Annotated in this window: 37 protein-coding genes and 1 riboswitch; of the genes, 15 read left to right on the top strand and 22 right to left on the bottom strand. The window is 74.1% G+C overall.

What is annotated here, in order from left to right; translation table 11 throughout:
* Positions 1 to 90 precede the first annotated feature (90 nt).
* The gene (locus ACFY7H_RS31875) at positions 91 to 846 is read right to left on the bottom strand and encodes a tyrosine-protein phosphatase (protein ID WP_388945462.1); all 756 of its coding nucleotides are present in this window, start codon (positions 844 to 846) and stop codon (positions 91 to 93) included.
* 46 nt (positions 847 to 892) lie between these two features.
* On the bottom strand, positions 893 to 1,567 hold the full coding sequence (locus ACFY7H_RS31870) for a hypothetical protein (protein ID WP_388945451.1): 675 nt from the start codon (positions 1,565 to 1,567) through the stop codon (positions 893 to 895).
* A 148-nt stretch (positions 1,568 to 1,715) separates the two neighbouring features.
* Here ACFY7H_RS31870 and ACFY7H_RS31865 point away from each other — a divergent pair, with 148 nt between their 5' ends.
* Positions 1,716 to 2,240: a hypothetical protein gene (locus ACFY7H_RS31865; protein ID WP_388945448.1), complete on the top strand. Its 525-nt coding sequence runs from the start codon at positions 1,716 to 1,718 to the stop codon at positions 2,238 to 2,240.
* 58 nt (positions 2,241 to 2,298) lie between these two features.
* Here ACFY7H_RS31865 and ACFY7H_RS31860 read toward each other — a convergent pair whose 3' ends face one another.
* Together ACFY7H_RS31860 and ACFY7H_RS31855 are read right to left on the bottom strand one after the other, a co-directional pair.
* Positions 2,299 to 2,967, bottom strand: coding sequence for an O-methyltransferase (locus ACFY7H_RS31860; protein ID WP_388945446.1), 669 nt, complete (start codon positions 2,965 to 2,967; stop codon positions 2,299 to 2,301).
* Between the two features lie 17 nt (positions 2,968 to 2,984).
* Positions 2,985 to 4,091: a hypothetical protein gene (locus ACFY7H_RS31855; protein WP_388945444.1), complete on the bottom strand. Its 1,107-nt coding sequence runs from the start codon at positions 4,089 to 4,091 to the stop codon at positions 2,985 to 2,987.
* A 280-nt stretch (positions 4,092 to 4,371) separates the two neighbouring features.
* Between ACFY7H_RS31855 and ACFY7H_RS31850 the strand changes: the two genes are divergently transcribed.
* Complete coding sequence (locus tag ACFY7H_RS31850) at positions 4,372 to 6,669, top strand: immune inhibitor A domain-containing protein (RefSeq protein WP_388945441.1); 2,298 nt, start codon at positions 4,372 to 4,374, stop codon at positions 6,667 to 6,669.
* Positions 6,670 to 6,824: 155 nt separating this feature from the next.
* Complete coding sequence (locus ACFY7H_RS31845; RefSeq protein WP_388945438.1) at positions 6,825 to 7,709, top strand: trypsin-like serine peptidase; 885 nt, start codon at positions 6,825 to 6,827, stop codon at positions 7,707 to 7,709.
* Here the strand turns inward: ACFY7H_RS31845 and ACFY7H_RS31840 are convergent.
* From ACFY7H_RS31840 to ACFY7H_RS31825, 4 genes are all read right to left on the bottom strand, one after another.
* Positions 7,706 to 9,115, bottom strand: coding sequence for an FAD-dependent oxidoreductase (locus ACFY7H_RS31840; RefSeq protein WP_388945435.1), 1,410 nt, complete (start codon positions 9,113 to 9,115; stop codon positions 7,706 to 7,708). The two genes, ACFY7H_RS31845 and ACFY7H_RS31840, sit on opposite strands and share 4 nt — an antisense overlap.
* Before the next feature lie 310 nt (positions 9,116 to 9,425).
* Complete coding sequence (locus ACFY7H_RS31835; RefSeq protein WP_388945432.1) at positions 9,426 to 10,370, bottom strand: oxidoreductase; 945 nt, start codon at positions 10,368 to 10,370, stop codon at positions 9,426 to 9,428.
* A gap of 96 nt (positions 10,371 to 10,466) precedes the next feature.
* Positions 10,467 to 11,543, bottom strand: a complete 1,077-nt coding sequence (locus tag ACFY7H_RS31830) for a transcriptional regulator (protein ID WP_388945429.1) — start codon at positions 11,541 to 11,543, stop codon at positions 10,467 to 10,469.
* Positions 11,544 to 11,576: 33 nt separating this feature from the next.
* Positions 11,577 to 12,404: an SMI1/KNR4 family protein gene (locus ACFY7H_RS31825; protein WP_388945427.1), complete on the bottom strand. Its 828-nt coding sequence runs from the start codon at positions 12,402 to 12,404 to the stop codon at positions 11,577 to 11,579.
* 174 nt (positions 12,405 to 12,578) lie between these two features.
* On the opposite strand from ACFY7H_RS31825, the gene ACFY7H_RS31820 reads away from it, so the two are divergent.
* The 4 genes from ACFY7H_RS31820 to ACFY7H_RS31805 are packed head-to-tail and all read left to right on the top strand — an operon-like array spanning position 12,579 to position 16,624.
* Positions 12,579 to 13,799 (top strand): MFS transporter, encoded by a 1,221-nt coding sequence (locus ACFY7H_RS31820; protein ID WP_388945424.1) that lies wholly within the window; start codon positions 12,579 to 12,581, stop codon positions 13,797 to 13,799.
* A complete protein-coding gene (cbiE, locus tag ACFY7H_RS31815; protein ID WP_388945422.1) occupies positions 13,796 to 15,130 on the top strand; it encodes a precorrin-6y C5,15-methyltransferase (decarboxylating) subunit CbiE in 1,335 nt (444 codons plus the stop codon). Before ACFY7H_RS31820 ends, cbiE begins: the two co-directional genes overlap by 4 nt.
* Positions 15,127 to 15,876 (top strand): precorrin-4 C(11)-methyltransferase, encoded by a 750-nt coding sequence (cobM, locus tag ACFY7H_RS31810; protein ID WP_388945420.1) that lies wholly within the window; start codon positions 15,127 to 15,129, stop codon positions 15,874 to 15,876. The genes cbiE and cobM overlap by 4 nt, the downstream gene beginning before the upstream one ends.
* Entirely contained in the window at positions 15,866 to 16,624 is a 759-nt protein-coding gene (locus ACFY7H_RS31805) for a cobalt-precorrin-6A reductase (RefSeq protein WP_388945417.1), read from the top strand. Before cobM ends, ACFY7H_RS31805 begins: the two co-directional genes overlap by 11 nt.
* A 141-nt stretch (positions 16,625 to 16,765) precedes the next feature.
* On the opposite strand, the gene ACFY7H_RS31800 is transcribed toward ACFY7H_RS31805, so the two are convergent.
* Genes ACFY7H_RS31800 through ACFY7H_RS31790 form a run of 3 tightly spaced genes read right to left on the bottom strand, consistent with a single transcriptional unit; the run spans position 16,766 to position 20,281 of the window.
* Positions 16,766 to 18,292 carry a precorrin-2 C(20)-methyltransferase gene (locus ACFY7H_RS31800; protein ID WP_388945413.1) on the bottom strand — a complete coding sequence of 509 codons (1,527 nt, stop codon included), beginning with the start codon at positions 18,290 to 18,292 and terminating at the stop codon, positions 16,766 to 16,768.
* Positions 18,289 to 18,936 (bottom strand): precorrin-8X methylmutase, encoded by a 648-nt coding sequence (locus ACFY7H_RS31795; protein WP_388945410.1) that lies wholly within the window; start codon positions 18,934 to 18,936, stop codon positions 18,289 to 18,291. The genes ACFY7H_RS31800 and ACFY7H_RS31795 overlap by 4 nt, the downstream gene beginning before the upstream one ends.
* A 4-nt stretch (positions 18,937 to 18,940) precedes the next feature.
* Complete coding sequence (locus ACFY7H_RS31790; RefSeq protein WP_388945408.1) at positions 18,941 to 20,281, bottom strand: cobalamin biosynthesis protein CobG; 1,341 nt, start codon at positions 20,279 to 20,281, stop codon at positions 18,941 to 18,943.
* A 174-nt stretch (positions 20,282 to 20,455) separates the two neighbouring features.
* Positions 20,456 to 20,613: riboswitch (cobalamin riboswitch) on the top strand.
* A 32-nt stretch (positions 20,614 to 20,645) separates the two neighbouring features.
* Here ACFY7H_RS31790 and cobN point away from each other — a divergent pair.
* Both cobN and ACFY7H_RS31780 read left to right on the top strand, forming a co-directional pair.
* Positions 20,646 to 24,266 (top strand): cobaltochelatase subunit CobN, encoded by a 3,621-nt coding sequence (gene cobN / locus ACFY7H_RS31785; RefSeq protein ID WP_388945405.1) that lies wholly within the window; start codon positions 20,646 to 20,648, stop codon positions 24,264 to 24,266.
* A 213-nt stretch (positions 24,267 to 24,479) separates the two neighbouring features.
* Positions 24,480 to 26,705, top strand: coding sequence for a germacradienol/geosmin synthase (locus ACFY7H_RS31780; protein WP_388945401.1), 2,226 nt, complete (start codon positions 24,480 to 24,482; stop codon positions 26,703 to 26,705).
* Between the two features lie 72 nt (positions 26,706 to 26,777).
* Here the strand turns inward: ACFY7H_RS31780 and ACFY7H_RS31775 are convergent, their stop codons facing one another.
* The 7 genes from ACFY7H_RS31775 to ACFY7H_RS31745 form a co-directional block, all read right to left on the bottom strand.
* Positions 26,778 to 28,013, bottom strand: a complete 1,236-nt coding sequence (locus ACFY7H_RS31775) for a GNAT family N-acetyltransferase (protein ID WP_388945398.1) — start codon at positions 28,011 to 28,013, stop codon at positions 26,778 to 26,780.
* A gap of 105 nt (positions 28,014 to 28,118) precedes the next feature.
* A complete protein-coding gene (locus tag ACFY7H_RS31770) occupies positions 28,119 to 29,387 on the bottom strand; it encodes a YncE family protein (protein WP_388945395.1) in 1,269 nt (422 codons plus the stop codon).
* A 114-nt stretch (positions 29,388 to 29,501) separates the two neighbouring features.
* On the bottom strand, positions 29,502 to 30,653 hold the full coding sequence (locus tag ACFY7H_RS31765) for an XdhC family protein (protein ID WP_388945393.1): 1,152 nt from the start codon (positions 30,651 to 30,653) through the stop codon (positions 29,502 to 29,504).
* Positions 30,654 to 30,741: 88 nt separating this feature from the next.
* Positions 30,742 to 32,202, bottom strand: coding sequence for an NCS2 family permease (locus ACFY7H_RS31760; RefSeq protein ID WP_388945390.1), 1,461 nt, complete (start codon positions 32,200 to 32,202; stop codon positions 30,742 to 30,744).
* A 327-nt stretch (positions 32,203 to 32,529) separates the two neighbouring features.
* Positions 32,530 to 34,932, bottom strand: a complete 2,403-nt coding sequence (locus ACFY7H_RS31755) for a xanthine dehydrogenase family protein molybdopterin-binding subunit (protein ID WP_388945387.1) — start codon at positions 34,930 to 34,932, stop codon at positions 32,530 to 32,532.
* Positions 34,933 to 34,934: 2 nt separating this feature from the next.
* Positions 34,935 to 35,534: a (2Fe-2S)-binding protein gene (locus tag ACFY7H_RS31750; protein WP_388945384.1), complete on the bottom strand. Its 600-nt coding sequence runs from the start codon at positions 35,532 to 35,534 to the stop codon at positions 34,935 to 34,937.
* A 2-nt stretch (positions 35,535 to 35,536) separates the two neighbouring features.
* Positions 35,537 to 36,430 carry an FAD binding domain-containing protein gene (locus ACFY7H_RS31745; RefSeq protein ID WP_388945381.1) on the bottom strand — a complete coding sequence of 298 codons (894 nt, stop codon included), beginning with the start codon at positions 36,428 to 36,430 and terminating at the stop codon, positions 35,537 to 35,539.
* A gap of 253 nt (positions 36,431 to 36,683) precedes the next feature.
* On the opposite strand from ACFY7H_RS31745, the gene ACFY7H_RS31740 reads away from it, so the two are divergent.
* Positions 36,684 to 38,360 carry a PucR family transcriptional regulator gene (locus tag ACFY7H_RS31740; RefSeq protein WP_388945378.1) on the top strand — a complete coding sequence of 559 codons (1,677 nt, stop codon included), beginning with the start codon at positions 36,684 to 36,686 and terminating at the stop codon, positions 38,358 to 38,360.
* Positions 38,361 to 38,550: 190 nt separating this feature from the next.
* A complete protein-coding gene (locus tag ACFY7H_RS31735; protein ID WP_388945459.1) occupies positions 38,551 to 39,306 on the top strand; it encodes a hypothetical protein in 756 nt (251 codons plus the stop codon).
* A 311-nt stretch (positions 39,307 to 39,617) separates the two neighbouring features.
* On the opposite strand, the gene ACFY7H_RS31730 is transcribed toward ACFY7H_RS31735, so the two are convergent.
* Positions 39,618 to 40,256, bottom strand: a complete 639-nt coding sequence (locus ACFY7H_RS31730) for a GntR family transcriptional regulator (RefSeq protein WP_388945457.1) — start codon at positions 40,254 to 40,256, stop codon at positions 39,618 to 39,620.
* 255 nt (positions 40,257 to 40,511) lie between these two features.
* Between ACFY7H_RS31730 and ACFY7H_RS31725 the strand changes: the two genes are divergently transcribed.
* Positions 40,512 to 41,381: a (2Fe-2S)-binding protein gene (locus ACFY7H_RS31725; protein WP_388945375.1), complete on the top strand. Its 870-nt coding sequence runs from the start codon at positions 40,512 to 40,514 to the stop codon at positions 41,379 to 41,381.
* A gap of 192 nt (positions 41,382 to 41,573) precedes the next feature.
* Positions 41,574 to 42,632 (top strand): DUF2637 domain-containing protein, encoded by a 1,059-nt coding sequence (locus ACFY7H_RS31720; RefSeq protein WP_388945371.1) that lies wholly within the window; start codon positions 41,574 to 41,576, stop codon positions 42,630 to 42,632.
* Positions 42,633 to 42,686: 54 nt separating this feature from the next.
* On the opposite strand, the gene ACFY7H_RS31715 is transcribed toward ACFY7H_RS31720, so the two are convergent.
* The 3 genes from ACFY7H_RS31715 to ACFY7H_RS31705 form a co-directional block, all read right to left on the bottom strand.
* Entirely contained in the window at positions 42,687 to 43,076 is a 390-nt protein-coding gene (locus ACFY7H_RS31715) for an ATP-binding protein (protein WP_388945368.1), read from the bottom strand.
* A gap of 183 nt (positions 43,077 to 43,259) precedes the next feature.
* Positions 43,260 to 45,002: a pyruvate dehydrogenase gene (locus ACFY7H_RS31710; RefSeq protein ID WP_388945365.1), complete on the bottom strand. Its 1,743-nt coding sequence runs from the start codon at positions 45,000 to 45,002 to the stop codon at positions 43,260 to 43,262.
* 65 nt (positions 45,003 to 45,067) lie between these two features.
* The gene (locus ACFY7H_RS31705) at positions 45,068 to 46,369 is read right to left on the bottom strand and encodes a protein phosphatase 2C domain-containing protein (protein WP_388945362.1); all 1,302 of its coding nucleotides are present in this window, start codon (positions 46,367 to 46,369) and stop codon (positions 45,068 to 45,070) included.
* Between the two features lie 269 nt (positions 46,370 to 46,638).
* Between ACFY7H_RS31705 and ACFY7H_RS31700 the strand changes: the two genes are divergently transcribed.
* On the top strand, positions 46,639 to 47,604 hold the full coding sequence (locus ACFY7H_RS31700; protein WP_388945454.1) for a helix-turn-helix domain-containing protein: 966 nt from the start codon (positions 46,639 to 46,641) through the stop codon (positions 47,602 to 47,604).
* A gap of 24 nt (positions 47,605 to 47,628) precedes the next feature.
* Positions 47,629 to 48,111, top strand: coding sequence for a DUF456 domain-containing protein (locus ACFY7H_RS31695; RefSeq protein WP_388945359.1), 483 nt, complete (start codon positions 47,629 to 47,631; stop codon positions 48,109 to 48,111).
* The last annotated feature ends 401 nt before the right edge of the window (positions 48,112 to 48,512 follow it).

Below are 48,512 nucleotides of genomic sequence, written 5' to 3'. Positions count from 1 at the left end.
CGGTGAGTTCCTAGACAGCTCCCACCACACCGGAGGTCTTCGCCATGTTCAAGACCAGCCGAGTGTCAACAACGCTCGTGATCAATACAGCTAGGCCCCGGTCAGGAGGCGGGCGCGCAGCCGCGCCGTGGTGTCCGGGGTGATCCCGACGGCGTCGGTGAGGTACGCGGACGGGGAGCCGTACCGGGCGGTGAGGCCGGCGAGGACCAGGGACATCACGGTGGCGGGTGCCCTGCCGTACGAGGGCCAGCGCATGGTGCGTCCCGGGTGGGCGGCGTGCCAGTCGGCGGTGAGGCGCTCGGTGGCGAGCTCGGTGAGGGCGAAGTCGGCCAGGATCTGTTCCTCGGGCACGTCGAGGAGGGTCAGGACCAGGGCGGCGATCAGACCGGTGCGGTCCTTGCCGGAGGTGCAGTGGAAGACGGCGGGGCCCGGGCCGTCGGCGATGAGCCCGATGGCGCGGCCGATCTCGTCCACGCCGTCCTCGGCCACCTCCGCGAAGCGGTCGGCGAGGTAGCGCCAGGGGTCGAGGGCGGGGTCGATCTCGGCCTGGTCGTAGGGGCGGTGCTCGATGCTGAGGTTGGCGTACGTGAACCGCTCCGGCTCCGGTATCCGGCCCTTGGCCTCGATCTCCCACGGGTAGCGCAGGTCGATGACGGTCCGGACGCCGAGCCCGAGGAACCGGTCCCAGTCGGCGCCGTGGAGCTTGCCGAGGGAGTCGGCCCGGTAGAGGCGGCCCCAGGCCACGACCCGGCCGTCGGCCGAACGGTAGCCGCCCATGTCGCGGAAGTTGTGGAGGCGTTCGAAAGGGACGTGGCGGCGTTCCTCGTGGGCGGGCTCGCGGGTCAACAGGGGCTCCTGGGTGGGGTGGTGGGCCTGGTGCGGCCAGGATGCCTCAGTGATCACCGGGTTCCTCAGGTGCGGGGGAGGTGATCTCCCCCACCCCGTCCGTCCCGGCCGCGGTCCAGCCGCCGGGGAGGCCGAGGGGACGGGCGAGGGTGACACCGGTGAAGGTGACCCGCCCGTGGAAGCCGGGCGAGGGCGGTTGCCGGCTCGCGGGCCTGCGGTTCGGTGGTGGCGCGGGCCGCGGCGCGGGCCGCTTCGGCGGAGCCGGCGGTGGCCTCCGGCGCGGGACGGAACGCGGCGGCGAGGCCGGTGCCGTCGAGCAGGGACCGCAGCTCGTCGGGGGCTCCGGGTCCGGGACGGCTTCGGCGAGCCGGTGCACCAGCTCCGGTACCCGCTCCCCGGCGGGGCGTGAGCCGGGCATCGCGAAGGGACCGCCGCCTTCCTCCTCGCCCCAGCCGGCCTCGGCCAGGACCCGCAGCTCGCACAGCGGGTCGGCGGGCAGCAGCCCCCACTCGGCGGTCTCGCCGCCCCCGTCCGCCTCGACGGCCGTCCCGGGCACGGCCCGGGCACCGCCGGCTCCCGGCCCGGCGCCGAACCGCTCGCCCCAGAAGCAGGATTCGGCCTCCGCCCCGGGGAACCGGCCGGCGAGCCGCTCCCGCACCAGCCCGAACAGCGCGTCGCGCCGCGCCCGCACCCCCGTCCCGTGAACGAACGGAAACCGCATGTCCCGCACCGCCCCCCGTCGCACTCCCCCGCCGGGCACGATGGCGCCGAGCGCCCAAGCCGGCGCGCCGAACGGCCCGTTCGGCACACTGGGAGGTCTGGGCCGTGTGCGGCGGGCACGGGGCCGGAGGATCTCACGGAGCGCGCGGATGGATCTCAACTCGGTGGTCATCGCGGTGGCGGGCGTCGCCGGAACCCTGGGGGGCGCCCTGCTCACCCAACGGGGCTCCGAACGGGCCAGGCGCCGCGAGATAGAGCTCGTCCACGCCAAGGACGAGATCCGCGACAGCCGTTCGCTGCGGCGCGCCTGTTACGCGGAACTCAACCGGGACGCACGGCAGTTCACCACCGCGCTCAACCGCCATCTGCACGTCCTGGGCGAGCGCGGCGCGCAGGACGCCGACCGGGAGGCGCTCGAGGTGGCGAAGGACGCGCACCGCGACCGCTACTCGGAAGCCCAGATGATCGCCCCCGATGAGGTCCTCGCGACGGCGAGCGCCGTCAACCGGGCCCTGACCACGGTCTACGGCCAGGTCAAGCGCCTCGAACGGGGCGCTCCCGAAGCGGGCGAGACACTGGAGGCGGCGGCCCGCGCCCAGTACGAGATCTGGGACCTGCTGCGGACGATGCGGACCGCCATGCGCCGCGACCTCGGCGTGTCGGAGGACGGGTGAGGCCGCCGTCCCCCCGGTGCCGGCGGCCCCTTTTCCGGCCAGGGGGGACGGGCTCGTCTCAGAGCTTGCGTGCGAAGAGCAGCCCGTCCGCGACGGGGAGCAGGACGGACTCCACCCGGTCGTCGGCGCGGACGTGGGCGTTGAACTCGCGGACGGCCAGGCCGTTGCCCCGGGCCGCGGGGTCCGCCGCGTCACCGCCGAAGAGCGCGTTGTCGGCGAGGAGCAGTCCGCCCGGCCGTACCCGGGGGACCAGTTCCTCCCAGTAGTCCCGGTAGCCGCCCTTGTCGGCGTCCAGGAAGACGAGGTCGATGACCGGTTCGCCCGGCAGTGCGCGCAGGGTGTCCAGGGCGGGCGCGAGCCTCAGCTCGATCCGGTCGGCGAGCCCGGCGTCCTTCCAGGCCTCCTGCGCGATCCCGGTCCACTCCGGTGAGACGTCGCAGGTGAGGACCTGCCCGCCGGGGGCCAGCCCGGCGGCGAGGGCGAGGGTGGAGTAGCCGGTGAAGGTGCCGACCTCCACGATCCGGCGGGCGCCGACGAGCTTGGCGAGGAGGGTGAGCAGGACCCCCTGCTCGTGCGGGATCTGCATCACGGCCCGGTCGCCGAGGGCGCGCGTGCGCTCGACCAGCCGCCGCTGGACCTCGCTCTGGGGCTCCGCCTGGGCGAGCAGGTAGGCGTACACCTCGGGGGTGAGGGGGACCGTCTTCACGTCGTCGGGCTGCCTGTTCATGGCGTACGTCCTCTCGGTCAGGGGGGCGGGGCGGTCTGGGCGGGGAGGGGCTTGCCGAGGGGGCCGCGCGGGATGCGGTCCACGAGGCGTACCAGGCGGGGTTCGGCGCCGAGGCCGCGCGCGGTGGCCCGTACGCCGTCGGCCGTCAGGGGGCCGCCCCCGGCGACGAGCAGGTCGTACGCCTCCTCGCGCTGCGGGCCGGCGACGCGTACGCAGGCCACGTCGGCCCCGGGAAGGGCCGCGCGCAGCCGGGCGGCGATGGCGCCGAGGTCGTACCGGATGCCGTTGATCCGCACCAGCTGGGCGCGGCGGCCGAGGCGCAGGAACATCCGGTCGCCCAGGCGGCGGACGAGGTCGTCCATCTCGTGCCGGCCGGGCCGGCTGCCGTCGGGCAGGGCGGACAGGCGCGGGCCGGTCACGGTGAGGGGGCCTTCCGCGCCGGTGCTGGGCGCGGCGAAGGCGACGTCGTCGAGCAGGGTCCAGGGCCCGGCCGGGTCCCAGCCGGTGCGGTGGGCGACGGAGCCGGTCTCGGTGGAGCCGAGCAGCTCGATCAGGACGGCGCGGGGGTCGGCCCGGAACCGGTGCGCCTCCGGGGGGAGTTCGGCGGAGCTGTGCAGGAAGGTGAGCTGCTCGAAGGAGGCGGTCCAGCGGGGGTAGCGGGCCAGGGTCCGGAAGGTGGCGGGGATGGCGACGACGGCGATCCGCCGGGCGGTGACGGCCGGCGGCGGGCAGTCGGCGGCGGGCCAGAACCACACGGGCAGTCCGGTGACGGCGGGCAGCAGCACGGTGGCGCAGGCCCCGTAGGCGTGCCGGGGCGGGGCGGAGCTGACGATCGCCCCGGGGGCGTACGGGGCCAGCAGGCGGGCGGTCTGCTCGGCGTCGGCGCGCAGCCGGGCCCCGGAGAAGATCCGCCGCACGGGGTCGCCGGTGGCTTCGTCGGACGCCAGGAACGCGTAGTCGCGGCCGGTGAGCCGCTCGCGGGCGCGGGCGGCTTCGGCGGGGGCCAGCCGGTCCCAGGGCAGGTGCCACGGCCCGGGCGGCCCGTCGTCGGCGTCGGCGCCGATGCCGGGGCGCTCCCAGGGGGCGTCGGGGGGCAGGGCGGGGTACGGCGGTTCGAGGGACATGCGCTCGTCTCCCCCTGTGCGTTCGGGTGCCGGGACGGTGCGGGCGGTGCGGGGCGGCCGCGGCCCGGAGGCCCGCCGGCACACGAGCCCTCAGGGGCACAACGACGGGCCCGCCTGCGGGACACGGGTCTGGGGCACCTTTCGCGGCGGCGCCGCCCGGAAATCGTCACGGACGGCCCCCTATCCATCACCTGTGACATGTGAAATATTACCTCCGCTTCGACCCCCGGCACCCACGGACCACCCCCCACGCAGCCAACCCCCCGAAAGGGCCCCTCCGTTGCGCAGACTCGCCTCGGCGGGGGCGGCGATATCCCTCGCCGCCCTCGCCCTCCTGCCCGTCCCCGCCGCCCTGGCGGCCACCGCACCCCCGCCCGCCCCGCCGCACGCCGCCCACGGCGGCCAACAGGCCGCCTCCCCGCCCCTCGCCCCGCTGGAACTCCAGCGCCAGGCCCTGCGCCGACAGGCCCTGGAGGGCATCGCGGCCGGCGGCGCCGGCGGCGCCGCCGCCCGTACGGCCGGCCCCCTCCCCCGTACGGTGAAGATCGGCAACCAGTACGTCGAACTGGCCCGGCAGCGCCAGGACAAGGTCTTCGTCATCCTGGCCGAGTTCGGAGACCGGACCGACCCCCGCTTCGGCGGCACCCCCGGCCCCCTGCACAACACCATCGGCGCACCGGCCGCGGACGACAACCACACCCTCTGGCGCAAGGACTTCGACCGGGCCTTCTACCAGCGGCAGTTCTTCTCCGACCAGCCCGGCTCGGCGTCGATGCGCGCCTACTACAACCTCCAGTCCTCCGGCCGCTACGACATCGACGGCACGGTCACGGACTGGGTCAAGCTCCCCTACAACGAAGCCCGTTACGGCACGGACAACTGCACCGAGCCGGGCCAGTGCCGCACCAACTGGGACCTGGTGCGCGACTCCACGGCCGCCTGGTACGACGCCGAGCGCGCGAAGGGCCGTACACCGGCAGACATCAAGGCCGAGCTCGCCCCGTACGACGTGTGGGACCGCTACGACGCCGACCACGACGGGAACTTCGACGAACCGGACGGCTACCTCGACCACCTGGTCGTCGTCCACGCCGGCAAGGACCAGACCTGGGGCGGCGGCGCCCAGGGCAAGGACGCGATCTGGGCGCACCGCTGGTTCGCGTACTGGAACCAGGCCGGCAGCGCGGGCCCGGAGGGCAACAAGGCCGGCGGCACACCGGTCGGGGACACCGGCATCTGGGCCGGTGACTACCTCACGGGCGGCGAGAACAGCGGCGCCGGCCTCTTCTCCCACGAGTTCGGCCACGACCTCGGCCTGCCGGACCTCTACAGCTCGGACGGGGACAACAGCGTCAACTTCTGGTCGCTGATGTCCTCGGCCTCCTACCTGGGCAAGGGCCCCAACACCACCGGCATGTTCCCCGGCGACCTGGACCCGTGGAGCAAGCTCCAGCTGGGCTGGCTCGACTACACGGAGGCCGACGCCGGCCGCAGGACCCGCGCCACGCTGGGCGTCTCGGGCTACCGGACCGAGGACCCGCAGGCCCTCCTGGTGCACCTGCCGCCCTCCACCACCCGCACCGACCTCACCGACCCCTACGAGGGCACCCGCCAGTGGTGGAGCGGCACGGGCGACTTCATGGACAACACCCTGACCCGCCCGCTGGACCTCACCCCGGGCCCGGCCACCCTCACGGCCCGCCTCTGGTACGACCTGGAACAGGACTTCGACTTCCTCACGGCGGAGGCCTCCACCGACGGCGGCAGGACCTGGACCGCCCTGCCGGGCACGGTCAACGGCACCCCCGTCCCGCCGAAGGGAGTCTCCGGCACCTCAGCCGGCTGGACGGAGCTCTCGGTCCCCCTGGACCGGTTCGCCGGACAACACGTCCACCTCCGCCTCCGCGCGACCTCGGACAGCAACACCCACGGCCGCGGCGTCACCCTGGACGACATCCGCGTCACCCCGGCCGGCGGCGGCGACGCCCTCCTGCGGGACGGCGCGGAACAGGGCGACAACGGCTGGACCCCGGTCAAGTGGTCCCGTACGGAGGGCCGCACCGGCACGACCGACCACCCCCGCGCCTACTTCGTGGAGAACCGCCGCCACACGGGCTACGGCTCCCTCCTGAAGTCCGGGCCGTACAACTTCGGCTTCACGGGCGACAAGGTGGAGTTCTACCCGTACCAGCAGGGCGTGCTGATCTGGCTCTGGGACACGGCCTACAGCGACAACACCACCAAGGCGCACCCGGGCAACGGCCTCCTCCTCCCGGTGGACGCCCGCCCGGCCCCCCTCCGCTTCCAGGACGGCACCCTCCTCAACGCCCGCGCCCAGACCTTCGACGCCCCCTTCTCGACCCGCCCGACCGACCGCATCACCCTCCACAAGGCGGGCACCCCCCTGACCATCCCCTCCCGCCCGGGCGTCCGCGCCTTCGACGACCGCCACACCTCCTACTGGACCCCGGACCTCCCCCAACTCGGCGTCAAGGTCCCGGACACGGGCACCCGCATCGAGATCACCAAGGAAACCCCCACCCGCACCACCCTCCAGCTCACCCCTTCGTCCCCCTGACCCGCGGCGCAGGCGCGAGCCGCCCTGCCGGAACCTCCCGGCGGGGCGCTCGCGCTTCTTGGGTCCTGTGAGGACGGACACGTCGTCCCGGGGAACCCGGGGCGGGGGGACGGCGTTGGGGGTGGGGTGGTGGTGGCGAGGGGCGGGAGCGGGGTATGACGGGCAGGGTCGTGCGGGGCTGTGTGCTGGCCGGGGTCTGCTGTGCGCTGGTCGCCGCCGGGGTGGCGTTCGGGATCGGCCGGTTCGGGACCGTCGCCGACGGGGACGCCGACCGCGGGAGTTACGCCCAGGACCGGCGGCAGGCGGACGAGGCCGCCGCGAAGGCGCTGGAGACGCTCGTCGAGGGCGGCGGGGAGCGGCGGGCGCCGGCCGAGGCCGTGTGGCGGGTCTCCGAGCCGCTGCGGGCGCGGACCGCCGAGCCGGAGCCGGCGATCGGGGCGCTCTTCTCCCCCGGCCTGGACTGGGACGCCGAGCACCACTGTTCGGGGAGCGTCGTCCACTCGCCCGGCGGGGACCTCGTCGTCACCGCCGCGCACTGCGTGTACGCCGGCGGGTTCCGGACCAACCTGGCCTTCGTGCCCGGGTACGCGGAGGGGAAGGCGCCGTTCGGGGTGTGGGTGCCGACGCGCATCGACGTCGACCCGCGGTGGGTGCGGTCCGCGGACCCCGATTACGACGTGGCGTTCATCCGGGTGCGCCGGCCCGGGCATCCCGGGCAGCGGCTGGAGGACGTCACGGGGGCGCACGCCATCCGCTTCGGGCAGCAGCTGCCCGCCCCCGCCCGGCTGGTGGGCTACCCCAATGACGCCGAGCAGCCGCTGGGGTGCGCCAACACGGCCGTGGCCGCCGGATCCGCGCAGCTGCGGCTGGACTGCGCGGACGTGCCCAACGGCACCAGTGGCGGCCCCGTCCTGACCGGAGCGGACACCCTGATAGGGGTGATCGGCGGCCGCGATGGAGGCGGGGACGAGGTGACTTCGTACAGCAGTTACTTCGGGGACGGTGTGCGGGACCTGTACGAGCGGGCCGCGGGCGGTTAGGCCTCCTTGTGGTGCGGCGGGTAGTCCGCCGTGGTGCGGGGTGAGGTGGGCAGACGCCACTTCGACAGGACGCGGAGCATCGTGCCCGGGGCGAGGAGGGTGTTCGGCGGGGCGGAGAGGGAGAGTACGCCGAAGAAGGGCGCCGAGATCGCCGGGTCGGTGTTCGCGCCGGCCATGACGCGGGACATGTACGCCTGGAGGACGCGGGTCGCCCGGTCGGGCGGCGGGCCCTCGGTACCCGGGTAGCGCAGGTCCTCGCTGGTGGCGATCTGCCAGGCGACGTTGGCGGCGGTGACGGTGTGCCGCTGGACGCGCCGGGCCTGCGCCGGGATCTGCGCGGCGCTGAGGCCCTTGACGGCGTCGCCCAGGGCCTGGGCGGTGATGGCGGCGACCGTCATGCCGTGCCCGTAGACCGGGTTGAAGCGGCAGGCCGCGTCGCCGACGACCAGGAGGCCCTCGGGCCAGCGGTCCATGCGCTCGTAGTGGCGCCATTCGTTGGCGGTGGCCCGGAAGCCGGCGGGCGGGCCCAGCGGCTCGGCGTCGCGGATGGCGTCGTAGAGGGCGGGGCTGCGCAGGCTGCGGGCGAAGCCGAGGAACTCGGGGTCCTTGGTGGGCGGGGCGTGCTCGCCGTTGCCGATCAGGGTGACCAGCCAGCGGTCCCCTTCCAGCGGCACCAGCACTCCCCCGCGCGGGCTGTGCGGGCGGCCCTGTACGTACATCCCGTGCCAGCGGCGCTCCGGACTGTCCCGGGCGGCCTTCGGGATGGCGTACGGGCGGCTGGAGTAGCCGAGGTGGGAGTCGTAGCGGGTGACCGCCGGGGCCGGGTAGCCGAGGGCGGCCAGCCAGGCGGGGGCCTTGGAGGTGCGGCCGGTGGCGTCGACCACGAGCGCGGCGGTGAGGCGGCCGCCGTCGCGCAGGGTCACGCCGGTCACGGAGCGGCCGTCCGCCCCGCCGACCAGTCCCGTGGCGTGGCAGCCGCCCAGCATCCGGATCCGGCCGTCGCGCAGCACGGCCCGGCGCAGGGTCCAGTCGAGGAGTTCGCGGCTGCCGATCAGCATTCCCGCCCCGGGCACGGGCTGGAACCAGTCGGCGGGGCTCAGCCACAGGAAGTCGCGCGGCGACTCCAGCAGCGCGGCGCCGGCCCCCATCAGCTCGGCGGTGGTGCCGGGCAGCAGTTGCTCCATCAGCTCGACGCCCCGCGCCCACAGCACGTGCGCGTGCCGGGACTGCGGCAGGCCGGGGCGGAACTCCGGGCCGTGCGGCGACAGTTCGTCCCGCTCGACGACGGTGACGCGGGCGAACCGCCCCGCCAGGACCCGTGCCGTCAGCAGCCCTGCCAGGCCGGCCCCGAGGACCACGGCGTGGTCCCCGGGGGATTCTGAGTGGTTGTCCGGAGTGTCGTCCATGGGACGAGTGTCCGGCCGCCGGGACGGCGGGGGTCAGGCCCGGGCCGGGGCGGACGGTTGCGTACCGGGGCGTGGCGGGGGCGCGGACGGGGTGGACGGGGGCGCGGACGGAGCGGACTGGGGCGCGGACGGCGCGCGCCCGGGGCAGTACGTCACCCCGTCGCGGGGCGGAGGGAGCAGGGCGCGCGCTGCGGATTGTCGGCTTGCGGCCGCGCGCGGGCACCGCCGGTTGCGCCCGGGGCGCGGCGCGCACGGCGCGCGGCGTGAACGGAGCGCGGCGTGAACGGAGCGCGGCGTGAACGGAGCGCCGTCAGCGCGGGAGGGACGCGTACGAGACCCCCGTGAGCTTCTCGGAGACCACCCACAGCCGTGCGCCGGAGGCGTCGTCGAGGGTCCACTTGGCCCGCCAGGAGCGTACGGGCGCCCCGCGCCAGCCGAGCCTCGGCCCGTAGAACCCGTCCTGTTCCACCCCGGGCGCGGTGGCCGCGTAGAGGGTGGGCAGCGCGCCGGAGGAGGCGGGCTGCGCGAGGACCGCGTTGCCGAGGGCCATGACGCGGGAGGTGAAGGTGCGGCGGCCTGCTGGGCGGGAGGCTCCGGCCTGGAGGTTCGTGGAGGCGTAGCCGGGGTGCGCGGCGACCGCGGTGATCGTCGCGCCGGCGGCGGTGAAGCGGCGGGCCAGTTCGTGGGTGAACAGCAGGTTGGCGGTCTTGGAGCGGCCGTAGGCGGTCCAGCGGCGGTAGGAGGCCTCTCCCCGAAGGGGGTCGAGGTCGTCGAGGTCGATGTCGGCCAGGGCGTGGAAGCCGCTGGAGACGTTGACGATGCGGGCTCCGGGCGCGGCCGCCCGCAGCCTCGGCAGCAGCAGGCCGGTCAGGGCGAAGTGCCCGAGGTGGTTGACGCCGAACTGCGTCTCGAAGCCGTCGGCGGTGCGCCCGTACGGCAGGGCCATCACCCCGGCGTTGTTGACCAGGAGGTCGAGGGCGCCGTGGCGCCGGGCGTACTGCCGCGCGAACTCCCTCACCGAGCCCAGGTCCGCGAGGTCCAGGTCCGCCGGCTCGACCTCGGCGCCCGGGACTTCCGCGCGGATCCGGGCGGCCGCTCCGCGCCCGCGCGCGGCACTGCGGCAGGCCAGCACCACGACCGCCCCGCGCCGTGCGAGTTCGCGGGCGGTGACGTACCCGATCCCGCTGTTGGCCCCGGTCACGACGGCTTTGCGGCCGCTCTGATCGGGTATGCGCGTGGCGTCCCAGCCGGTCACGACGACTCCCTCGACGGTTCCTGCACGCCCCTTCCCGGCCACCCTACTCAGGCCCGCGGCACGCGCCGTGGGCGCACCCCGCCCACGGCGCGTTCCTCAGCGGAGCGGGCCGGCGCCGCGGCCGGGCTCCGGGTCCGCCCGGCCCGTCGCCGCCGCCACGAGCACGTCCCCGGCCGCGACCCGGCTGTAGAGCACCGTGCGACCCGTGCGCCGGCGCAGGACCAGCCCCGCCGCCAGCAGCACCTTCAGCTGCCCGGCCACCGCGCCCAGGCTGAGCCCGGTCAGCGCCACCAGCTGCGTCGTGGACTTCGGGCTCGCCAGCAGCACCAGCACCCGCGCCCGTACCGGGCCCAGCAGCCGTACGAGGGCCTGCGGCGCGGCGGGCCCGGGACCCGGCTGGGTGAGCTGGCCCGCGCAGGGGTACACGAGCGCGTGCCGGTACGTACCGGTCCAGGCGACCCACCCGTGGGCATGGGTCACCGGTACGAAGACCAGCCCGGCCTCCCCCGACAGCTCGCGCGGCCGCCGCTGCTGGAGGTTGACGCGCAGCCGCCCCCCGCCCAGCCAGGCCATGCCGGGCCGCATCCCCGACAGGGCGGCGGCCCAGCCGCCCTGGCCTAGCTGGGCGGTGCGCACCAGGACGTCCGCCTCAGCGATCCGGCGGCGCCGCTCCCAGTCGGGGCGTACGGCCTCCTCCCAGACCCACTCCAGCAGTTCGGCCGTCCTGGGGCCGAGGCCGCGCGCCCGGTCGAGGCCCTCGGGGAGCCGGCCGGTGGCGGCGCGCAGGTCGGTGCGGACGACCGCGTCGGGGGCGGCGCGGACGGGAGCGAGCTCCTCGGCGAAGGCACGGCCGTCCTGGTGGGCCGGCGGGGTCAGGTACCCGGCGATCCACTGCCGGCCGAGGGCGGAGCGCACCAGGGCGGCGGTGAGGGGCTCGGCGGCCAGGTGGGCGCGGTAGTGCGGGAGCCGGTCCGCGAGCCAGGCCCGCTCGGCGGGGTGGGCGGGGGTGCGGCGTTCCAGGGCCATGAGGGCGGCGGTGGTCTCGGCGAGGGGGGACACCAGGAACCGGCTGCGCGCGAGCGCGTCGGCATCGATCCGCCACCACCCCATACCGCCCCGCCCCTCCCGCCCCAGCCGGGCCGCGGATCCCTCCGGCGGCACTGCAAGGATCATGCCGCACCCCTGGCCGGGGGTGGGGCGCCTCGACTACTCGCTCTCCCGGTGGTTCATGAACCAGTGGGTGTCGAAGTAGCGGGCCATCGTGAACGGGTGGTGCGGGTCGAGGAGGATGCGACAGACGAACTCCGCGGCCGAACAGTCGAAGGGGACGACCTGGCCGTCGAAGGTCCGGACCGCGACGGGCCAGCGGTCGGGGTCGCCGTCGTCGGTCCGCCAGCAGTACAGGTCCTCGTGCTCGGTACCCGCCCAGATGAGCAGGCCGTCCTCCCTGAGGTCGGTCCACGGCTCCTGGTTCAGGTTCAGGTAGGCGTCGAAGGCGCCTTCCCCGAACGTCTCCACCATGCGCGTGTAGTCCCCGGGAAGGCGCGTGCCCAGGCGCGCCTCGGCCTGCTCCCAGTCGATGTCCGGCCGTCGCGGGGGCGGTGTCCAGCCGGTGATGCCGATGAGCCGCTCGACCCAGTCCTCGCCCTGGTCGAGCGCCGCCACAGGCGCCTTGACCCGCGGCGCCTGCGTCTGCGACCGCGACTGCGTCTGCCGTGGCGCGGTCGCCAGCACCGGCCGGGCGACGCCTTCCGCGTCCCGCGCGGTCCCGGCGCCGATCCACCGGTCCCCGTACGCCCATGCGCGTATCGTCACGGCCCGCCCTTCGAGCAGGGCGAGGAGAGCCGCACCGCAGGACTCGTCCACGGTCGGGTCCCTGAAGCCGTCCAGGACAAGGGTGCGCGGGGCCCCGTGGCGATCGGCCATCAACTCGACCAGCCTGTGCGGGTCGATGTCCAGAGGCAGGTGCAGAGACCCGCCCGGGGCGGCGAGCCGGGCCAGCAGGTCGTTGAGCGTCGATTGCGTGAGGTCCATGGCGGAAAGTGAAGCGCACCGCTCGGACAGCCGACCCGCACGCAGACGCATCTGACGTCATCGGGGCGGTGGGACACCACAGGCAGCGGAAGCCGCAGCCGCGACCGCCGCGGCGAGCTTTCGCGTCGGGGCGAAACTCTGGGTGATGCCGGGTTCCGGTCGGAGACTCCCCGCATGCCACGCAGTTACCGCTCCCTCGTCGTGCGTACGCCCGAGTTCGTCCCCTTCTTCCTCGCCGCCGCCCTGCGCGTCGGGGCCTCCACCACCGGTGGGCTCGCCCTGGGGGTGCTGGTCTACGGCCGGACCCGCAGCCCGCTGCTCTCCGCCCTCGCCATGTTCGGGCCCTCCCTCGCCCAGGTGCTCGGCGCGACCCTGCTCATGGCCGCCGCCGACCGGCTGCCCCCGCGGGCCGCGCTCGCGGGGCTCGCCGCGCTCGCCGCCGCCGGGAGCGGGCTGCTCGCCGCCCCCGGCCTGCCCTTGTGGGCGGTGTTCGCGGTGCTGCTCGGGCAGGGGATCGCCGACTCCCTCGCGGGCGGGGTCCGTTACGGGCTGCTCACCGAGATCCTGCCGCCCGGCGACTACCTCCTCGGCCGCTCCCTCCTCGCCGTCGCCGCCGGTGTCACGCAGGTCGTCGGCTTCGCCGCCGGCGGGGTGCTGCTCGGCGCGCTGTCCCCGCACGGGGTGCTGCTGGTGTCGGCGGCGCTCGGGCTGGCCGCCGCGCTCACGGTCCGCTTCGGACTGCGCCGGCGCGCGCCCCGGGCCGGGGGCAGGCCGTCCCCCGCCGAGACCCGGCGCGTCAACAGACTGCTGCTGTCCGATCCCGCCCGCCGGACGCTGTACCTCGCCCTCTGGGTGCCCAACGGGCTCATCGTGGGCTGCGAGTCGCTCTTCGTCCCGTACGACCCCGCGCACGCCGGGCTGCTCTTCGGCTGCGCCGCCGCCGGGATGCTCCTCGGCGACACCGTCGCGGGCCGGTGGCTGCCGGAGCGGCTGCGGATCCGGCTGGCGGCACCGCTGCGCCTGCTGCTCGCGCTCCCGTACCTGGTCTTCGTCCTGGAGCCCGGTCCCCTCGTGGCGACGGCCGCCGTGACCCTGGCCTCCACCGGCTACGCGGCCGGGCTGCTGATGCAGGAGCGCCTCGTGCCGCTGCTGCCCGAAGGGACCCAGGGGCAGGCCCTCGGGCTGCACTCGGCGGGGATGCTCACGATGCAGGGGGTCTGCGCGGCGCTCGCCGGGGCGGTCGCCCAGTACACCTCCCCGGCGGTCGCCATCACCGTGCTGGCGGCCGCGTCCGTCGCGGTCACCCTGGCACTGGAGCCGGGCCTGCGCCCCGATAGGCTGCGGGTCCATCCGCCGCATTCCCCTTCTCCCGTTCCCCGAGGTACCGCGCAGTGAGCTCCGCAGCACCCCCCATACCGGTGACGGTCGTCGGCCTCGGCGCCGACGGCTGGGCCGGGCTCACCGCCGGCGCGCGGTCCGCGCTGGCCTCGGCTGAGGTGCTGATCGGCGGTCCCCGGCAGCTGGACCTGCTGCCCGGGGCGGACTGCGCCGGACTGCGGGTCTCCTGGCCGAGCCCGCTGCGCCCGGCCGTGCCGAAGCTGATGGCCGAGCACGCGGGGCGCCGCATCGCCGTACTGGCCAGCGGGGACCCGATGTTCTACGGGATCGGCCGCGCACTGTCCGAGGAGCTGGGCCCAGACGCCCTGCGGGTCCACCCGCACCCCTCGTCCGTGTCGTACGCGTGCGCCCGCCTGGGCTGGCCGGTGGAGGACACCGAGGTGGTGACCGTCGTCGGCCGCCCGGTGGCCCGGCTGGCGGCCGCGCTGCACGAGGGCCGGCGGGTACTGGTGCTCAGCGCCGGAGCGGCGACCCCGGACGAGATCGCCGCTCTGCTGCGGGAGCGGGGCTTCGGCCCGAGCCGGATGCGGGTCCTCGAACAGCTCGGCTCCGAGCGCGAGGACGCGTACGAGGGCACCGCGGACGACTGGGACCACGCGCCCGGCGACCCCCTGAACGTGGTCGCCGTGGACTGCCGCCGGGACCCCGGCGCCCGGGTGCCCCGGCTCGGCGCGACCCCCGGCCTGCCCGACGCCGCGTACGAGCACGACGGCCAGCTGACCAAGCGCCACGTGCGCGCCGCGACCCTGTGCGCGCTGGCCCCCGCCCCCGGCGAGCTGCTGTGGGACATCGGCGGCGGCTCCGGGTCGATCGGCATCGAGTGGATGCGTACGCACCCGTCCTGCCGCGCGGTGACGGTCGAGCGCGTGCCGGAGCGGGCCGGGCGCATCGCCCGCAACGCCGCCGCGCTCGGCGTCCCCGCCCTGCGCGTGGTCGTCGGCGCGGCCCCGGCGGCCCTGGACGGGCTCCCGGAGCCCGACGCGGTGTTCATCGGCGGCGGGCTGACCGCCCCGGGCCTGCTGGACGCGGCCTGGGCGGCGCTGGCGCCCGGCGGCCGGCTGGTGGTCAACACGGTCACCCTGGAGTCGGAGGCGGTCCTCGCCGAACGCCACCGGCGGCACGGCGGCGAGCTGGTGAAGCTGGCCGTGTCGCACGCCGTGCCGGTCGGCGGTTTCACGGGCTGGCGGCAGGCGATGCCGGTCACGCAGTGGTCGGTCACCAAGCCGCCCGCGCCCACCCCCGGGACCGCGCCCACCGCGCCCACCCCCGGGACCGCGTCCGCGACGACGGCCCCCTCCCCCGCGAAGACACAAGGAGATCCGCAATGACCGTGTACTTCATCGGCGCGGGCCCCGGCGCCGCCGACCTGATCACGGTGCGGGGTGCCCGGACCCTGGCCGCCGCGCCCGTCTGCCTCTACGCGGGCAGCCTGGTCCCGCGCGAACTGCTCGCCGAATGCCCGCCGGGCGCCCGGCTGGTCGACACCTCGCGGCTGAACCTGGACGAGATCATCGCCGAGTGCGTACGGGCCCACGCGGCGGGCCTCGACGTGGCGCGCCTGCACTCGGGCGACCCGTCCATCTTCAGCGCGGTCGCCGAACAGATGCGGCGCCTCGACGCGGCCGGCATCCCGTACGAGGTCGTCCCGGGCGTGCCGGCCTTCGCCGCGGCGGCGGCCGCCCTGAAGCGGGAGCTGACCGTCCCCACCGTCGGCCAGACCGTGATCCTGACCCGGATCGCCCAGCAGGCCACGCCGATGCCGCCCGGCGAGGACCTGGCGACGCTCGGCCGCAGTGGTGCGCTGCTGGTGCTGCACCTGGCCACCCGCTACGTCGACCGTGTCGTGGACGAACTGCTGCCGCACTACGGGGCCGAGTGCCCGGTGGCGGTGGTGGCGATGGCCAGCCGCCCCGACGAGCTGATCCTGCGCGGCACCCTGTCCGACATCGCGGCGCAGGTGAAGGCGGCGGGACTGGTGCGCACCGCCGTCATCGTGGTGGGCCGGACGCTGGGCGCCGAGCAGTTCCGGGACAGCCACCTGTACTCGCCCGAGCGCGACCGGCATGTCTGCTGAGCGGGCGCCGGCGCGGCACGTCCTGATCCTGGGCGGTACGACGGAGGCCCGCCGGCTGGCGGAGGAGCTGGCGCGCGAGACCTCGTACCGGGTGACGACCTCGCTCGCGGGCCGGGTCTCCTCGCCGGTGCTGCCGCCGGGCGAGACCCGGATCGGCGGCTTCGGCGGGGTGGCGGGGCTGGCCGGCTGGATCGCCGGGCACGGCGTCACGCACGTCGTCGACGCGACGCACCCGTTCGCGGAGCGGATGAGCTTCCACGCGTCCGGGGCGGAGGCGCTCACGGGTGTCCCGCTGCTGGCGCTGCGACGTCCGGGCTGGACGCCGGGGCCGGGGGACGACTGGACGTTCGCGGACTCCCTCGCCGACGCGGCCGCCGTGCTGCCCCGGCTCGGTGCGCGGGTGTTCCTGACCACGGGCCGGATGGGCCTGCACGTTTTCGCGCACCTCACCGACACCTGGTTCCTGGTGCGTTCGGTGGATCCCCCGGCCGCCCCGGTGCCGCCGCGCCTGGAAGTACTGCTGGCGCGGGGCCCGTTCGGGCTGGCCGAGGAGCGCGAGCTGCTGGCCCGGCACCGGATCGACGTGCTGGTCACCAAGGACAGCGGCGGCGACGCGACGTCCCCCAAGCTCACCGCCGCGCGCGAGGCGGGGATCCCGGTGCTGGTCGTGCGCCGGCCCGCGGTCCCGGAGCACGTGGAGCAGGCCGGTTCGGTGGAGGCGGTCATGGACTGGCTCCGCCAGGACTGAGACCGGACCCATGCCGGGGCCGGACCCGCCGCCGGGACCGGACCCGTCCGTGAGGCCGGACCGGCCCTGAGGCCGCAGACCCACCGCCGGGGCCGGACCCGGCCCTGAGGCCGGGCCGCCCGCCCCGGCCCGGCTACCGGATCACGGGTAGCGGCGCGGGGTCCACGTCACGCGGGAGCCGTCGGGCCGCTGCGTGACCTGCGTCTGTGAGGACCCGATCAGCAGGATCGTGCGCATGTCCACCTCGGACGGCTCCAGTTCGGCCAGCGTCACGACGCGCACCGACTGCTCCGGGCCGCCCACGTCCCGCGCGACCACCACCGGGGTCTGCGGCGCGCGCAGCTCCAGCAGCAGTTCGCGGGCCTGGGCCACCTGCCACGTCCGGCTGCGCGAGCCCGGGTTGTACAGCGCGAGGACCAGGTCGGCGGCGGCGGCCGCGCGCAGCCGTTCCGCGATGACCTCCCACGGCTTGAGCCGGTCGGAGAGCGAGATGGTGGCGTAGTCGTGGCCGAGCGGGGCGCCGGCCGCGGCGGCGGCCGCGTTGGCGGCGGTCACCCCCGGCAGCACCCGCACGGGCACGTCCGCGTACTCGGGCTGCCCGGCCACCTCCAGGACGGCGGTGGCCATGGCGAAGACCCCGGGGTCGCCGCCGGAGACGACGGCCACGCGCTTGCCGCGCCGGGCGAGGTCGAGGGCGAACTCGGCCCGCTCCGACTCCACCTTGTTGTCCGAGCCGTGCCGGATCTGGCCCGGCTTGACCGGCACCCGGTCCAGGTAGGTCGTGTACCCGACGAGCACCTCCGCGTCGGCCAGCGCCCGCCTGGTCTGCGGGGTCAGCCACAACGGCCCGGCGGGGCCGGTGCCGACGACCGCGACCTCGCCGGGGCCCCCGGGGACACTGCCCGGGTTCCCGATCCGGCTGGGCACGACGGCGACGGCGAAGTACGGGACGCTGTCCGGGTCGGTGTCCGCCAGGACCCCGACCCGCTCCCCCTCCATCGTCGCGCGCTCGACGTAGCGGGCCTCGGCGAGCCGGCCGGCGGCCTCCATCGCCCGCCGGACGGCGGGGAAGGTACGGCCGAGCTTCATCACGACCGCAGAGTCCGTGGCGGCGAGGCGCGCGGTGAGCTCCTCCTCGGGCAGGGTGCCGGGCAGGATCGTCAGCACCTCCTCGCCCTCCACGAGCGGGGTGCCGAGGCGGGCGGCGGCGGCGCTGACGGAGGTGACGCCGGGGATCACCTCGGCCTCGTACCGGTCCGCGAGGCGCTTGTGCATGTGCATGTACGAGCCGTAGAAGAGGGGGTCGCCCTCCGCGAGCACGGCGACGGTGCGGCCCGCGTCCAGGTGCGCGGCGAGGCGGGCGGCGGAGGTCTCGTAGAACTCCTCCATCGCGCCCTGGTAGCCGCCGGGGTGGTCGGTGGTCTCGGTGGTGACCGGGTAGACCAGCGGTTCCTCGACGTGGTCGGAGCGCAGGTGCTTCGCGGCGATGGAGCGGGCGATGGAACGGCCGTGGCGGGCGCTGTGGTAGGCGACGACGTCCGCCTCCGCGATGACCTCGACGGCCCGCAGCGTCATCAGGGAGGGGTCGCCGGGGCCGAGGCCGACTCCGTACAGCTTGCCCTTCGTCACGTCCGCGCCGCCGTTCACGGCGCTCTGACGGCCGCTCATTCTTCCTCGCTCGCGATCGCGTTGACCGCGGCGGCGGCGATGGCGCTGCCGCCGCGCCGGCCGCGCACGATGAGGTGGTCGAGGGCCGAGGGGTGGGCGGCGAGGGCGTCCTTGGACTCGGCGGCGCCGATGAAACCGACCGGTACGCCGATGACGGCGGCCGGGCGGGGGGCGCCTTCCTCGATCATCTCCAGCAGCCGGAAGAGTGCGGTCGGCGCGTTGCCGACGGCGATCACGGAGTTCTCCAGCAGGCCCCGCTCCCGCCAGACTTCGAGCGCGGCGGCGCTGCGCGTGGTGCCCATCTTCGCGGCGAGCGCGGGCACGGCCGGGTCGGAGAGGGTGCAGATGACCTCGTTGCCGGCGGGCAGCCGCTTGCGGGTGACGCCGCTGGCGACCATCTGTACGTCGCACAGGACCGGCGCGCCGGCGTGCAGCGCGGCGCGGGCGCGCAGGACGACGTCGGCGGTGTAGCCGAGGTCCTGGGGGAGGTCGGTCATGCCGCAGGCGTGAATCATGCGCACCGCGACCTGGGCGACGGAGGCGGGCAGCCCGGAGAGGTCCGCCTCGGCGCGGATCGTGGCAAAGGACTGGCGGTAGATCGCGGCGCCGTCCTTCTCGTACTCAAACACGGTGTACTCGCTCATTTCTTCACTGCGATGCGGGTGTTGTGGTGGTGCGTGCGGCCGTGAGGGCGGCCGCCAGGTGTGCGTACGGGGTGGGCCGCCCGTCGAGCGCGTAGCCGTCGGGGGTGGCGACCAGGTCCACCCAGGCGGTGCCGCGGGGGTGGCCGCACCGGCGGGCGCAGCCGGACCAGTGCACGGGCAGCGCGGGCGCCGTTTCCGTTTCCTTGACGACTTCCTTTACGACGGCACGCGCGTCGGCGCGTACGTCCGCCAGGGACTTGGCGCATCCGGGCTTGCCGGTACAGGCGGTGACGGACTGCCAGGGGCTGTCGGGGCGGACCACCAGGCCGGCCGCCTCGAGCCGTGCGCAGCCGCCGGCGGGGACGGGGGTCCCGGTGTCCGGCAGGACGACACTGCGCCACGGGGTGACGCGCAGCTCCCGGCCGCCGGCTTCGGCGACCTCGGCCAGGGTCCGCCACTGGGCGGAGCTCAGCCGGCCGAGCGGGGGCAGGACGCACAGCGCGCCCCCGGCCCCCCGCGGCCGGGGCGGTTCCGCGCAGGGCCACGCCACCTCGGGGACGCGGGCCGCGTCGATCCCGGCGGCGGCCAGTCGCGCGGCGAACTCCCCGCCGTCCAGGTCGTGTCCGTCAGGCAGCTCGGCGACCCGCCAGGCCCGGGTGCCGGCGGCGTCGGCGGCGTCGAGGAAGTACTCGGCGGCCAGCAGCGCCGCCCGGGGCGCGTCGGCCGGGGCCACGCGGACGGCGTCGGCGGCGGCTCCGAGCCGGACCAGCACCCGGCGCCCGCCGTCGCCACTGCCCCCGTCACGGTCGCCACCGTCCCCGCCCTCCCCGTCACCGCCGCCCCCCAGCACCGTGACATCGGGGTCGAGGGCGGCGACGTCCCCGCGCCCGTCGTCAACGGCGAAGAGGAACCGCCCGGACAGGGCCGTCGCCCGGGTGCTCGCGCAGAGCAGCCGGTCCAGTTCCCGGACCCGGTACGCGACGCGGGGGCCGCCCATCGGGGAGGCCACGATGTTGCGCACCCGCTCGTGGCTCGGCGCGGGCAGCAGCCCGGCACCGTCCAGCAGCCGGGCGAGCCGGGTGCCGCAGCCGTCGGAGAGGCCGCGCAGCTGGACGTTGCCGCGCGAGGTGAGCTCCAGGTGCCCGTCGCCGAACCGGTCGGCGGCGGCCCCGAGCACGAACGCCTGGGCGGTGGTGAGCAGTCCCCCGGGGATCCGGACGCGCGCCAGGTAGCCGTCGTCGGCGGCGTGCAGCCGCAGCGCGCCGGGGCAGGCGTCGCCGCGGTCGCGTATGACGGGTTCGTCCCGTGACGCGGCGGAGGGGGGCTGGGGCATGGCCGCGAGCATACCCACGATTGCGCGGCCCCGGCCTGTGTCCGTCGCCACCCCGGCCCGGGCCGCCTCCCGCCGCGCCGGGCCGGGAGGCGGCGCCGCCCGCGTGCGGGGCGCGGGGTCCGGGGCGGGGCCGCGGCGACGGGGCGGCCCCGATCCCACCCCCACTCCCGGCCAGGGGAAAGGCCGCCTAAGATGACCTTCCGACGGGCCGCTCGGCCCGTCATCGCCGAGGACGGCGACATGGGAGGAAGCCCGGTGCGATTCCGGCGCGGTCCCGCCACTGTGAACCCCGCGGAGCGATCGGCCGGGTGAGTCAGGAACTCCCGCTGTCCTCACTGCCCGGGGCGCGGAAACCCCGAGGAAGGCCTGCCGCCGCATGATCCTGCTGCTGTCGACGTCCGACACCGATCTGCTCAGCGCCCGCGCCGCGAACGTCGCCGGCGGCCCCGTGCCGTACCGGTTCGCGAACCCCTCCCGCCTTCCCCTCGACGATCTCCCCGGACTGCTCGACGGCGTCGGGCTGGTCGTCGTACGCCTCCTCGGCGGCCTGCGCGCCTGGCAGGAGGGCCTGGACGTGCTCCTCGCCCCCGGCCAGACCCGCCCGGTGGTCGTGCTGACCGGCGAACAGGCCCCCGACGCCCAGCTGATGGAGGCCTCCACGGTCCCGATCGGCATCGCCGCCGAGGCGCACCGCTACCTCGCGCACGGCGGCCCGGCCAACCTCGGCCAGCTGGCGCGCTTCCTCTCCGACACCGTGCTGCTCACCGGCCACGGCTTCGAGCCCGCCGCCGCCTCCCCCACCTGGGGTCCCCTGGACCGGCCCGCCGGCACGGCCACCGGGCCCCGGGTCGCGGTGCTGTACTACCGCGCCCACCAGATGAGCGGCAACACCGCCTTCGTGCACGCCCTCTGCGACGCCATCGAGGCCAAGGGCGGGCAGCCCGTTCCCCTCTACGTCTCCTCCCTGCGCTCCCCCGAGCCGGAGCTGCTCCAGGCGCTGGAGCCGGCGGACGCGATCATCACCACCGTGCTCGCCGCCGGCGGCACCCGCCCCGCCACCGCCTCCGCCGGCGGGGACGACGAGTCCTGGGACGCGGGGGCGCTGGCCGGGCTCGGCGTGCCGATCCTCCAGGCGCTGTGTCTGACCGGTTCGCGCGGCAACTGGGAGGAGAACGACGAGGGCCTGTCTCCGCTCGACGCCGCCACCCAGGTCGCCGTCCCCGAGTTCGACGGCCGTCTGATCACCGTCCCGTTCTCCTTCAAGGAGATCGACGAGGACGGCCTGCCCGCGTACGTCGCCGACCCGGAGCGGGCCGCCCGCGTCGCCGGCATCGCCGTGCGCCACGCCCGGTTGCGCCACATCGAGCCCGCCGACAAGCGGATCGCGCTCGTCCTGTCCGCGTACCCCACCAAGCACTCCCGCATCGGCAACGCGGTCGGCCTGGACACCCCGGCCAGCGCCGTCGAGCTCCTGCGCACCCTCATCGCCCACGGCTACGACTTCGGCCCCGAGGCCGAGATCCCCGGCCTGGTCTCCGGCGACGGCGACGAGCTGATCCGGGCCCTGATCGAGGCCGGCGGCCACGACCAGGACTGGCTGACCGAGGAGCAGCTGGCCCGCAACCCGGTCCGCATCCCGGCGGCCGACTACCGGCGCTGGTTCGCCGAACTCCCGGCCGAGCTGCGCGAGAGCGTCGAGGAGCACTGGGGCGAGGCCCCCGGCAACATGTTCGTGGACCGCTCCTCGAACCCGGACGGCGACATCGTCCTCGCCGCGCTCCGCCGCGGGAACCTGCTGATCCTCATCCAGCCGCCGCGCGGCTTCGGCGAGAACCCGATCGCGATCTACCACGACCCGGACCTGCCGCCCTCGCACCACTACCTGGCGGCGTACCGCTGGATCCAGGCGGCCGCCGAGGACGGCGGCTTCGGCGCCGACGCGATGATCCACCTGGGCAAGCACGGCAACCTGGAGTGGCTGCCGGGCAAGAACGCCGGCCTCTCCGCGTCCTGCGCGCCGGACGCGGCGCTCGGCGACCTCCCGCTCGTCTACCCGTTCCTGGTGAACGACCCGGGCGAGGGCACGCAGGCCAAGCGCCGCGTGCACGCCACCCTGGTCGACCACCTCGTGCCGCCGATGGCCCGCGCGGAATCGTACGGCGACATCGCGCGCCTGGAGCAGCACCTGGACGAGTACGCCCAGATCAGCGCCATGGACCCGTCCAAGCTCCCGGCGATCCGCGCCCAGATCTGGACGCTGATCCAGGCCGCGAAGCTCGACCACGACCTGGGCCTCGACGAGCGTCCGGACGACGACGGGTTCGACGACTTCCTGCTGCACGTCGACGGCTGGCTGTGCGAGGTCAAGGACGCCCAGATCCGCGACGGCCTGCACGTCCTCGGCGGCGCCCCGACGGGGCCGGCCCGGGTCAACCTGGTGCTGTCCATCCTCCGTGCCCGCCAGATCTGGGGCGGCGCCTCCGCCCTGCCGGGCCTGCGCGAGGCCCTCGGCCTCGACGAGTCGGCGGCCACCCGCACGGCGGCGGACGAGGTCGAGGAAACCGCCCGCACCCTGGTCCAGGCCATGGAAGACGCCGGCTGGTCCCCCGACGCGGTCGCCACCGTCGCGGCGGGCCGTCCGCGGGCCGTCGCGGACATCCTCGCCTTCGCCGCGCACGAGGTGGTCCCCCGCCTGGCCGGCACCACGGACGAGATCGCCCACGTCGTGCGGGCCCTGGACGGCGGCTTCGTCCCGGCGGGCCCGTCGGGTTCGCCGCTGCGCGGCCTGGTCAACGTCCTCCCGACCGGCCGCAACTTCTACTCGGTCGACCCCAAGGCCGTCCCGTCCCGGCTGGCGTGGGAGACGGGCCAGGCCCTCGCGGACTCCCTGCTGACCCGCTACCGCACCGACCACGACGAGGAGTGGCCGGCCTCGGTCGGCCTGTCGCTGTGGGGCACGAGCGCGATGCGCACGGCGGGCGACGACGTGGCCGAGGCCCTCGCCCTCCTCGGCGTCCGCCCCGTCTGGGACGAGGCCTCGCGCCGCGTCACCGGCGTCGAGGCGATCCCCCTCGCGGAGCTGGGCCGCCCTCGCATCGACGTGACGCTGCGCATCTCGGGCTTCTTCCGGGACGCGTTCCCGCACGTCATCGGCCTCCTGGACGACGCGGTCCGGCTGGCGGCCTCCCTGGACGAGCCGGCCTCGGACAACTTCGTCCGGGCCCACGCCCAGGCCGACCTCGCCGCCCACGGTGACGAACGCAAGGCCACCACCCGCATCTTCGGCTCGCGCCCGGGCACGTACGGGGCCGGCATCCTCCAGCTGATCGACTCCCGGGACTGGCGTACGGACGCCGACCTGGCGGAGGTCTACACGGTCTGGGGCGGCTACGCCTACGGCCGCGGCCTGGAGGGCCGCCCGGCCCGCACCGAGATGGAGACGGCGTACAAGCGGATCACGGTGGCCGCGAAGAACACCGACACCCGCGAGCACGACATCGCGGACTCCGACGACTACTTCCAGTACCACGGCGGCATGGTGGCCACCGTCCGCGCCCTGCGCGGCACGGCCCCCGAGGCGTACATCGGCGACTCCACCCGCCCGGAAACGGTCAAGACCCGCACGCTCGTCGAGGAGACCTCCCGCGTCTTCCGGGCCCGCGTCGTGAACCCCAAGTGGATCGAGGCGATGCGCCGCCACGGCTACAAGGGCGCCTTCGAACTGGCGGCGACGGTCGACTACCTCTTCGGCTACGACGCCACGACGGGCGTGGTGGCGGACTGGATGTACGACAAGCTCACGGAGACGTACGTCCTGGACCCGGAGAACCGCGCCTTCCTGGAGGAGGCCAACCCCTGGGCCCTCCACGGCATCGCGGAACGCCTCCTGGAGGCCGAGTCCCGCGGCATGTGGGAGAAGCCGGACCCGCAGGTCCTCGAAGCCCTGCGCCAGGTCTACCTCGACACGGAGGGTGACCTGGAGGGCGAGTCCGACTGACCGCCGCCTGTACGCAGACGGCCCGGCCTCCCGCGGAGGCCGGGCCGTCGCGCGTCCGCCGCCCGTCAGGCCCACGCGCCCCGAACTGCCCCGCCGTCACCTGAAGCGGTGAACTCCGGCCCGTCCGGGCGACGCCGGGGGCGGGGCGGTGCTCATCTCGTGCGGGGGCCGGAGCGCCGGTCCCGCATCCAGTGAGGAAAGGCCGGCCCGCCCGTGACGCAGCCGTTTCAACTGCCGGAGTTCTACGTGCCCTACCCCGCACGCCTGAACCCCCACCTGGAGAGCGCGAGGGCCCACAGCAAACGATGGGCACGGGCCCTCGGAATGCTGGAGGGCTCCGGCGTCTGGGAGGAATCGGACCTGGACTCGCACGACTACGCGCTGCTCTGCTCGTACACCCACCCCGACTGCGACGCCGACGCCCTGTCCCTGGTCACCGACTGGTACGTGTGGGTGTTCTTCTTCGACGACCACTTCCTGGAGATGTTCAAGCGTTCCCAGGACCGGGCCGGCGCCAAGGCCTACCTCGACCGGCTGGCCGCCTTCATGCCGATGGACCTGACGGAAGGTTTCCCCGAGGCCACCAACCCCGTCGAGGCGGGGCTCGCCGACCTGTGGGCGCGTACGGTCCCCGCCATGTCGGCCGACTGGCGGGAACGGTTCTCCCTCTCCACCAAGAACCTGCTCGACGAGTCCATGTGGGAGCTCGCGAACATCGGCATCGGACGGATCGCGAACCCCCTCGAATACATCGAGATGCGCCGCAAGGTCGGCGGCGCCCCCTGGTCGGCCGGGCTGGTCGAGTACGTGTCGGCCGAAGTCCCCGCGCGGGTGGCGCACTCACGGCCCCTGGGCGTCCTGCGCGACGCCTTCTCCGACGCCGTGCACATCAGGAACGACCTCTTCTCCTACCAGCGCGAGGTCGAGGACGAGGGCGAACTCTCCAACGCCGTCCTGGTACTGGAGACCTTCCTCGGCTGCACCACCCAGGAGGCCGCCGACCTCTCCAACGACCTGATCACCTCCCGGCTCCAGCAGTTCGAGCAGACCGCGCTCACCGAACTCCCCCGGCTCTTCGCCGATCACGCCCTGACCCCGGCCGAGATCGCGGCCGTACTGGCCTACACCAAGGGCCTCCAGGACTGGCAGTCCGGCGGCCACGAATGGCACATGGCCTCCAGCCGCTACATGAACGAAGGTGCCCGGGCCACCGGCCGGCTGGCCCTGCCCTTCCTCCCCGCCGGGCTCGGCACCAGCGCCTTCGACCTGGGCTCGGTCTTCACCCGGCGCTCGATGGAACTGCGCCGCCGGTCCTTCAGCCACGTCCCCTTCGAGAAGACCGGCCCGTCCGTCATCCCGGACATCCACATGCCCTACGCGCTGTCCCTCAGCCCGCACCTGGACGACGCCCGCGAGGGGCTGGTGCGATGGTGCCGGGGGATGGGGCTGCTGGACCCCCAGCCCGGGGACCCGGGCTCGGCGATCTGGGACGAACGCAAGATGCGCGGCTTCGACTTCGCCCTCTGCTCGGCCGGCATCGACCCGGACGCCACCCCGGAAGCGCTGCTGCTGAACGCCTCCTGGCTGGCCTGGGGGACGTACGCGGACGACTACTACCCGCTGGTGTTCGGGCAGACGGGGAACCTCGCCGCCGCGAAGGCGGCCACCGCACGGCTGGTCGCGATGATGCCGCTGGACCCCGGCGGGACGGCGCCGGTACCGGTCATCGCGATGGAACGTTCACTCGCCGACCTGTGGCTGCGCACCTGCCGGGGCATGACGCCGGCCGCCCGCGCCGAGTTCCGGGCCACCATGGTGAGCATGCTGGACAGCTGGGTGTGGGAGGTGGAGAACCAGTTCCACCACCGCATCCCGGACCCGGTGGACTACGCCGAGATGCGCCGGCGCACCTTCGGCGCCCAGATGACGATGTACATGTGCCGGCTCGGCCAGGACGGCCGGGGCATCCCCGACCAGATCTACCGCTCGGGGACCATCCGGTCGCTGGAGAACGCGGCGGCCGATGCCGGCGCCCTCGTCAACGACGTCTTCTCCTACCAGAAGGAGGTGGAGTTCGAGGGCGAGGTGCACAACCACGTCCTCGTCACCCGGAACTTCTTCGACATCGGATACCCCGAGGCCCTGCACATCTGCCACTCCCTGATGACGCAGCGCATCGAGGAGTTCCAGCACATCGTCGCGCACCAGCTGCCCGTGCTCTACGACGACTGGCAGCTGGACGCCGACGCCCGCGCCGGGCTCGACGCGTACGTCGGCGAGCTCCAGGACTGGCTCGCCGGGGTCCTGCACTGGCACCGGATGACGAGCCGTTACCGCGAGGAGAACCTGCACCGGCCCGGCGACGCCCTGTCCACCGGCATCCTCTCCGGCGGCTTCGGCATGTCGGCGGCGCGGATCGGCCCGGCCGCCCGATCCTGAAGGCCGCGGGGGCGGTCCGCTCGCCCGCCCCCGCACTCGCCGGCCGCCCGCACCGGCCGTTCGCGACCGCCGTCAGAACTCGTCGGACGTGTGCGGCAGTCGCCCGGGGTACAGGGCCGCGTCCAGGGCCGCCGCCGCGCCGGGAGTGTGCTCGGCCACCAGCCCGGCCGCCACCAGCTCTCCGAGGCGGGTCCCGCCCAGGTAGCAGGCGGCCAGCTCCCGTACGTCCAGGGTGAGATCGGGGGCCGCGCGGGCCGTCTCGTACGCCGCCCCGCCCGGCCCGGCCTTGAGCCGGAACCGCCCGGCGTTCGCGGGCAGCCCGGTGTCGGAGACTTCCAGTACGAGTTCCACGGGCGCGGCCCACGACCGCCCGGTCAGCGCCGCCCGTACGTCGACCAGCCGCAGCCACAGCGCGGGGTACTGGGCGGTGACCCGGACCTGGTCCCGGTCGGCGGCGAAGTGCAGCAGCGGGTCGTCGAGGGGGCGCCCCCACGCGGACACCCTGCCGGTCAGGTCGAGGGAGGCCAGGCACTGCCACAGCGCGGCGGCCACCGCCGGGGTGGCGGCCTCGAGTTCGTCGACGCGGACCAGGCCCGGGCTGCGGGCGGGTGCGCCGTCGTCCTCGTGCTTGGTGCGGTAGAGGACGTAGCCCGCCACCGGTTCCCCCGGTTCCCCGACGGCGATGATCCTGGGCGGGCTCAGCTCCTCGTCCTCCTCGTCCTGTTCGCAGAGCCACTCCTCGGCCCAGCGCCGCGCGCTCCGGGTCGGCCGTCCGGCCCGGGTCCGGCGGGCGGCCTCGTGGAACGGCGCGATGACGGTGAGGGCCTCGTCCGGGTCCACCAGCCGCAGCGGGCGTGGATCGGGGTCGATGCGCAGGGCGAGCGGCCGGGTTGAGTCGATCTCGATGGTGAGGCCCTGGGTGGCGGAGCCGAAGCCGAAGCGGCCGTAGATGGCCGCCTCGGAGGCCCACAGGGCGACGAGCGGGCTGCCCTGGGCGGCTGCGCGGCGCAGCTGTTCGTCCATGAGCGCGGTGAGGACACCCCGGCGGCGGTGGGTGGGGGCGACGGAAACGAAGGTGAGGCCGGGGCAGGCGAGGTCGGTGCCGCCCGGGACCGAGAGGCGGAAGGAGTGGGCCGCCATGAAGCCGGCCAGTGCGTCGCCGTCGTAGGCGCCGAGGCGTCGGCAGCGGGTGAGCAGGGAGTGGTGCCGCTCGCGCGCCTCCGGTTCGGGCCGGTCGTGGAAGACCAGGTAGGCGAGCTCCTGGGCGCGGTCGACGTCGGCCTCGGGTACCTCGCGGATGTCCACCATGATCGGGAGACTAATCGGTCATCGCGGACTGCTCACACCATAATGGCCGGATCTGCCCGTCCGGCCGGACCCGGTGCCGGGTCCGGCCGGTCCGGGGGCTTGCCGTCAGCGGCTCTCGGGGCCGGTCCAGCCCGCGGGGACGTGGCCGATTCGGATCCGCTGGGGGTGGTCGCCGACGGGGACGGAGACCCGCTTGGCCCCGGTGGCGAAGTCGATGGCGGTGACCTGGTCGGCGCCGCTCTCGGAGATCACGCAGGCGGTGCCGTCGCCGTCGACGGTGGCCCAGTAGGGCTTGGCGGCGGGGACGAGCGGCCCCTCGGCGAGGGTGGCCCGGTCGACGACGGTGGCGTAGTCGTCCATGGTGCCCGCGACGCAGAGCCTGCTGCCGTCGGGGCTCATGGACATGCCGTGGTGGCGGGAGTCGTTGACCCACTTGGTGCGGTCGGTGGTGGTGGCGGGGTTCTCCGGGAGGGTCTTGACGCGGGTGATCCGGTCGGAGGCCACGTCGTACTCGAGGAATCCGTTGAAGAAGGAGACCTGGAAGTAGAGCTTGGACTCGTCGGGGCTGAGGGAGACCGGCCGTACGGCGTCGGAGAGGTCCTTGCGGCCGAAGGCGTCGAGGCGTTCGCGCATGTCGATGACGCGGACGGTGCGGAAGGTCCGGGTGTCGACGACGGTGATCTTCCGGTCACCCTTGGTCCAGTCCAGCCAGGGTGCGTCGAGGGCGGAGGTGACGTCGCCGATGGCGCTGTTCCAGAGGTAGCGGCCGCCCTCGGTGAAGACGTTCTCGTGGGGCTTGTCGCCGGTGGTGAAGGATCCGGCCTCCCGGCCGGTGGCGATGTCCAGGACGTGGACGGTGTTCGCGGTGGAGGCGGAGACGGCGACGCGGGTCCCGTCGGGCGAGACGGCCATGTGGTCGGAGCGGTACCCGGCCACGGGGAAGCGCCAGTTGATCCGTCCGGAGCGCACGTCGATGGAGACGACGTCGGCGAAGCTGGGGCGGGAGACCACGACGGCGGAGCCGTCGGGGGTGGTGTACATGTCGTCCACGAACTGGTCGTGGCCCTCCCCGGCCGTGGCGCGGATCCCGAGGAAGAAGCCGAGCCTGACGGGGTTGAGGTAGATCTCGCGGAGCCGTTCCTCCTTGTCGGGGACGACGTTGATCCGGCCCACGCGGGCGAGGTCGCCTGTGGAGGCGAGGACGTCGGCGGTGCCCTCCCAGTTGTTGCCGACGAAGAGCACCTCGCGCAGGCCCGCGGCCGGGGGCGTCGCGGCCTGGGAGGCGGGGGCGGGGACGGCCGCGAGGCCTGCCATCGCCAGGGCGGCGCCGATCAGGCGCAGGGTGCGTGCAGGGGTACGGCCGGTCCGGGACATCCGCTCAACTCCGATACGGGGAGGCGCTGTTACCGGCCGGTAAAATAGGCGGGACGGCAAGAAGGCGCAACCCCCGCGGGGCCGCGCCTTCTGTTACGCGGGAGGGCCGCCCCTTCAGGCGACCGAGCCGATCCTGCCGGCCACCGCGTCCGAGCTGTCGTGGTGGATCGGGATGTGCGCGCCGGCGAGGGCCGCGCCGCTGCCGCCGCGGCGGTTCGCGACGATCTCGGCGGCGATGGACAGCGCGGTCTCCTCCGGGGTGCGGGCGCCGAGGTCCAGGCCGATCGGGGAGCGCAGGCGGGCCAGTTCGAGCTCCGTCACGCCGACCTCGCGCAGCCGCTTGTTGCGGTCCTCGTGGGTGCGGCGGGAGCCCATGGCGCCGACGTAGGCGACGGGGAGCCGGAGGGCCAGTTCGAGGAGCGGTACGTCGAACTTGGCGTCGTGGGTGAGGACGCAGAGCACGGTCCGGCCGTCCACCTGGGCGCTCTCCAGGTAGCGGTGCGGCCAGTCGACCACGATCTCGTCGGCCTCGGGGAAGCGCTTCTTCGTGGCGAAGACGGGCCGGGCGTCGCACAGCGTCACGTGGTAGCCGAGGAACTTGCCGATCCGCACCAGGGCGGAGGCGAAGTCGATGGCACCGAAGACGATCATCCGCGGGGGCGGGACGCTGGACTCGACGAGGACCTTGAGCGGCTCTCCGCAGAGCCGGCCGTCGGCGCCGATCTCCAGCACGCCGGTCCGGCCGGCGTCCAGCATGGCGCGGGCCTCTTCGGCGATGGTGCGGTCCAGCTCCGGGTGGCCGCCGAAGCCGCCCTCGAAGGAGCCGTCGGGGCCGACCACCAGGGCGCGGCCCGTCAGCTCGGCCGGGCCTTCGGCGATCCGGGCCAGCGCGGACGTCTCGCCCCGGGCCGCGGCGCGCAGCCCGCCGGCCAGCACCTCCCGCAGCGGGGATCCGACCGGAACCGGGGTCACCAGGATGTCGATGACTCCGCCGCAGGTCAGGCCCACGGCGAAGGCATCGTCGTCGCTGTAGCCGAAGCGCTCCGTGACGGTCTCGCCGTCCTCGATCGCCTGCCGGCACAGCTCGTACACCGCGCCCTCCACGCATCCGCCGGAAACCGATCCGATGGCCGTGCCCTCGCTGTCGACGGCGAGCGCTGCCCCGGGCTGCCGGGGGGCACTCCCGCCGACCGCCACCACGGTGGCGACGGCGAAGTCCCGTCCCTGCTCGACCCACCGGTTCAGTTCTTCGGCGATGTCCAGCATGTGCGGCCTCCTCGGAGAGGGTGTCGGATTCCAGTATCGGGTGCGCGGGGGGTGCGGGCCGCTGGAGGGCGGCCGGAGCCGCCCCGGGTCAGCTGACCCCGAGCCAGCCCTCGATCGGGTGGAGCGCGTAGAAGACCAGGAAGACACCGGTCAGCGCCCACATGAAGCCGCCGATCTCACGGGCCTTGCCCTGAGCGACCTTGATGGCGGTGTAGGAGATGACGCCGGCGGCGACGCCGGCGGTGATCTGGTAGGTGAACGGCATGATCACGACGGTCAGGAAGACCGGGATCGCGGTCGCGCTGTCGGACCAGTCCACGTGGCGGGCGTTCTGCATCATCATCGCGCCGATGACCACCAGGGCGGCGGACGCGACCTCACCGGGGACGATCTGCGTGATCGGGGTGAAGAAGAGGCAGGCGGCGAAGAAGAGGCCGGTGATGACGGAGGCGAAACCTGTGCGGGCACCCTCGCCGACGCCGGTCGCGGACTCGACGAACACGGTCTGGCCGGAGCCGCCCGTGACGCCACCGATGGCGCCACCGGCGCCGTCGATGAAGAGCGCCTTGGACAGGCCCGGCATGCGGCCCTTGTCGTCGGCGAGCTTGGCCTCGGTGCCGACGCCGATGATGGTGGCCATCGCGTCGAAGAAGCCGGCGAGCACCAGCGTGAAGACGATCATGCCGATCGTCATGACGCCGACGTCGCCCCAGCCGCCGAACTCGACGTCGCCGAAGAGCGAGAAGTCGGGCATGGAGACCGCGGAGCCGTTGAGCGCCGGCGGGCCGCTGCGCCAGGCCTTGGCGTCGATGTCCGCCACGGCGTTGAGGACGACCGCCAGGACGGTGCCGCCGATGATGCCGATCAGGATCGCACCGGGGACCCGGCGGGCCTGGAGCATGAAGATGGCCAGCAGCGTGAGGCAGAAGAGCAGGACGGGCCAGCCGGCGAGCTCGCCGGCGGGACCCAGGGTGACGGGACCGCCGACCTGCGAGGCGTGCACGAAGCCCGCCTTCACGAGGCCGATCAGGGCGACGAACATGCCGATGCCCATGGTGATCGCGTGCTTGAGCGCGAGGGGGATGGCGTTCATGATCATCTCGCGGAGGCCGGTGACGACCAGGAGACAGATCACGACGCCGTACATCACGCACATGCCCATGGCCTGCGGCCACGTCATCTGCGGGGCCACCTGCGAGGCCAGGACGCCGGAGACGGACAGGCCGGCGGCCAGCGCCAGCGGGACCTTGCCGACGAAGCCCATGAGCAGGGTGGTCAGGGCCGCGGCGAAGGCGGTGGCCGTGATCAGCGCCTTCTGGCTCATCGTGTCGCCGGCGGCGTCCTTGCCGGAGAGGATCAGCGGGTTGAGCAGGAGGATGTACGCCATGGCCATGAAAGTCGTGATGCCGCCACGAATTTCATTGCCGACGCTCGACCCTCTATGGGTGATGTGAAAGTAACGGTCGAGCCAAGAACGCCCCGCGGGGTTCAGAGAGCCGTCGCCGGCCTCTTCCGCGGTGGTCTTGGGCTCCACAGACGACTGGGTCATGGTGCCTAACTCCCAAGGTTCAAAGGGGCACCCGCATAAAGATTGGAGACGCGGGATTTGGGAAACTGCGTTGGCTGCACGACCCGGGGTGACGGCCCGAGGCGACGCGAAATGTGCACTGCGTGTACTGCGGGTAGTGCGGGGTGACCGCTGGTACTACGTGGGGGTTTCGCAGGGGTTCTGCGGGTGACGCTGACCGCGAGCGGTGCGGTACTGGTGCGTGGTGCTCCGGGCGGCGCGGCGTGAAGTGTGACGTTCCCGGACCGCGCCGCCCGGAAATCCGGGGTGTGACGGTCCGGGGGCCTTGGGCCCCCGGACCACGCCGTCCTAAAGGGTGCCGGTGAGGGCTTCCGGACGGATCGGCGTCTTGTTGAGCTCCAGACCCGTCGCCTGCCGGATCGCCGCGAGGACGGCCGGGGTGGACGAGAGGGTCGGGGCCTCGCCGAGACCGCGAAGGCCGTATGGCGCGTTCGGGTCGGCCAGCTCGAGGACGTCGACCGGGATGGTCGGGGTGTCCAGGATGGTCGGGATCAGGTAGTCCGTGAAGGAGGGGTTGCGCACCTTCGCGGTCTTCGGGTCCACGATGATCTCTTCCATGACCGCCACGCCGAGACCCTGGGTGGTACCACCCTGGATCTGGCCGACCACGGAGAGCATGTTCAGCGCCTTGCCGACGTCCTGGGCGGTCGCCAGCTCGACGACCTTGACGAGGCCGAGCTCGGTGTCCACCTCGACGACCGCGCGGTGCGCGGCGAAGGTGTACTGGACGTGGCCGTCGCCCTGGCCGGTGACCAGGTCGAAGGGGACGGTCGGGCGGTGGCGGAACTCGAGCTCGAGGTCGATCGGGTCCTCGCCCTCCAGGATGTCCGCCAGGTCCGCGAGCACCTCGCCGCCGTCGGTGACGACCTTGCCGCCCTCCAGGAGCAGCTCGGCGGTCGCCCACGCCGGGTGGTAGGAGCCGTTCTTGCGGCGGCCGATCTCGAGGACGGCCTCGCGGACGGCCTCACAGGTGTTCTTCACGGCGCCACCGGTCATGTACGTCTGCCGGGAGGCGGACGTGGAACCGGCGGAGCCGACCTGCGTGTCGGCCGGGTGGATGGTCACCTGCGTGACGCCCAGCTCCGTACGGGCGATCTGCGCGTGGACGGTGACACCGCCCTGGCCGACCTCCGCCATGGCCGTGTGGACCATCGCGACGGGCTCGCCGTTGATGACCTCCAGGCGCACCCGGGCGGTCGAGTAGTCGTCGAAGCCCTCGGAGAAGCCGACGTTCTTGATGCCGACCGCGTAGCCGACGCCGCGGACGACGCCCTCGCCGTGCGTGGTGTTGGACAGACCGCCCGGCAGCGCGCGGACGTCCGCGCCCTCGCCGGCGCTCTCCCACTGGCGCTCCGGCGGCAGCGGGCGGGCCTTGACCCGGCGCAGCAGTTCGGCGACCGGGGCCGGGGAGTCCACGACCTGGCCGGTGGGCATGATCGTGCCCTGCTCCATGGCGTTGAGCTGGCGGAACTCGACCGGGTCCATGCCCAGCTTCGCCGCGAGCTTGTCCATCTGGGCCTCGTACGCGAAGCAGGCCTGGACGGCGCCGAAGCCGCGCATCGCGCCGCAGGGCGGGTTGTTCGTGTAGAGCGCGATCGCCTCGATGTCCACGTCGTCGATGACGTACGGGCCCACCGAGAGGGAGGACGCGTTGCCGACGACGGCCGGGGAGGCCGACGCGTAGGCACCGCCGTCGAGCACGATCTTGCACTTCATGTGCGTGATCTTGCCGTCCTTGGTGGCGCCGTGCTCGTAGTACAGCTTCGCCGGGTGGCGGTGCACGTGGCCGAAGAAGGACTCGAAGCGGTTGTAGACCATCTTGACCGGCTTGTTGGTCGCGAGGGCCAGCAGGCAGGCGTGGATCTGCATCGAGATGTCCTCGCGGCCGCCGAAGGCACCGCCGACGCCGGAGAGCGTCATGCGCACCTTCTCCTCGGGCAGGCCGAGGACGGGGGCGATCTGCTTGAGGTCCGAGTGCAGCCACTGGGTGGCGACGTACAGGTCGACGCCGCCGTCCTCGGACGGCACGGCGAGACCGGACTCGGGGCCGAGGAAGGCCTGGTCCTGCATGCCGAAGGTGTACTCGCCCTCGACGATGACGTCGGCGCGCTTGCGCGCCTCTTCCACGTTGCCGCGGATGATCGGCTGGCGGTGCACGATGTTCGGGTGCGGGACGTGACCGGCGTGGTGGTCGTCGCGGCCCTCGTGGATCAGCGGCGCGTCGGCGGCGAGGGCGGAGGCCTCGTCGGTGACGAGCGGCAGCTCACGGTAGTCGATCTTGATCTTGGCCGCGGCGCGGCGGGCGGTCTCCGGGTGGTCGGCGGCCACGAGGGCGACCGGCTCACCGTGGTGGCGTACCCGGCCGTTGGCGAGGACCGGGGTGTCCTGGATCTCGAGACCGTAGTTCTTCATCTCGGCCGGCAGGTCCGCGTACGTGAGCACGGAGTACACGCCGGGGGTGGCGAGCGCCTCGGAGATGTCGATGGACGCGATCTCGGCGTGGGCGACGGTGCTGCGCAGGGTCTGGCCCCACAGCATGTCCTCGTGCCACATGTCCGAGGAGTACGCGAACTCGCCGGTGACCTTGAGCGTGCCGTCGGGGCGCAGCGTGGACTCGCCGATGCCGCCCTTGTTGTGCTTCTGAGTGACGTTCGTCGGCGTACCGGAGGGCGTGGTGCGGGTGTTGGCCATGATCAGACAGCCTCTCCCTGACGGGCGGCCGCGAGGCGGACCGCGTCGAGGATCTTCTCGTAGCCCGTGCAGCGGCAGAGGTTGCCGGACAGGGCCTCACGGATGTCCTGGTCGGACGGGTCGGCGTTGCTCTCCAGGAGGGCGTCGGCCTGGACCAGCAGACCCGGGGTGCAGAAACCGCACTGGACGGCGCCGGCGTCGATGAACGCCTGCTGGATGTTGGAGAGCTCGGCGCCCTCACCGGTCTGGGAGTCGGTGCCCTTGGCGGACCACTGCTTGGCCTCGTCCGTGGAGACGCCCTGGGAGCCGCCGCACGCGCCGGTGCCGCAGGCGTGGCCGTGCGCGTCGCGCTGCTTGGCGAAGTCCGCCAGGCCCTCGACGGTCACGACGTCGCGGCCCTCGACCTGGCCGGCCGCGACCAGGCAGGAACAGACCGGCACTCCGTCGAGACGGACGGTGCAGGAACCGCACTCGCCCTGCTCGCAGGCGTTCTTCGAGCCGGGAAGGCCCAGACGCTCGCGCAGCACGTAGAGGAGGGATTCGCCCTCCCACACGTCGTCGGCTTCCTGCGGACGACCGTTGACAGTGAAATTGACGCGCATGGTTACGCAGCCCCTTCAAGCGAGCGGCCGTTGTCGCCGCGGTACTGCTCCCACGTCCAGACGAGCTGACGGCGAGCAAGGATGCCAACCGCGTGACGGCGGTACTTCGCCGTGCCGCGGACGTCGTCGATCGGGTTGCACGCGCCGGAGGCGAGCTCACCGAACTGCTTGGCGATCGACGGGGTGATGACCTTGCCGTTGTCCCAGAAGCCGCCCTCTTCGAGCGCGGCGTTCAGGAACTCCTCCGCGGCCTTGGCCCGGATCGGGGTGGGGGCGGCGGAGGCGATGCCCGTACGCACGGTGCGGGTGTCGGTGTGCAGCGCGAGGCCGAAACCGCAGACGGCGATGACCATCGCGTTGCGGGTGCCGACCTTCGAGTACTGCTGCGGGCCCGTGGCGTTCTTGATGTGGACCGTCTTGATGAGCTCGTCGGCGGCGAGCGCGTTGCGCTTCACACCGGTGTAGAACTCGTCGATCGGGATGAGGCGGGTGCCGCGCACCGACTCGACCTCGACGTGGCAGTCGGCGGCGAGCAGGGCGGGGTGGGAGTCACCGGCGGGCGAGGCGCAACCGAGGTTGCCGCCGACACCGCCGCGGTTGCGGATCTGCGGGGACGCGACCGTGTGCGAGGCGAGCGCGAGACCCGGCAGCGTACCGCGCAGGTTCTCCATGATCTGGGTGTACGGGACGGAGGCGCCGAGCTTGGTGACCTCCTCGCCGACCTCCCACTCCCGCAGCAGCTCGATGCGGTTGAGGTCCAGGAGGTATTCCGGACGGCGGTGATCGAAGTTGATCTCGACCATGATGTCGGTGCCACCCGCAATCGGCACAGCTGTGGGGTACTCGGCCTTCGCGGCGAGTGCCTCCTCCCAGCTGGCGGGGCGAAGGAAGTCCATGTCGGCTCTCTTCTTCTTAGTCGGGTCGTTCACTTCAAGCCAGGAGGCCGAAGGGCCCTCGACTGGTCGTTCACGTGCTGTTAACGCGGTGTGGAGCCAGTACACAAGCCCGGCGTCCCTCGGGTGCAGTCACCGAAACCATGAAGGAGTTGGCTGGCGGCCTCCTTCGTCTTGTAGATTCGTATGAAAGGCAGGATGCGACGACCTGCCCGATTTCCAACGGCAACATTCGAGACAGATCGGCGGCGACATCATGCGGCTGCGCGCACTGCTGGAAACCGAGGCGCTGGGGCTGCGGCTGCTGGGCGGCGAGGAAGAACTCGACCGGACGGTCCGCGGGGTCATGACGACCGACCTGAGGGATCCCAGCCGATACCTGTCGGGGGGAGAACTTGTCCTCACGGGGCTGGCATGGCGAAGAAATTCAGCCGACTCCGAGCCATTCGTACGAATCCTCGCGAGCGCGGGAGTGGCGGGCCTCGCGGCCGGCGAAGCGGAACTGGGAGACATCCCCGACGATCTGGTTTCAGCCTGTCGGCGCAACCGGCTCCCGCTCTTCGCGGTGAACGAGGACGTCGCGTTCGCCACCATCACGGAATACGTGGTGCGGCAGGTTTCCGGGGAACGCGCGGGCGACCTGGCGGCGGTCGTGGACCGCCACCGGCGTCTGATGACCTCGGGCCCCGCGGGCGGCGGACCCGATGTGGTGCTGGATCTGCTCACCACGGACCTCGATCTGCGGGCCTGGGTGCTCTCGCCCACCGGACGGCAGATCGCCGGGGCCGGCGAGCCGCTCGCTCCGGGCATCTGCGCGGCGCTGGCCGGCGAACACCTCGCGGCGGTCCGGACCGGCCGCAGGGGTCCGCACCGGATGTCCATCCAGGGTATTACGTACTCCCTCTTCCCGATCAGGGGACACGGCCGGGGCCCGGCCGCCGCAGCGCGTGACGTGCGCGAGAGCGTGCTGTCCGACTGGCTGCTGGCCGTCGAGGCGGACGCGGGCGACTGGCCCGCCGAGCGCCTGGACCTGCTCCAGGGCGTCACCCAGCTCATCGCGGTGGAGCGGGACCGCCGCGACGCGGCCCGCACGGTGCGCCGCCGCCTGGCGCAGGAGGTGCTGGAGCTGGTCCAGACGGGCGCTCCGCCCGCCGAGATCGCCGCCCGCCTGCGGGTGGCCGCGCCCGTCCTGCTGCCCGGCCTGGGCGGCGCCCCGCACTGGCAGGTCGTCGTGGCGCGGGTGGACTGGGAGGGCGGGGACATCCCCGGCGGCCCGGTGGCCCAGTCGCTGCTGGAGGAGATCCTGGTCGACCCGTCGATGGCCGGACCCGAACCGTCCGACCGGATCGCGGTGGCCCATGCGGGTGACGAGGCGATCGCCCTAGTGCCGCTGCCCGCGCTCTCCGGCGACGCCGGCGAGGACAAGGGCCCGGACTCCGCCCTGCACGCCGACGTGCTCCTGGCGGCCGTACGCGCGCCCCTGGCGGCCGGCCTGGCCGACGACGGCCGGCTCACCCTCGGCGTCAGCGCGGCCGTGCACTCCGCCGAGGGGCTGCGCGGGGCGCTGGAGGAGGCCCGGCACGCCCGCCGGGTCGCGGCGGCCCGGCCCGGCCGGGTCTGCGCGGCCGGCCACCACGAGCTGGCCTCGCACGTCCTGCTGCTGCCGTTCGTGCCGGACGACGTCCGCCGCGCCTTCACGGCCCGCCTGCTGGACCCGCTGCGCGACTACGACCGCAGGCACCGGGCGGAGCTCATCCCGACCCTGGAGGCGTTCCTGGACTGCGACGGCTCCTGGACGCGCTGCGCGACGCGGCTGCACCTGCACGTCAACACGCTGCGCTACCGGGTCGGGCGAATCGAGCAGCTGACGGGCCGGGACCTTTCGCGCCTGGAGGACAAGCTCGATTTCTTCCTCGCGCTGCGCATGAGCTGACCAATTCCCTGATCGCGGGGGGTGGTCCCGGGAGGGGCCGGGCCGGGCCGGCTGACGAGCCGTCCGGACTTTGTGAAAGAGTTCACCCGACCCCTTGGCCGATGCGCCCGATCCGTGCTCTCATTTCGCCCCAGGGCTCAACGACGTGCTGCTTGGTTGCTTCGGGGAGGGCACTGTGGCGGATACCGCCATGTCCGGTGCGGGATCTACGGGGGGCGACGACCCCCTCCAGCGGGCGATATGGCGGCTGCGCTCGCGCGGCTGTTGGACGGACGCGGCGGCCCTGCTGACGCCGCACGCGGACGAGGCGGGGGCGGCGGTGCAGCGCACCGCGCTCCTGGTGGAGCGGTGCCTGTTCACCGGCCAGGGCTGGTCCGACGCGGAGGACGCGCTGCGGGTGGCCGAGGCCGTGGCCCACGACGACGACGAACGGGGCGCGGCGGCCTGCGAGCGGGGCCAGCTGGCGTACGCGGCGACCGTGCTCGGCGTACGGGACCGGGCGGACGAGGCCCGCTCGGCGCTGGGCCGCGCGGCCGCCCTGCTGTCCCCCGGGTCGCGGACGCGCCCGCTGCTGGACTTCCGGCGGGGGCTGGTCGCCGAGCACCTGGCGGACGCCCCGCAGGCGGCCCGGCCGGCGTACCACCGCGCGCACACGGGCGCGTTGGCCCACGGGGACACGCTGCTGCTGTCCTTCACGTGGCGCCACCTCGCCGCACTGGCGCTGCGGGACGGCGAGGTCGCCGAGGCCCGCAAGGGCTTCTCGGAGTCCCTGCGGATCCGGGAGGACCTGGGGTTCCTGGTCGGCACGGCCCCCGCACTGGCGGCGCTGGCCGAGGTGGAACCGGAGCCCGAGGCCGCCCGGCTGCGCGCGGAGGCCCGGCGCCTGTTCCACCTGCTGGGCGGCATCCCGACATGGCTGGCGGACCAGCTGGCCCCGGCGGCATAGGGCGGCGCAGGGAGCGCCGCGTGGGCGTGGGCCGGCATCCCGGCGGCGTCGCGTGCCTCAGGCGGCCGCCGCCATCCCAGGCGGGCGTCGCGCCCTCAGGCGGGTGTCCGGGCATCCCAGGCGGGCGTCGCGACCCTCAGGCGGGCGTCGGCATCCCAGCCGGGCTCGGCCGCTCCAGCCGGGCATCGAGCCCCAGCCCTGCGTCGGCGGTCTCATGCCCGCGTAGACGGTCCAAGGCCGGCGTCGGCGTCTCAGACCCGCGTCGGGGGTCCAAGGCCGACGTCGGGAGTCCAAGGCCGGCGTCGGCGGTCTCAGGCCGGCGAGCCCGCGAAGTGCTCGCGTACGAGCGACTCCACCACCAGGAGGTCCTGCGCGATCAGGGCCTCCAGCAGGGCCGAGTGCTCGGCCGCGTCGGCCACCAGGTCGGCGCGGCGCACGCGCGGGGCGCCGGGCAGGGGCCACTGGGCGCGCCGGTGCAGTTCCTCCGCGATCTGCGCCAGCTGGCCGTTGCCCGACAGGGAGAGCACGGCCCGGTGGAAGGCCCGGTCGGCGTCCGCGTACCGGGGCAGGTCCCCCTCGGCGGCGGCCTCGGCGGTGGCGAGGGCGGCCGGACGCAGGGACTCCCAGGTCGCGGCGGGTACCGAGCGGGCCAGCCGGAGCATCACGGGCACTTCGATCAGGGCCCGGACCTCGGACAGTTCCGCCTGGGTGCGCGGCGTGCGGCTCAGCACCCGGAAGCCCCGGTTGGGCAGGCATTCCACCGCCCCCTCCAGCGCCAGCTGCTGCATCGCCTCGCGGACGGGGGTCGCGGAGACCCCGAACCGCTCGCCGAGCGCGGGGCCCGAGTAGATCTCCCCCGGCGCCAGCTCCCCGTCCACGAGGGCGGCACGCAGCGCTTCGAGGACCTGTCCGCGCACCGAATGGCGCAGCACCTTCTGCGGCGGGATCAGGGGCTTGCCGGGCGCCGCCTGCGCCGCCGGTCCTTCCGGCTCTTCCGGCTCTTCCGACACCAGGGCATGGGCCGCTTCGTGCACTCGGTCCTCCTCCGGGTCTCGACCGGTTCCGAGGATAGGTGACGGGCCGGCGGGCGTCGCGGACGCGAACTGCGGGGAGGAACCGGGCGGTCCCGGCCTCCCCACACCACCGGAGATCCGTTAAGGTAAGGCTTACCTTCTCTCTCACGACGTGCGATTCGGTGGTCCGCCATGCCCGGCTCGGCTGTTCCCGCCCCGCTCCCGTCCGCATCCGCCCCGGCCGGCTCTCCGGTGGCACGTGCGTACGAGCGCCTGGCGGCCGCCCATCCAGGCCTGCGGGCCGAGGAGCGCGGCGCGCACGAACCCCTCCCTCGCGGTGCGGGCTGGGTCGGCGCGCACGAGCTCGCGGCGGGCGGCGAGGCCCTGGACGCCCACCTCGCCTGGGACGAGGCCCAGGTCCTGCGGGACCACGGGCGCCGGGGCCGGCCCGACGTGGTGGCCGGCTTCGGGCTCCACCGGTACGCCTGGCCGGCCTGCCTGCTGATCACCGTTCCGTGGTTCCTGGAGCGCCGGGTGCCCCGGCTGCCCGTGGACCGGGTGGCCTTCCACCGGACCCAGGGGCGGATGTCCGTACGGGTGGAGGAGTTCGCCTGCCTGCCGGACGACCCGGCGGCCTCCCTCCCCGGGGCACGGGTCGTGCCCGGCGAGGAGGCCCTGCGCGAGGAGGTGCGGGCAGCGGTGGCCCAGCACCTCGGACCGCTGCTGGAAGGTTTCGGCCCGCGGATGCGCCGCGGCCGCCGCGCGCTGTGGGCGATGGCCGCCGACGAGGTGGTCGAGGGGCTCTGGTACGTCGGGAGCCTGCTCGGCGAGGAGCGGCGGGCCGTGCGCGAGCTGGAACTGCTGCTGCCGGGCGCGCTCGCCCCGTACACGGCCGGCGCCGGCTTCCGGGCCCTCGCCGGTGCCGGCGGGGCGGAGATCACCACCCGGGACCGGGCGAGCTGCTGCTTCTTCTACACGATCCGCCCGGAGGACGCCTGTACGACCTGCCCGCGCACCTGCGACGCGGACCGCGTCACCCGGCTCACGGCGGCCACCGGCTGAACCCACTCGTACGGATGAAGTGGATTCGAACTCAACCCCTCCTGCACGAGCGCCAGTTCGACCCACAACACCCTATCCGACGGGACCCGCCCCCCGATGGCGTCCACTTGCCCCGAAACCCACGTGCACCACTGACCGGCTGCGCCACTATGGCGCCCGGAAAGCCGCATACGCGAGGCAAGGGACATCCGCATGAGACTGACCGACATATCGCTGGACTGGCTGCTGCCCGGCAGCCTGTTGATCCTGGGCGTGCTTGCGGCAGTGGCGGTGCTGGCCCGGGGCAAGCGTGAGGGCGAGAAGGCGGCGGCCGAGGACAGCTGGGAACGCAGCGAGGAACGCCGCCGCCGCAAGGAGGCCGTCTACGGGACCGCCTCCTACGTCCTGCTCTTCTGCTGCGCGGCGGTGGCCGCCGCGCTCTCCTTCCACGGGCTGGTCGGCTTCGGCCGACAGAACCTGAACCTCACCGGAGGCTGGGAGTACCTGGTCCCCTTCGGTCTCGACGGCGCCGCCATGTTCTGCTCGGTGCTCGCCGTCCGCGAGGCCAGCCACGGCGACGCGGCCCTCGGCTCCCGGATGCTGGTCTGGCTGTTCGCCGGGGCGGCGGCCTGGTTCAACTGGGTGCACGCACCTCGGGGTTCGGGCCACGACGGGGCACCGCAGTTCTTCGCCGGGATGTCGCTCTCGGCGGCGGTGCTCTTCGACCGGGCCCTCAAGCAGACCCGCCGCGCGGCACTGCGCGAGCAGGGCCTGATCCCCCGCCCGCTGCCGCAGATCCGCATGGTCCGCTGGCTGCGGGCGCCCCGGGAAACCTTCGGCGCCTGGTCGCTCATGCTGCTGGAGGGGGTGCGCACCCTCGACGAGGCGGTGGACGAGGTGCGCGAGGACAAGAAGGAGCGCGAACAGGACCGGCACCGCAGGCGGGAACAGCACCGCCTGGACCGCGCCCACATCAAGGCGCTGGGCCGGCAGAACAGGGCCTTCGGGCGGCCCCGGGGACGTCAGGTCGACCTGCCGGGGCTCGCTCCCGGGTCGGGCTCCGCGCCGGTCGGCGCGGAGCCCGCCATATCGGAAGCGGGACAGCTGCCCCTGCGCCGAAGGCCCTCACTGCAGGCCGTGAACGGAACCGAACCCCTTGATCCGCCCGGCCCCCGGACGGTGGACCTCACCGCCGAGGACGACACCCAGACGATCCCCCGGCTCGACTCCCTGGAGCGCAAACTGAAGGACCTGGAGCAGCAGTTCGGCTGACCGGACCGCGTGCACGGAGGCGGGGTGCCCCCGGGGTGCCCCGCTGCCGCACGCTCAGGCCCGGCCCGTGCCCGTCACCCCCAGATCGAACCAGACCACCTTGCCGCGCCCCGGCCCGAGCGGGTCCACGCCCCAGTCGTCGGCCAGCGCCTGCATCAGGACCAGTCCGCGGCCGTGCGTACCGTCGTCGGCGGACGGTACGTACGGCCGGGGCAGGAGTGCGACGTGGTCGCGGACCTCGACCCGGAGGCGGCCGCCCCTGAGGCTCGCGGACACCTCGGCACCCTGTTCGGTGTGCACGAGGGCGTTGGTGACGACCTCGGTGATCAGCAGTTCGGCCACGTCGGCCGTCTCGCCGCGGCAGCGGTGCCGCAGCAGCTCCCGCAGGGCCCGGCGCACCTCGCCCACGGCCTTCAGGTCGGCCCGGCGCACGCTGCGCGTCATCTCGGCGCGGTCCTGCCCGGCGCCCGTCGACGGCTCCCGCGCCAAGGGCCCTTCGGTCCTCCACGTCTTTCCGGTCTTCGCCCCCACCCGCACGGCGACATACCTCCCCGTATAGCGCTGCCCGTGGTCTCGAACAGGTCTACGGAATGCATGCCCCTGGCGACGGTCCGCACTCCTTCGGGCTCAAGGCCTGGGCACGTTGCGGAGGTTGGAACGAGCCATGTGGACCATCCGGCCGACCCCGCCGTCCAGCACGATCTTGCTTGCGGACAGTGCGAATCCGGTCACCATCCCGGCGCTGATCTTCGGCGGGATCGACAGGGCGTCGGGGTCGGTCACCACGTCCACCAGCGCGGGCCCCTTGTGCCGGAACGCGTCCTTCAAAGCGCCCGTGAGCTGCTTGGGCTTCTCCACCCTCACCGCGTAGGCGCCCGCCGCGCGGGCGATCGATGCGAAGTCCGGATTGTGGTTCGTCGTTCCGTACGAGGGAAGGCCGGAAACCATCATCTCCAACTCCACCATGCCCAGGGAGGAGTTGTTGAAGAGAACCACTTTGACGGGCAGGTCGTACTGCACCAGGGTGAGGAAATCTCCCATCAGCATCGAGAAACCGCCGTCACCCGACATCGACACCACTTGACGGCGGCGGTCCGTGAACTGTGCGCCGATGGCCTGCGGGAGGGCATTGGCCATGGAGCCGTGGCTGAAGGAGCCGATGATGCGCCGCTTGCCGTTCGGGGAAAGATAGCGCGCCGCCCAGACGTTGCACATGCCCGTGTCCACGGTGAACACCGCGTCATCGTCGGCCAGTTCGTCGAGCACGGAGGCCACGTACTCGGGGTGGATCGGCATGTGCTTCTCCACCTTGCGCGTGTACGCCTTCACCACCCCCTCCAGCGCGTCCGCGTGCTTCTTCAGCATCCGGTCCAGGAAGCGGCGGTCCTCCTTGGGCCGCACCCTCGTGTTCAGCGCGCGCAGGGTCTCCCGCACGTCCCCCCAGACCGCGAGGTCCAACTGGGAGCGGCGGCCGAGATGTTCGGGCCGGATGTCCACCTGGACGATCTTCACGTCGTCGGGGAGGAAGGCGTTGTACGGGAAGTCCGTGCCGAGCAGGACCAGCAGGTCGCACTCGTGCGTGGCCTCGTAGGCGGCACCGTAGCCCAGCAGACCGCTCATACCGACGTCGTACGGATTGTCGTACTGGATCCATTCCTTGCCGCGCAGGGCGTGGCCGACGGGGGCCTTGACCCGGCCGGCGAACTCCATGACCTCGGCGTGCGCGCCCGCGGTACCGCTGCCGCAGAAGAGCGTCACCCTGCCGGCCTCGTCGACCAGCCGGACCAGCTTCTCGATCTCCTCGTCGCCGGGCCGTACGGTCGGCCGGGCCGTCACCAGGGCGTGCTCCACCGCCTTCTCCGGAGCCGGCTGCGCGGCGATGTCCCCGGGCAGCGCGACGACGCTGACACCGCCGCGGCCGATGGCGTGCTGGACGGCGGTCTGGAGCAGCCGGGGCATCTGCGCCGGGTTGGAGATCAGCTCGCTGTAGTGGCTGCACTCGCGGAACAGCTGGTCGGGGTGGGTCTCCTGGAAGTAGCCGAGCCCGATCTCGCCGGAGGGGATGTGCGAGGCGAGCGCGAGGACGGGGGCCATGGAGCGGTGGGCGTCGTACAGGCCGTTGATCAGGTGGAGGTTGCCGGGCCCGCAGGAGCCCGCGCAGGCGGCGAGCCGGCCGGTGATCTGGGCCTCGGCGCCCGCCGCGAACGCGGCCGTCTCCTCGTGGCGGACCTGGATCCACTCGATGCCACCCGTCCGGCGGATCGCGTCGACGACGGGGTTCAGGCTGTCGCCGACGACTCCGTACATCCGGCGCACGCCCGCGCGCACGAGGATGTCCACGAACTGCTCCGCCACGTTCTGCTTGGCCATGGAAGGCGCCCTTTCCGGTTCCTCGCGAGCCGTGTGCGCCTTCCATCCACGCACGTCCCGCCCGGCTACGCCTCCCAGAGCGCGACGGCCGTCCGGTCGTCGGCGTAGCCCTTGAGGCGGAGCTGGGCGTCCGCGAGGAAGGCCGCCAGGCCCGGCGGCTCCCCCTGCGACCAGCGGGCGGCGAGCTCGGCCGGGAGCAGGCTCTCCTCCCGCATCGGCTCCGCGAGGCCGCCGGAGCAGAGCAGCAGGGTGTCACCCGGGCGGGCCACGGACGCCCGGAACCGGAAGGCGCCGCCCGGCGCCCCGGTGGCCGGATCGGCGCCCTCCAGGTCCTGCCAGCGGCCGGCGCGCAGCCGGAAGGCCCCGCCCGCACCGGCACCGAAGGAGACCCGGTGGGGGCAGTGCGGGTCCAGGGGCAGCAGGAGCCCGCGCAGCCCGGCGGTGTACGCCTCCTCCGAGAGCCCGAGTTCGGCGGCGCGGGCCCGCAGCCGCCCGTAACCCCGGTCGGTGAGGCGCTGGAGCCCCGACAGCAGGGCCTCGCGCCGGCCCGCCCGGATGTCCTCGGCCAGCCGCTCCCGGCTGCGCCCGACGGCCGCCGCGACGAGGTGGCCCAGCTCGGCGGCGGCCTCGCGGGCGCCGGGCGCGGACCGGTCCCCGCCTGCCAGGACCACCAGCACGAGCGCTTCGTCGCCGCTGCCGAAGCGGGCGGTGAGCAGGAAGTCCCGCCGGGCCTCGCCCCGGTAGCGGGCGGAGTCCCCGCGCAGCGAGGCGGCCCGCAGGGTGTACGTGCCGTAGCGGGCGCCCTCCAGGACGGTGTCCGGGGTCAGGAAGTCGAGCGCGGCAGGGTCGGCCGCGGGCAGTGCCCCCGGCTCGGCGGCGTAGGTGGGGGCGCGGTCCCCGAGGTGGCGCACCGCGGGCCGCTCCGGCTCGGGCCCCCGTTCGGGTGGCGGGGCGCAGCCCGGGCCGGGCGCCGGCGGCACGGCCACGTCCCCCCGCGCGTACCCGGTCTCGCCCTCCACCCGCCGATCGGCCGCGGGGGGCGTCGTGCGCTGCGGGGGCAGGGGCGGGGCCGGGGGCGGCTCGGCGATGCGGTAGCCGGGCGGCGGCGCGGCCGGCGGCGGTACGGACGGCAGCCCCTGGGGGGCCGCAACCGCCGGCGGCGGCTGCCCATGCCCGGCGCCGACGGACACATCGGGCGGCTCCCGCCGGGGACCCGGCAGCGGGGGCCCGGCCGGCTCCGGGCCGGCCACCAGGACCGACGCCGAGCGGAAGCGCTGGTCCAGGGTCTCCCCCGGGTCGGGGGCGGGACCCTCCTCGGGGTCCTCGTACAGCTTCTGCCACCAGTCCTCGGCGCCCTGCTGACTCATGCCCCCATTCTCGGCCCGACCGGGCGACGGAAAACCCCGAATGCACGAAAAGGACCCCCTGGGCCACCACCCGGTGAACCCCTCCCGCCCCACCCCGCCGTCGGACGCTTCGCCCTCACCGGGCGAAACCACCTCATCCACCCCGCAAAGGGAGCCGCGGGGGAGCCGCCGTGACGGTGGAGCCGGGGATGCGGCGAAGATGGCAGCGGCGGGTTCGCGCCGTGGCCGCTCCCCGCCGGGAACGGCTTCCGGGGAGTGGGGTGGACGGGTTGCTGGGAGCGATAGGCCTGGACGAGGGCCAGGAATCGGCGTACCGCGCGCTGGTGGCACTGGGGGCGGCGGAGGTGCCCGACCTGGCACACCGGTTGACGCTGCCCGTGCCGCAGACCGAGCGGGCACTGCGGCACCTGGAACGCCACGGCCTCGCGGCCCGGTCCTCGGCACGCCCGGGCCGCTGGGTGGCGGCGCCGCCGGACGTCGCCCTCGGAGCCCTGCTGACGCAGCAGCGGCAGGAACTGGAGCGGGCCGAGACGGCCGCGGCGCTGCTCGCGCGCCAGTACCAGGCGGAAGCGGCCGAACCCTCCGTGCACGACCTGGTGGAGGTGGTGACGGGCGCGAGCGCCGTGGCCCACCGCTTCCTCCAGCTCCGACTGGGCGCGACGGAAGAGGTCTGCGCGCTGGTCAGCGGCCGGCAGGGGGCGGTGACCGGGCTGGACCACGAAGCCGCCGTACGGGGCGTCGAGTACCGGGTGGTCATCGAGCGCGAGGTGCTCACTCTGCCCGCCGGTATGCGGGAGGCCTCCAGCGCGCTGGCCCGCGGCGAACGGATCCGGGTGACGGGCGCGGTCCCCACGAAGCTGGTGATCGCGGACCGCACCCTCGCCATGGTCCCGCTGACGGCCCGCGGGGCGGAGCCGACGGCCCTGGTGGTGCACGCGTCGGGCCTGCTCGAATCGCTGCGCGGCCTCTTCGAGGCGGTGTGGCGGGAGTCCCTCCCCCTGAGGCTGGGCGTCACGGGCCACCCCGAGGAGAGCGACGGCGGCCCCGACACCACCGACCTGGAGATCCTCTCCCTGCTGCTGGCCGGGATGACGGACGCGAGCGTGGCCAAACACCTGGACCTGGGCCTGAGGACGGTCCAGCGGCGCGTGAAGGGGCTGATGGAGCTGACGGGCGTGACCACCCGGCTCCAGCTCGGCTGGCACGCGTACGAACGGGGCTGGGTGGCCCGATAGGCGGGGGTCGGTCACGCTGAGCCCATGGATCTGCCTCAGCTGCTCCTGGTGGGGCTGGTGCTGCTGCTCGGGGTGCTGGGGGTGCTGGTCCCGGGAGTGCCGGGGACGTGGCTGGTCTGGGCGGGGCTGCTGTGGTGGTCCCTGCACGAGCGCGCCGCCGCCGCATGGGCGGTCCTGGTCGCCTCGACGGCCCTGCTGCTGGTCGTGCAGGTGGTGAAGTGGCAGCTGCCGCCGCGACGGCTGCGGAGTGTCGGGGTCACCCGCCGCATGGCGGCGTACGCGGGCGCGGGCGCGGTGGCCGGCTTCGTCCTGCTGCCGGTGCTCGGGGCGGTCCCGGGCTTCATGGGCGGCATCTACCTCTCCGAACGCCGCCGGCTGGGCACGCACGGCGAGGCGTGGGCGTCGGTCCGGGCGGTGATGCGGGCGGTGGGGACGAGCGTCCTGGTGGAGCTTTTCGCGTGTCTCCTGGTCACGGCGGCGTGGCTGGGAACGGTACTGGCCGGGTAGCCGGGCCACCGCTGCGCGGGGCCGAAGTCCCCTACCCACCCTTCGCCCGTTCCCCGAGGCTCCGCCCCGGCCCCCGCGCCTCAAACGCCGGCGAGGCTGAAGTTGCCGACCGAGCTGGATCCGCACACCTGCGCGGGCAAAGCCACGGGCGGGCGGCCGGACGACGGACGTGAGGGGCGGGGACGGGGTGGGGTGTCGTCCGGGGCTAAAACGAGATGAATTCGGCGCGCGGTCCCTCGCACAACCGGATCCGGAACAGGCGCCGAACATCGAAGCCCGCCCCGGACGACACCCCCCCCCCCCCCCCCCCCCCCCCCCCCCCCCCCCCCCCCCCCCCCCCCCCCCCCCCCCCCGCCCCCCCCCCCCCCCCCCCCCCCCCCCCCCCGGGGTCCGGGGCGGCG

It is taken from the genome of Streptomyces sp. NPDC012794 (assembly GCF_042901085.1).
Classification (GTDB): domain Bacteria; phylum Actinomycetota; class Actinomycetes; order Streptomycetales; family Streptomycetaceae; genus Streptomyces.
Note: the sequence above shows the minus strand (reverse complement) of the source record. Positions and strands in the feature narration are given on the sequence as shown.

Excerpts from the sequence above, each read along its gene's own strand:
- ACFY7H_RS31720 (WP_388945371.1), top strand. The coding sequence starts at position 41,574 with ATGAGACTGACCGACATATCGCTGGACTGGCTGCTGCCCGGCAGCCTG.
- ACFY7H_RS31725 (WP_388945375.1), top strand. The coding sequence starts at position 40,512 with ATGCCCGGCTCGGCTGTTCCCGCCCCGCTCCCGTCCGCATCCGCCCCG.
- cobN (WP_388945405.1), top strand. The coding sequence starts at position 20,646 with ATGATCCTGCTGCTGTCGACGTCCGACACCGATCTGCTCAGCGCCCGC.
- ACFY7H_RS31790 (WP_388945408.1), bottom strand. The coding sequence starts at position 20,281 with ATGCTCGCGGCCATGCCCCAGCCCCCCTCCGCCGCGTCACGGGACGAA.
- ACFY7H_RS31740 (WP_388945378.1), top strand. The coding sequence starts at position 36,684 with ATGCGGCTGCGCGCACTGCTGGAAACCGAGGCGCTGGGGCTGCGGCTG.
- ACFY7H_RS31715 (WP_388945368.1), bottom strand. The coding sequence starts at position 43,076 with ATGACGCGCAGCGTGCGCCGGGCCGACCTGAAGGCCGTGGGCGAGGTG.
- ACFY7H_RS31750 (WP_388945384.1), bottom strand. The coding sequence starts at position 35,534 with ATGCGCGTCAATTTCACTGTCAACGGTCGTCCGCAGGAAGCCGACGAC.
- ACFY7H_RS31765 (WP_388945393.1), bottom strand. The coding sequence starts at position 30,653 with ATGCTGGACATCGCCGAAGAACTGAACCGGTGGGTCGAGCAGGGACGG.
- ACFY7H_RS31840 (WP_388945435.1), bottom strand. The coding sequence starts at position 9,115 with ATGGACGACACTCCGGACAACCACTCAGAATCCCCCGGGGACCACGCC.
- ACFY7H_RS31870 (WP_388945451.1), bottom strand. The coding sequence starts at position 1,567 with ATGCGGTTTCCGTTCGTTCACGGGACGGGGGTGCGGGCGCGGCGCGAC.
- ACFY7H_RS31795 (WP_388945410.1), bottom strand. The coding sequence starts at position 18,936 with ATGAGCGAGTACACCGTGTTTGAGTACGAGAAGGACGGCGCCGCGATC.
- ACFY7H_RS31845 (WP_388945438.1), top strand. The coding sequence starts at position 6,825 with ATGACGGGCAGGGTCGTGCGGGGCTGTGTGCTGGCCGGGGTCTGCTGT.
- ACFY7H_RS31760 (WP_388945390.1), bottom strand. The coding sequence starts at position 32,202 with ATGACCCAGTCGTCTGTGGAGCCCAAGACCACCGCGGAAGAGGCCGGC.
- ACFY7H_RS31710 (WP_388945365.1), bottom strand. The coding sequence starts at position 45,002 with ATGGCCAAGCAGAACGTGGCGGAGCAGTTCGTGGACATCCTCGTGCGC.
- ACFY7H_RS31820 (WP_388945424.1), top strand. The coding sequence starts at position 12,579 with ATGCCACGCAGTTACCGCTCCCTCGTCGTGCGTACGCCCGAGTTCGTC.
- ACFY7H_RS31705 (WP_388945362.1), bottom strand. The coding sequence starts at position 46,369 with ATGAGTCAGCAGGGCGCCGAGGACTGGTGGCAGAAGCTGTACGAGGAC.
- ACFY7H_RS31855 (WP_388945444.1), bottom strand. The coding sequence starts at position 4,091 with ATGTCCCTCGAACCGCCGTACCCCGCCCTGCCCCCCGACGCCCCCTGG.
- ACFY7H_RS31830 (WP_388945429.1), bottom strand. The coding sequence starts at position 11,543 with ATGATCCTTGCAGTGCCGCCGGAGGGATCCGCGGCCCGGCTGGGGCGG.
- ACFY7H_RS31805 (WP_388945417.1), top strand. The coding sequence starts at position 15,866 with ATGTCTGCTGAGCGGGCGCCGGCGCGGCACGTCCTGATCCTGGGCGGT.
- ACFY7H_RS31745 (WP_388945381.1), bottom strand. The coding sequence starts at position 36,430 with ATGGACTTCCTTCGCCCCGCCAGCTGGGAGGAGGCACTCGCCGCGAAG.
- ACFY7H_RS31775 (WP_388945398.1), bottom strand. The coding sequence starts at position 28,013 with ATGGTGGACATCCGCGAGGTACCCGAGGCCGACGTCGACCGCGCCCAG.
- ACFY7H_RS31755 (WP_388945387.1), bottom strand. The coding sequence starts at position 34,932 with ATGGCCAACACCCGCACCACGCCCTCCGGTACGCCGACGAACGTCACT.
- cobM (WP_388945420.1), top strand. The coding sequence starts at position 15,127 with ATGACCGTGTACTTCATCGGCGCGGGCCCCGGCGCCGCCGACCTGATC.
- ACFY7H_RS31825 (WP_388945427.1), bottom strand. The coding sequence starts at position 12,404 with ATGGACCTCACGCAATCGACGCTCAACGACCTGCTGGCCCGGCTCGCC.
- ACFY7H_RS31800 (WP_388945413.1), bottom strand. The coding sequence starts at position 18,292 with ATGAGCGGCCGTCAGAGCGCCGTGAACGGCGGCGCGGACGTGACGAAG.
- ACFY7H_RS31860 (WP_388945446.1), bottom strand. The coding sequence starts at position 2,967 with ATGAACAGGCAGCCCGACGACGTGAAGACGGTCCCCCTCACCCCCGAG.
- ACFY7H_RS31695 (WP_388945359.1), top strand. The coding sequence starts at position 47,629 with ATGGATCTGCCTCAGCTGCTCCTGGTGGGGCTGGTGCTGCTGCTCGGG.
- ACFY7H_RS31770 (WP_388945395.1), bottom strand. The coding sequence starts at position 29,387 with ATGTCCCGGACCGGCCGTACCCCTGCACGCACCCTGCGCCTGATCGGC.
- ACFY7H_RS31865 (WP_388945448.1), top strand. The coding sequence starts at position 1,716 with ATGGATCTCAACTCGGTGGTCATCGCGGTGGCGGGCGTCGCCGGAACC.
- ACFY7H_RS31735 (WP_388945459.1), top strand. The coding sequence starts at position 38,551 with ATGTCCGGTGCGGGATCTACGGGGGGCGACGACCCCCTCCAGCGGGCG.